This window comes from Streptomyces sp. NPDC048297 (genome assembly GCF_043201585.1).
Taxonomy (GTDB): domain Bacteria; phylum Actinomycetota; class Actinomycetes; order Streptomycetales; family Streptomycetaceae; genus Streptomyces.
Map to the genome: position 1 here is coordinate 1 of NZ_JBICZA010000002.1, position 57,091 is coordinate 57,091.

Consider the following 57,091-nt stretch of genomic DNA (forward strand, 5'->3'; position numbering starts at 1 on the left):
GGGTCGACGTGCTCTGGGCAATGCTGCGTGACAAGAGGCTGTTCACCTCCGCCCCGCCGGTCACGCAGACGGCTTGACACAGTCATTGAGATTCCTTCGGCGAGATACGCGCAATGCGCGGTGCGGGACGGGGAACCCCGTACCGGCGGCTCCGTGACTGACGCTACTGACCCCGGGAACAGCCGCTTGTCCATTGACGCACACGGCCTCGACTCGTAGCGCACGACCGGTTCTTGCGCCGTGTCAACGCCCGGACGGCCCGCTCCCGGTGAGGGGGCGGGCCGTCCGGCTCGTGTCATATGTGGTCCGGGCGCGCTGTGCGGCCGGGCGCGTCGGCTACTTCGAGTCGATGCCGAGATCCGTGTCGACGTCGTACCCGGATTCCCCGGGGTCGGCCGTGGGGTGCGCGATGTCGGTCGCGAGGTCGAAGGTTGCCCCTTCTATGGCCTGGTCCAGGGCCGACTCCTCACGCTCGGCCTGGGCGCGGCGGTGATGCTCTGCCATCCGTTCCACGAGATGCCGGATGTGCGGATGCTTGTTGTCGTCCCCATCCGGTTCAACGGTGCTCACTCGGTGATCCTCCCTGTCGGGCAGCGGGTGCGGGCGAAGCGGTGCTCGTCCAGGACGTCAGCGGCGCTCGTCCAGGACGTCAGAAGGTGTCGGAATCGGGGATCACGTGCATCGCGGCCTCCTCCGCCGACGCTCCGGCGCCGTCGAGCCCCCTGTCGAAGGCGAAGAGGTCGGACTCGGTGTTCTCGTGGGCGCCCTCGTCCGGCGCGAGAAGTCGTCCGGCGCGCTCGCTTCCGACCTCTTCGTCGATGAGTTCGCCGTCGGTGTCCCAGGCGTCGCCGATACCGTCGCCCTCCGGGACGCCGATGTCCGGCAGTTCCTCGGCGAGCCGCTCGTCCAGGCTCTCCCCCCGCTGCCGTTCCGCCGCTGTGACTCCGGCGTGCTCCACGGCCCAGGGCCGCTCCGGGGGTGAGTACCCCTCGTCCAGGGCCTCGTCGCCGCCCCGGTAGTCCAGCGTGTCCGACGCGTCCAGCAGGCCGGCGTCGTCCTGCACCTCCGATCCGTCCGGCTGGTAGACGTCGTCACCCATCGTCTCGTCGGTCAACTGCGCTCCCTCGTCGTCCGGGCCCGGAAGGACCGGCCCGGCACCCTCTCACCTGTTCCGCACACCACACGCCCTGCCGTCTCAGGCACCCGGTGGTACCTCACCAGTATCCGCGCAGGCGCCTTCGGCAACCACCTCCCCGGGCAGAGCCGTGCGCTCGTGGACAAGAAGCGGAGCGTGGAGGGGCATCCCGCCGGGTGGCGGCTGCGGCTGCTCGGGCTCAGCCGTCGCCGTCCTGGTGCAGTTCGGCCACGTATCCGCCCGGGAACGACACCATGGCCTGGGAGCGGCCGTGGGAGGTGTACGGCCCCCACAGCACCTTCGCCCCCGCCGCCTTGGCCTTGTGCAGCGTCGCCGTGAGGTCCTTGACCGCGTAGCCGGTGGTCTCCCGGCCGAACGGGTAGGGAAGGTGACCGTCGGTGACGGTGACGACCGTGTTGCCGTACGGGGAGCCGATGGCGATGCGGCGGTAGGTATTGCCGGGCAGTGCGATGGCACCGCCGTCCGCCGCCCGCTGGTCGGAGGTGATCCGGCCGGCGGTGAACCGCAGGTAGGAGCGGAGGAATCCGTCGACCGCGTCGGGCGTCAGATAGACGCGGTTGTCCGGCACGGATCGCAGGGGCGCGTACGAGGGGGCTGTGGTGTGCCAGTACAGCTGGGTGTTGACGCCACCGGGGAACTGGAGGACCGCGTCCCGCCCGAGGGGGTCGTCGAAGGGCGCGACGACGACGTGTGCCCCGCTCGCGCGGGCCAGCCGGACGCCCTTGTCGAAGTCGCTCACGAGCCAGCCCGTGCGCTCGGCGCCGAACGGATAGGGGATCGGCGTGCGGAAGCCGAAGACGGACAGGGTGCCGACGGGCGAGAAGACCAGCTCCGAGTCGGTCCTGCTGGGGGTCGGGGTGACGGTCGTGACGACCTTCGCGGTGCGGGTGCCGCCGAAGGTCGCCTGCCAGCTGGCGGCGAACTTGTCGACCTCGCCGGGAGTGACGTAGACGTGCGTGGTGTCGTACTGGGGTCCGACCGCGGTGGCGGCGGTGGCCGGGGCCGTGAGGGTGTCCTGGCCGATGCGGGCCGCGGACGGTGCCCCGCAGCCCACGGCACTGACGACCACCATCAACGCGGGCAGGAGCCATGCCGGCACTTTGTGCCTCATCGTGGTCCCTTCTGTCGGATTCATCCGCCCCGAAGCGTAGGAACTCGGAGCGAGGGCGATCGTGCCGACAGCGCGGTGAGTGTTGACCGTCGGGGAACAGTTCCCTCTCCTGGGGCACAGGGCTCGGCGGGCCGGGGCGCCGGCTCCCCGCTCGCGGCCGGCGCCGCGTCCGCCGCCGAGGCGGAACCGCGCCACTGCACCGGCGACATGCCGTACGTCTCGCGGAAGGTCCGGCTGAAGTGGGAGGGGCTGGTGAATCCCCAGTGGGCGCCCACCGCGGCGACCGACCGGTGGGCCGCGCCGGGGCGGGCGAGTTCCCGCCGTGCCGCTTCGAGGCGCCGGGCACGCACCCAGGCGTTGACGGTGGTGCCGTGCAGCTGGAAGAGGCGGTGCAGGTAGCGCAGGGAGATGCCGTGCTGGTCGGCGATGTCCTGCGGGGCGAGTCCGGGTTCGGTCAGCCGGCTCTGGACGGATGCCGTGATGCGCTCCCAGAGTGCCGGCGCGGGCCGCCTGCCGATCTGTTCCAGGGCGACGGTGGCCAGGATGTCCACGGCGGCGCGGGCGAGCTGGTCGCGGCGGGCGGTGGTGGAGCCGGCGACCTCGTCGACGATCCCGTGGAGCAGGGGCAGCAGCAGGGCCGCCGCTCCCCCGTCGGCCTCGTCCACCACCGTGGCCGTGAGGGCGGACAGCTGCCCCTCCGCCAGGCGCATCCGCGCCCGGGGCACCATGAGGATCCGCGCCCGCTGCCGCTGTGGCAGCACGATCCTGAACGGCCGCCGTGCGTCGTGGAAGGCGAGGCGACCGGGCGTGAGGTCGGCCGTGCGGCCGTCCTGCAACAGCAGTGCGGAGCCGTCCAGTTGCTGCCGCACGAGGATGTGGGTGCGGGGGTCCGCCGCCACCGAGCGGGCGCTGCGCAGGACCGTTCCCGGGCCGGACTCCTCGGTGGCGATCTGCAGGACACCGAGGCGCTCCGCCCTGAACTCGCCCAGCCACGGGCGGTCCTGCTCCGCGGTGGCCTCGACGTCCACGAAGACCTGTGAGAGAGCGCGCTGCCAGGCGGCGACGCGCTCGCCGGGGACGACGTTCCTGGTGGTGAAGCAGACGCCCTGGCCGGGCGTGGTCAGCGTCCCCGTGATCACGGCGCCTCTCCCTCCGCGCGGCGCGCGCGCTCCGCCTGGAGCCAGTCCGTGGGCGACAGGCCGAAGGAGCCGCGGAAGGCCTTGCTGAACTGGGACGGGGTGGTGAAACCCCAGCGTCGCGCGATCTGGCCGAGGCTGACGGATCCCGGTGCCCGCGCGGTGAGTTCCCGGCGGCATTCATGCAGGCGCAGCTCGCGGATCCACTTGCACAGGGTCGTGCCCTCCGTCTCGAACAGCCGGTGCAGATAGCGGACGGAGATGCCGTGCTCATCGGCGATGAGCCGGGGGGTGAGGCCGGGGTCCGGCAGGTTCCAGCGGACGAAGGTCCTGATCCGCTGCAGCAGAACGCGGTCGGCGCTGGGCAGTTCGGCGGGATCCGCGCTCAGCCGGTCCGCCGCGGCGGCGGCCATCAGGTCGATGACGCCCTCGGCCAGGCGCTCGGCCACCGGTGTCGCGTACGCCTCGGAGGTGTCCGCGAGCCGTTCCATCATCGGCCCGAGCAGGGTGGAGAGACCGTCCCCGTCGACCGGGCGCAGTGCGCGTGCGGTGAGTTGCTCCAGGTCGGACTCCGGCCGGTGGAGCAGGTGCCGTGGGACCGCGAAGATCCGCAGCCGGAAGCGCTCCGGGAAGGTGGTGTGAAAGGGCCGTATCGTCTCGAAGAACGCGATGTCCCCGGCGCGCAACTCGGTGGTACGGCCGTCCTGTTCGACCTGGGCCCGGCCGGTGCTCTGCAGGGCCACGAAGACATGCCGGCCGTCGCCGCGGGCGATGAACCGCGGCGCGCGGTGGACGTGGCCCGGGTCGCATTCCACCGTGGTGATCTGGAGGTCACCGAGGTGGTCGGTGCGCATGGTCGCGTCGTAGGTGCTGCTCTCGGTCGCGATGTCCATTCCCACGAGGTTCGCGAGAACGGCGTCGTGCCAGAAGTCCAGGCTCTCGCGGGCGGGAACCGAGCGGGTGGTCAGCACCGTGGTTCGCGGACCCGTGGAGTCGGTCGGACTCCGGCGTCGCTGTACAGGGGATCCGATGACGGGCGGCATGGTACGAGCATCCGGTGAAGGTGCCCGTCCGCGCATCAGTAGGTCGACTGGTCCACGAACTGGTTCACGTCGCTCCCGTCAAACGGGCACGCAGGAAGACGCATCCGGTCATGACCGCTGCCCGCGTGGGCGCGCTGTCGCGCAGGGCGTGCAGTGCCGCGAAGTCGTGGACCGTGCCGAGGAACCGCGCCGCGCAGGCCTCGACACCGGCCGCCCTCAGCTTGCGCGCGTACTGCTCGCCCTCGTCGCGGGCCACGTCCGCCTCGGCGGTCACGATCAGCGCCGCGGGTAGCCCCACCAGGTCCTCCGTCCGCGCGCGCAGCGGTGACACGGTGGGCTCGGCGCGCAGGGCCCGGTCGGGAGCGTACCGCGCCCAGTAGGCGCGCAGGGCCCGCCGGGTGAGCAGGTACCCGGTGGCGAACTGCCGTTGCGAGGGGCTGTCGCAGCGGGCGTCGGTGAGCGGGTAGTAGAGGAGCTGTGCGCTGATCCGGGGCCCGCCTCGGGACTTCGCGAGCATGGTGACGGCGGCGGCCAGCGTCGCCCCGGCGCAGTCGCCCGCCACGGCCAGGCGGTCCGTGTCCAGGCCGAGTTCGCCGCCTCGCGGGACCAGCCAGGTCAGCAGGGCGTAGCACTCCTCCAGCGCCACCGGGTAGCGGGCCTCGGGGGTGCGGCTGTACTCGGGGACGACGGCGCACACGCCCGCGCCGGTGACGAGTTCGCTGATGAGGCCGGCGTGGGTCTGCGCGTCTCCGAGCATCCACCGGCCGCCGTGGAGGTACAGCAGGACGGGCAGCGGTCCCGTGGCGCCGGCGGGGCGGACGGTCCAGAAGCCGAGCAGTCCCGACGGGCCGACGGATGCCACGCGGTAGTCCGCGTCGACGTCGAAGTCCTCGAACCGGTCCACCTGGGTCTCCCGCAACGCCTGCCGCCCCGTTTCGGGGGCGAGGTCGTCGAGAGACGGTGGCGTGGCGGAGGCGGTGACCAGTCGCCGCACCAGAGGGTCGAGGACGACCGGCGCATGGGCGTCTCCGCCCGGACGGTCCCCGAAGGCTCCCGGCATCACGCATTCTCCTCTGGCTGGACCGCGCCGCTCGACGGCAGGTCCGGACGGAGCCCGCCCTCCCGTGCCTCACACGTCCTGAAGCAGGTCCCGCAGTTGCTGGCGGCGACTGATGCCGAGCTTCGGGTAGACGTTGTACAGGTGTGAGCCCACGGTACGCGGCGAGAGGAAGAGTTGCTCACCGATCTCACGATTCGACAGGCCTCGCGCGGCCATCCGGACGATCAGCCGCTGCTGTGCCGTGAGTTGGTCCAGCGGGCCGGGGGTGTCGGGGGTGGGCGCCGCCCCGCTGGCGCGCAGTTCGCGTGCGGCGGCCGCCGCGAGGGCGCCCGCGCCGAGGCGCTCGGCGGTTTCCAGCACTGCGGTCAGCTGCTGACGCGCCTCGCGTGTCCGGCGGCAGCGGCGCAGCCAGGCACCGTAGTTGAGGCGGGCGTGGGCTCGTTCCCACGGCCATCGGTCCGCCTCGTGGTTGACCAGCGCGAGGTGGAAGTGTTCCTCGGCGTCGTCGTCCGGTCCGACGAGGGCGGCGGCGTGGTGCAGCAGCAGCGTCATCCTCGTGCTCGGGCGGTCCCCCTGCTCGGCCCGGACGCGCGCCACGATCGGCACGATCTCGTCGGACCGGCCCGTCCGCTGGGCCGCGACCGCGAGTTCGGCGATGCTCCGGGGCGACAGGAAGGGGTGCAGGGGCTCGCCGTCGGCGGCGAACAGTTCGCGCAGTTGCCTCCAGCCCTCGTCCAGGTCCCCCAGCGCCAGGGAGGCGAGGCCCTGGGCGCGCAGCAGGCGTGCGTGTGTGGCCCGGTTCTCGTCCAGGCGGACGGTGTTCCAGATCGAGGGGGTGAACCACGGCTTCGGCGGGACGGCTCCGCGCAGCGCCCGCGAGGTGAGGGCCTGCGCCTCCAGATCCGCCTGGAGGGCAGGCAGGCGCAGCACCGCGGCCTCGGCCGAGGCCTCCCGGATCAGCGGCTCGGCCTCGGTGAACCGGCCGGTGTTCACCAGTGTGTCCGCGAGGGCGAGAACCGACCACGCGCGGGCGCCGAAGGCACGAGCCGCGCGCAGGTGCGTGTCGGCCTTGCGGAACTGGCTCAGGCACAGGTCCGCCTCGTCGGCGTGGTAGGCCACGGCGGCGACCGACATCCGGCGGGCCAGGACGTCCGGGGCGTCCCGCAGCGCACTGTGCGGGCGGGCGAGGTCCGGCAGCAGGTGGCCGGCGGACCGCGGGCTGGCCACCGCGGTGACGTACGACTGCAGGGCGTGCTGGACGTCGGGCGTGTCCAGACGGCCGAGGGGCCCGCTCATCCCGTCCGCCACCTCACTCCCGTTCACTCCTTCACCTTCATTCGCTTCGGGCCCGCTCGCCCGTTCAGGCCCACTGGCCCCTTCAGGCCCGCTTGCCCCTTCAGGCCCGCTTGCCCCTTCAGGCCCGCTTGCCCCTTCAGACGCATTCGCCCCCTCACCCCCGTCCGCCTCCCGCGCCCGGTCGAGCAGGGTCGACAAGGCCGCCCGGTGCTGCGGCAGGCCGGACTGGAAGGCGATGCTCGCGGCCAGGGCGACCAGTGCGAACGCGGCGGACCGGCCGGTCGCGGGAAACCGCTCCGAGACGTCCGTGACGATGTCGAACGCCTCCTGCTGGGCGGATTCCTGGGACAGTGCGGATGCCAGGGCGCCGGCCGCGACACAGCCGAGTCCCGGCGCCGTGGAGTCCTGGACGAACCGGCCGTACAGGTCCCGCACCCAGTCCGGCTCGCCCACCGCCTGCGCCGCCACCAGGGCCTCGGTCAGGCGGCGGGCGCGCTCCTGGCGCCGGGGACTCAGCCGGGCCGCCCGGTCCAGTGCGCGCGCCGCCTCCACCGCGTCCCCGCGCCGCCAGGCGGACTCCGCGAGGGCGGCGGCCACGGACTCGCTGGTCCCCAGGGTGGCGGCGGCCAGGTGCCGGGCCGTGGCCTCCGGCCGCGAGGCCGCCGCGGCGAGGTCCCGATGCGCTCGGTGCCGCTCGCCGGCCGGGTGCCGCAGGAACGCGGCCGACCGCGCCAGGGGGTGCGGGAAGACGACGCGGTCCTCGACCAGCGTGACCAGGCCGGCCGCCTCTGCCGGGGCCCACACCGCCAGGTCGCCGGTGCCCAGGGCGGCCATCAGCACGGCGACGCTCTCGCCGGTCCCCGCCGCCGCGTACAACAAGGCACGGCGTGTCTCGGCGGGCAGGGCGCCGAGCCGTCCGTCGACACCGTGCCGCACGGGGGCGAAGCCGTGATCCATGGACGCGAAGCCATGATCCGTGGACGCGAAGCCGTGCTCCACGGGCGAGCGCCACACCGGTTCGGCGCCGAGGAGCCTCGTTCCCTCGGCCAGGGGGGCGCGGTGGCTCAGTTCCACCAGTGCCTGGGGATTGCCCTCGGCTTCGTCCAGGATCTCCAGCCTGTGCCTGCCGGTGGGCACGATCGGCTGCCGGTCGAGCAGCTCCGCGGCCGACGGGGCGTTCAGCGGCCCCAGTCGCAGCCTCTGTGTGCCGTGGGGCAGGCTGGGCAGGGACGTGTCGCGGCGTACGGCGAGCAGGACCGTCACCGCACGGCCGGCCAGGAGCCGGGTCGCCGCGCAGAGCGTCTCCAGAAAGGTGTGGTCGCACAGGTCGGCGTCGTCCACGCACACCAGCACCGGACGGGACTCGGCCAGCCGGTCCAGCAAGGCCGTCAGGGCCGTCCGCACCTGTGCCTCGTCCGGTCCGGCCTGCGCCGGGGCCGCGTCCCGGGCCGCGATCAGCACCTGGCTGTGTTCGGCGGGCAGCGCGGGCAGCTCGTCCAGTGCGGGCGAGGACAGCAGCTGCCGCAGACATGCGCGGGCGTTCCCCCTGTCCGCGGCCCAGCCCTGGGCCGACAGCACCAGGACGCCGTCGCCGGTGGCCAGTTCACGGACGTGGCGGAGCACCGTGGTGCGCCCGCTCCCCTCCTCGCCGAGGAGCACCAGCATCTGCTGGTCACGGGGCTCGCCCGTCACGCACAGCCTGATCCGTTCGATCTCGCCGTCCCGGCCCACAGGACGCGGCTCGGCCGGGTGACCAGGCCGGAAGGAGGCTTCTCCCCCGACCGCCGGTTGGTGTGGGTGACCCCTCATGCACAGACTCCGGACCTGCTCGGTCGCCCATGACGGTGGGCGTTCTTCCTGACCACGGTCATGATCGGGGAGTTGGCGCCGGGACGCTTCTGTCAGATGACCAGTCGCCCGCCCCCTTTCGCGAACCCCTCCGCGTACATCTCCCTCCCCTCACACACCCTCTTTCACGCAGCCCCTCCCCGCGCACCCCCTCCCCGAGCACCTCCCCGCACACGCCCCCCTTGCACGCACCCCCTCCCCGCGCACCGCTTCCTCGCCCACCCCCTTCTCACGCACCTCTTTTAGGCTGGCAGGATTCCCCCGTTCCCGTAGACGACTCGACACGAAGGACAGTTCATGCACGTGGGTGCCGAGTACCCCTCCGATCCGGGCATCCTGGGCAGGGCCGTCGAGCTGTCCCGGCTCGAGCGCCTGCTCGGGGCGGTGGACGGCACCGGTTCGCCCGTGCTGGTGCTGGCCGGGGAGCCGGGGGCGGGCAAGAGCACCCTGGTCGAGTGGGCGGCCGAGCAGGGCCGGGCCCGCGGGCTGCGGACGCTGCGGGTGCGCGGCAGCGAGGGCGAGGCCGGCCTTGGGCTCTCGGGCATCCATCAGCTCCTGCATCCGCTGCTTCCCGGAGAAGGGCTGCCGGCCCCGCAACGGGAGGCCCTCGACCGGGCGTTCGGTCCGGCGGCGACGCCGCAGGACCTGCGGCTCGACCAGCTGTCCCTGTGCGTCAGCGTGCTCGCGCTCCTCGACGTGGCCGCCGCGCACGGGCCGCTGCTCCTGCTGGTGGACGACGCCCAGTGGCTCGACGTCGGCTCGGTGGACGTCCTCGCCTTCCTCGCCCGGCGCCTGGAGGGAAAACCGGTGGTGCTGCTGCTCGCGGCCCGCGAGGACTCGGTGCCGGCCCGCTTCGACCGGGACTTCCCGCAGGTGACCATCGGCCCGCTGAGCCGGACGGCGGCGGGGCTGCTCCTGGACGCCCAGCCGGACCCGCCCCGAGGCCGGGCCCGCGCCGAGATCCTCCAGCAGGCGGCCGGCAACCCGCTGGCGCTGATCGAGCTGCCCCGAGCCCTCGCCCGGGACCTGACCGGCGCGGGTCACAGCGGCGGCGCGAGGCACGGTGGCGGCGCGGGCCATGGCAGCGGCACGGGTCAGGGCGGCGGTACGGCGCTGCCGCTCACCGCGCGCCTGGAGAACCTGTTCGCCGCCGACCTGCCCGGCCTGCCCGCGCCCACGCGTGAGGCCCTGCTCCTGGTCGCCGCCGCGGGCACGGCACAGCTGGCCGACCTCCTGCGCGCCGCCCCGTCGTCGGACATCGTCCAGGCGCTGGAACCGGCGGAGCGCGCCGACCTGGTCCGGGTCGAGAACGGCCACGTGCTGTTCCGTCACCCCCTGGTCAGCTCGGCCGTCTACCACGCGGCTTCCTTCCAGGAACGCCGGCAGGCCCACCTCGCCCTGGCCTCCGCCCTCGCCGGGGAACCGGACCGCCGCGCCTGGCACCTGGCCGCCGCGGCGACCGGTCAGGACGCGGAGGTCGCCGACGCCCTGGCGGAGAGCGCGGAGCGCGCCCGCGGCCGGGGCGGTTACTCGGCGACCGCCGCGGCGCTGGAACGGGCCGCGGAACTGACCCCGGCCCCGGAGCTGCGCGCCCGGCGTCTGCTGACGGCCGCGCAGGCGGCCATGTTCGCCGGCCATCCGCAGTGGGTCGGTGAGATGAGCGGCCGCGTCGGCGACCTCACCGAGGATCCCCGGCTGCGTGCCCAGGCCTCGCTCCTGGGCGGCTGGGCCCTCGGGGTCACGCTGCGCCATGAGGAGGCGCTGGCCCTGTTGCTGGGCGTCGCCAGGACGACGGCCGTCTCGGCCCCGGGCCTGGCCATCGACGCCCTGAGTACGGCCGCGACGTCCGTCTACAGCTCCGGGGCGCCCTACTACCGCGCCGAACTGCACCGCATCAGCGCTCTGATACGCACGGACGACAACCCCGCGGCCCGTGTCTGGGCCGAGTCCGTCATCGATCCCCATCGCCGACGGGCGCGGCTCATGGCGCCGTTGAAGGACGCTCTGGCCGCCATGTCCGAGGAGTCGCTCGGGGATCTCTCGGCGCTCGGCGCCGCGGCCTGGATCCTGGACGAGTCCGAGCAGGCCGTGCGCGTCCTCGGGCGGACCATGGACGTCCTGCGGCGCGCGGGCAGCGCGGGTACGAACGCGACCGTGGCGCAGTCGCTCGCCCTCGCGCAGTTCGAGACCGGCTCGTGGGCGGCGGCCCAGGACTCGGCGGACGAGGCGTTCTGGATGGCCACGGAGGCAGGGGCCGACAACGTGACCGTGGGGGCCTGCATCCTTAGGGCCACGCTGCGCGCGCTCCAGGGCGACCACGCCGCCGCGCGGACCCAGGCGCTGGACGCCGTACGAGGCGTGTATCTGCGCGCTTCCCTGAGTCTTCAGGTCCGCCACCGGTACGCCCTGGGGATGGCCGCGTTCGTCGCCGGGGACCACAGCGACGCGTACGAGCATGTGCGCGCGACCTTCACCAGGGACTTTCACCCCGCTCCGGTCCACTACCACGCGTCCCCCTACTACCTGGGCGACCTGGCCGCGGCCGCGGTCCGTGCCGGGCGGGTCGACGACGCGCGCACGGTGGTGGACGCCGTCGAGAACAGCCTGGAGCACGACACGTCCCCCCGGCTGGCCGCCGTACTCCACCGGGCCGCCGCCCTGCTGACCGACACCGACGAGGCCGAGGACCGCTTCCGCGCCGCCCTCGCCGACTCCGTCACGGACTGCTGGCCCTTCGAACGCGCGCTCACGCAGCTCGACTTCGGCGAATGGCTGCGTCGACGGCGCCGCAGCGCCGAGGCACGCCCGCACCTCAGCGCGGCACTTGAGTGCTTCGAGCGGCTCGACGCCCACCCCTGGGCCGACCGCACCGCGGCGGAACTCCGGGCGGCGGGATCCCCGGCGGTGCCGACGGCCGCGAGCCCGGCGAGCGAACTCACCCCGCAGGAACGGCAGATCGCCGAGCTGGCCGCACAGGGCCTGACCAACCGCGACATCGCGGCCCGCCTCTACCTCTCGCCCCGGACCGTCGGCTACCACCTACACAAGGTCTTCCCGAAGCTCGGCATCCGCGCCAGGGCCCAGCTCCGCGACGCCCTCTCACAGGGTCCGGAGCAGTGACCCTGGCGCGGTGCCCTGGCGCAGCCACCTGGAGCGGCTACCCGATGCCGGGCCCCGGCGGCCGGTCAGCCCAGTTCGCCTCGCAGCCACTGCAGGACGTCGGGGGTCGCCGCGTCGGTGATGTCGGCGAACTCGTCGTGCTTCTTCAGGAACTTGGCCACGTACGGGCAGACGGGCACGATCCGCTTACCGGCGGCGCGTACGTCGGTGAGCGCCTCCTGGACCAGGACAGAGGCGAGGCCCTGTCCGGCGAAGGCGTCGTCGACCTCGGTGTGGTAGAAGACGCGCTGGTCGCCGCGGTCGCGATAGGCGGTCAGTCCGGCGCGCTCGCCGTCGACCAGGATCGCGTAGTGGTTCTCGGCTTCGACGTGCTCGACCGTGGGAGCGACGGAGGGCTGGCTCATGGAATGCCTTTCGAAAGAGGTCAGTTGAGTGTCGTAGAGAGGTGGGTGGGGTGTCGGAGGGGTCAGGAGCGCGGGGGATTCCTGCGCGGGGTGATGACGGCGTTGGGCAGGGCGGGGGCGGGAAGCCGGTCGCCCGGATATCCCTCGACGGCGCCGAAGCGGTCGGAGGCGTTCTGCCACTCCTCCCGGGCCTTGGCGATGTCCTCGTGACTGCGCCCGATGAAGTTCCACCACATGACGATCTCCTCCTCGAACGGGGTTCCGCCGAGCAGGACCGTGCGGGCGACGTCGTCGGACTCGTTCGTCAGGGTCAGCGTGTCGACGCCCGGGTGGGCGTAGCCCAGCTCCGCGCGGCCCAACAGGGTGTCCGCCAGGCGCACTTCCCCCTGGTCGACCAGGAGGCCGTGCTCGAAGGCGGGGTCCACGGCGAGGGTGAGGATCGCGCGCGGCGGGAGGACGATCTCGGCGCCGAGCAGCGGGGTGAAGGTCGGCACCGGGGAGGTCCGGCCGGCGAGGGTGCCGAGGAAGACCCTGATCTCGGCGCCGTCGATCCGCGCGGCCTCGGGTGCGTGGTGCTGGAAGTCCCGCTCGGTGTCACGGTGTTCCTGCGGCAGCGCGACCCACAGCTGGACGCCGTGCAGAACGGTGGTCCGCGGGGTGGAGACCTCCGAGTGGCAGATGCCGTGGCCGCCCGTCATGAGGTTCAGTTCGCCGGGGCGTACGTAGGCGTGACTGCCCAGGCTGTCCCGGTGCTCGATCTCCCCGCTGAACAGCCAGCTCACCGTCTGCAGCCCGGTGTGCGGGTGCGGGGCGACGTCCATGCCTCCGGAGACCGAGACGTCGTCGGGGCCGTAGTGGTCGGCGAAGCACCAGGCGCCGATCAGGGTCCGGGCGCGCTGCGGCAGCGTGCGCCGCACGGTCATGGCGCGGGGGCCGCCGAGGGGCACGTCACGCGCGGTCAGTACGTCGACCCGCGCCTCCCCGGCCGGACGCTCACCGTCCGCCGGTGTGCCGCAGCGCATCTGCGCGGGTTCCGTCTCGACGTTGCTCATCGTGGACCACCTCCGAAAGACATTGTTTCATATTCAACCATCGAGTCGCGATAATGGATACGCGACACCCTCAGGCATACACAGCACCCCGTACACAGATGCACAGCACCCAGACGTACAGCGCACAGGTACACGCAACACGACAGGGGAGCCGTACCGGCCCCCGGAGGAGTCCCAGGTTGAGCACCCACACGACCGGGTCCGCGGCGCAGCGGATCTTCATCGACAAGCAGAGCCCCGCCGCCTACCAGGCACTCGTGGCGACCTCGGAGGCGGTCCGCACGGTCGCCGCCGAGGCGGGACTCGACCGGCTGCTCGTGGAACTGGTCAACCTGCGCGTGTCGCAGATCAACGGCTGCGCCTTCTGCCTCCACGTCCACACCCGGGCCGCCCTGCGCGCGGGCGAGACCACGCAGCGGCTCGGCGTGCTGGCGGCCTGGCGGGACACCGAGGTGTTCACCCCCGACGAACGCGCCGCCCTCGCGCTCGCCGAGGCGGCCACGGACCCCGCCGACGCGGCGCTGCAGGAGGCCGCCTACGACACGGCCCGCGAGGTGCTCACCGACGACCAGGTCTCCGCCGTGATCTGGGTGGCGATCACCATCAACGCGTTCAACCGGGTCTCGATCATGAGCAAGCATCCGGTACGGCCGCAGTAGGCGGAGCGGCAGGCAAAGCGGGCGGAGCGGGCGGATCAGCAGACGGGGTGGGCGGCGTTCACGATCATCTCGCACAGAGATGACTGACATCCGCAGCCATCGCGGCGAACAGGGAAGCGGAGCGCGGTGGCGAGTGCTGTTCACGGGTGAGAGCGGCGAGGAAGCCGCTCGATCAACGCCAGGCACTCCACCGAGCCGGTCCGACCGGCTCCCGCTCCGAAGAAGGTCCCCGTGTCCCGGACATCCGTATTCCGGACCTCGCCCCAGCGCACGACCGGCACTCCAGGCACGACCGGCACCGAACGCACGACCGGCACTCCAGGCACGACCGGCACCGAACGCACGACCGGCACTCGACGCACGACCGGCACCCAGCCCGCACCCGGCGTGCCGGGCAGGCTGATCGCGCTGCTGGCCGTGGCCTCCGGCATGACGGTCGCCAACCTGTACTACGCACAGCCGCTGCTGTCCTCGCTGCGCGAGGTCTTCCACACCAGCACGGCGGCCGCGGGCTGGCTGATCACGCTCACCCAGGTCGGCTATGTGATCGGCATGCTCTTCCTGGTCCCGCTCGGCGACCGGCTGGAGAAGCGCGGCCTGATCACCGCCCTGCTCACGGTCACCACGATCGCCCTGCTGGCGGCCGGGCTGGCCACGACCTTCCCCATGCTGCTGATCGCGTCCCTGATCAGCGGCGCCACGTCGGTCGTCGCCCAGATCCTGGTCCCGTTCGCCGCGGGCCTCGCGCCCGACCACGCGCGGGGCCGGATCGTGGGCCGGGTGATGAGCGGACTGCTCGCCGGGATCCTGCTCTCCCGCACCGTCAGCAGCCTGGTCTCCGACGTCGCCGGCTGGCGCGTGGTCTACCTCGGCTCCGCCGTCCTGATGGCCGTGCTCGCCGTCGCCCTGCGCGCGGCCCTCCCCCAGCACGCGCCGACCACGACGATCCCGTACGCACGCGTCCTGCACTCCACCCTCCGACTGGTCCGCACCCACCCCGCGCTGCGGCGCCGCGGCCTCTACCAGGCGGCGATGTTCGGCGCCTTCAGTGCCTTCTGGACCACGATCTCCTACGTTCTCACCGGCCCCGGCTACCACTACTCCCCCATCGGTGTCGGCGTCTTCGCCCTCGTCGGAGCCGCCGGTGCGGCCGTGGCCCCGCTGGCCGGGCGCTGGGCCGACCGCGGGCTGACCCGGTCCATGACCGGCGCCGCGTTCGCCCTCGCCGTCCTGGCCTTCGCGCTCGCCGGTCTCGGCCGCCACCACATCGTCCTGATCGCCCTCGCCGCCATCCTGATCGACGTGGCCGTCCAGGCCACCCTCATCCTCGGCCAGCACACCATCTACCAGCTCGATCCCCACGCCCGCGCCCGCCTCAACAGCGCCTTCATCGCCACCTTCTTCCTCGGCGGCGCCCTCGGCTCCCAACTCGGCTCACTCACCTACCACTCCGGCGGCTGGGCCGCCCTGACGACCCTGGGCGCGGCGCTGCCCCTGCTCGCGCTCCTGTACTGGCTCACCGAGTACAGGAAGGCGAAAGGAAGCACGGCCCGTGACGCCGCGTAGGAACACGCCCGTCCCGGTCACTGTCGCACGTCACAGGGCGCGACGGTGGCCGGGTTCCCTCGCCGACAACACGTCCTGCGCTCGTCGGCAATCCGGCGCCCCGGGACCGCCGTACGGTCGTCGGCGACGCAGGGCCGGGCCGTCAGAGCCCGGACAGACGAACGAAACCTCAGGCGACAGTCGCAGACAGGAGGCAGCAGCATGCGACATTCTCTTCCTCCGTCCGATGCCGCACATCGAGGCTCGATCGTCTTCCGGACGCGGATGCGGGTGACCGTGGACGAGGAACTGCCGGTACCGCTCCCCGCCGAACTCCGCTACGCGACGACCGATCCCTACGCCGTGTGCCTGTCCCTGGGCGCACCCTCGGCTCCCCCCGTCGACTGGTTCTTCGCCCGCTCGCTCCTCTCCGAGGGGCGCCGCCGGCCCGCGGGAGAGGGGAACGTGGTGGTGTTCCCACGGCACGGGTGCCATCCGGACTCGCTCCGCATCCTTTTGAGGACGCGTCACGGGGCGGCCCTCCTGGAGGTCAAGGCCGCCGCCGTCACCTCCTTCCTCGCCCGCACCGACGCGCTGGTGCCGCCGGGCACGGAACACCGGCACATCGATCTGGACGGCATCGTGGAACGGCTGACGGCCGACAGCGAGTGAGTCACCGGACGCGCCGGAGTGCGGGCCGGGGCATACGGCGCCCGGCCACCGGTGCGCTCACGGGCAGCACTGTATGCACTCCCGGACAACGCGCCCCGAGCCCGCCCGCCTAGCGTCACCGGCGTACGCAACGCACGGCATCCCAGGAGGCCCGTCATGACCACCAGCTCCAAGCCCTTGAGCCACAGCCAGCCGTGGCTGCACCAGAAGGGCGAGGTCATCCAGGAGTTCGGGACCGTCAAGCAGTTCCCCCTCGGCCTGTCCTACGAGGCGCGCATGTACTCCTGCCAGCGCCTGAACAAGGTCCTGGCGGACACCCAGATCCTCTACGGCCTCTACAAGAAGCACCACTGGCTCCTGCGCGGCGCCACCTTCTACCAGTTGCACCTGCTGCTGGACAAGCACGCCGGCGAACAGCTGGAGCTGGTCGACACGCTCGCCGAGCGCGTGCAGACCCTGGGCGGCGTCGCGGTCGGCGACCCCCGCCACGTCGCCGAGATCACCTCGATCCCGCGTCCGCCGGACGGCGTCGAGGAGGTCCCGGCCATGCTCTCGCGGCTACTCGAAGCCCACGAGACCATCCTGATCGACGCCCACGACGCGGCCACCCGCACCGCCGAACTGGGCGACGACGGCACCAACGACCTGATGGTCTCCCAGATCATCCGCACCGGCGAACTCCAGGCCTGGTTCCTGGCGGAGCACCTCGTCGACACCCCCCTCGTGCGTTCCTGACGCGAGGCGGGGCCGCCTCGGCGCCCGGGTGTCCCCGCCCGTACCCGCCCCTCCGCATACCATGCAGCGAAGATCGTTGCCCTGCGGAGGGGCGCCGCGTCACCGGGAGCGACTGATGGATCTGCGGCAGATGGAAGTCGTCGTCGCGGTGGCGGACGCGGGTGGGTTCACGGCGGCGGCGAGGCGGCTGCACGTGGTGCAGTCCGCCGTCTCCGGCACGGTCCGCGCCCTGGAGCGCGAGCTGGGCACCGCGCTGTTCACGCGGACCACGCACCGGGTGGCGCTCACCCCGGCCGGTGAAGCGTTCGTCCCCGCGGCGCGAGCGGCCCTGCGCGCCGCCGAACTGGCGCGCGAGGCGGTCGACGCGGCCAAGGGGGAACTGCGCGGACAGGTCACCGTCGGCATCATGCAGGGAGTCTGGGCAGGCCTGCACCGCGCACTGGCCGCACTGCGGTCGGAGCACCCGGGCGTGGTGGTCAAGCTGCGGCAGGCGGCGGTGACCGACATCCGGCAGGCCCTGCGCGAGGGCACGGTGGACCTGGCGGTGGTGGCGCTCGACCGCCAGCAGCAGCGGGGGCTCGTGAGCCGGCTGCTCGCCCGCGAGGAGATGCTCCTCGTCGCCTCCCCGGAGCGGGACCTGTCCGCCGTGACCGGCGCCGAGGGCGCCGTCGAACCGGAGGCGCTCGCGCGTCTCCCCCTCGTGGACTTCGCCCCCGGCTGGGCGATCCGTCACGCCGTCGACCGGGCCTTCCGCGCCGCCGGCGTCGACCGCGGCACCACCTTCGAGGTGAACGACGTCATGGCCGCGTCCGAACTGGTCCGAGGCGACCTGGGCGTCTGCGTGATGCCCCCGTCCATCGCCGACCGCTTCCCCGACCTGACGACGCATCGGTTCGCCCGGCACGCGCCGAACTGGAAGGTGATGGTGGTCCATCCTCCGGGCCAACTGTCCCCGGCGGCCACGGCGTTGCTGCGACACATCACCTGACGGCCGAGTCGGTTCCGGCCTATTGCTTGCGAGCCCCGAACCTGCGGAGCACGACGACAGCGAGTCCGGCGAGAGCGGCGATCGTGATCACCGCGGCGGTCCTGGCACCCAAGTCCATTGCCCCGAGCATGCGTTTCCCCCTCGGCTCGTGTTCTCACGTGGGACAACCATGACAGGTTTTCCCGGGCTCGCCCCCCGGGGCCGCTGTTCTTGAGGATCTTCTGAGGCTGCCGCTCCAACTCGTCTGCCGGGCAATGGAGGCCCTGCCGCGCAGACATGCCGGGGGCGGATGGGCGGTGTACGGTCGCATCACGGCGTAGGTGCGTGGACGAGATGCGCCCGAGGAGTCTCATGTCTCAGCAAACGAACATCGCCGCACAGACCGCGTTCGGAGAGGCCGTCGTCACCGACGATCTCAAGGCACTCGACGAGATCGTCGCGCCCGGCTCGATCGATCACGATCCCGCCCCGCGACAGGCACCGGGCCCCGAGGGATACAAGGCCATGTTCGGCGAGTTGCGGACCGCCTTCCCCGACTTGCACCTCGAGGTGGAGCATCTGATGGCGACCGACGACGAGTTGGCCTTCGCCTACACCATCACGGGGACGCACATGGGACCACTCATGGGGCACCCGCCGACCGGCCGGACGGTGAGCTACCGAGGCATGCAGATCAGCCGCTTCGACAGCGACGGCAAGCTCGTCGAACGCTGGGGCAGCAGCGACGAACTCGGCATGCTGCGCCAACTCGGCCTCACTGACGTGTGACCCCGCGAGCGGTGGATACCGGTACGTCCACCCCGCCGGAGGCGGGCGAGGCTGCCCCCACGCATCGGGCCGCGCCCTGCGTCGTCTACGATATTCCATGGATTCATGGAGGATGTCGTGGCGGGAAACACCAGGGCCGGCGCGAAGGCGCGGCTGTACGACGCGTTCGCGGCCAGCGGTAAGGCGCTGGCCGGCGGAAAGCGTCTGGAGCTGCTCGATCTGCTCGCGCAGGGCGAGCGCACCGTCGACGCCCTGGCCAAGACCGCGGGACTGAACCTGACGACGGCCTCCGCACATCTGCAGACCCTCAAACAGGCCGGATTCGTCGCCACCCGCCGCGAGGGCGTACGCATCCACTACCGGCTCGCCGGCGACGACGTGGCCCAGTTGTTCGCCCTGCTGCGCAAGGTCGCCGAGGCCCACCAGGCCGCCGTACCCGCGGCACGGGACGCCTACCTCGGCCCGGACGACGCGACAGAGGTCACACAGGAGGAACTGCGCGCCCGCGCGGCGGCGGGAGACGTCGTCGTCCTGGACGTACGGCCGGTGGAGGAGTACCGCTCCGGGCACATCCCGGGAGCGGTGTCCATCCCGGTAGGCGAACTGGCCCACCGGATCGACGAGTTGCCCGAGGAGACCGAGATCGTCGTCTACTGCCGGGGCGAGTACTGCGTGCTCGCCCACGACGCGGTACGACTGCTCACCGGCCGCGGGCGACGGGCCATCCGCCTCAACGACGGCATGCTCGAATGGCGCCTGGCCGAACTGCCCGTCGACGTCGGGGACATGGAGTGAGCCGCGACGGCGCGACCGCGCGTCCGAAGAGGTCCGGGCATCCGGACGGGCAGCGGCCCGGCTCCCGACACCGCCAGGCATCCCGCGTCGCCGCGCCGGCACGCCACCACGCCCCCGGCTTACCGCATCCCGACTCTGCCTGACGCCCCCCGCCTCTACGCCCCCGACAGCCCACTTCGTTCCGCCCTCACCCGCGCCGCGCCCCTCGTGCCCGTGGACACCTCCCCCATGCCCGGGACCGGTGGGAGGGCGGCTCCACCCGGAGGATTCATGACCAGCACCGCACCAGTCGGTACGACGGGCTCGATACCCGGCGTACCCGACGCCGTCCACGCACAGCGCCGTGTTCTGCGCGTCCTGGTCGCCTCCCAGATCCTCAGCGGGGCCGGACTGGCCGCGGGCGTCACCGTGGGTGCCCTGCTCGCGCAGGACATGCTCGGCACCACCAGCCTCGCCGGGCTGCCCAGCGCCCTGCTCACCGGAGGATCGGCACTCGCCGCCGTCCTCGTCGGCCGGGTCTCCCAGGCCCGCGGGCGCCGGCCCGGTCTGGCGGGCGGCTATCTCGGCGGAGCCGTCGGCAGCGCCGGTGTCATCACCGCCGCGGTACTGGACAGCCCCGTGCTGCTGTTCCTCTCGTTGTTCGTCTACGGCGCCGGTACCGCCACGAACCTCCAGGCCCGTTACGCCGGAGCCGATCTCGCACAACCCGCGCACCGTGCCCGCGCGGTGTCCACCGTGCTGGTCGCCACCACCCTCGGCGGGGTCGCCGGACCCAACCTGGCCGCACCCACCGGCGACTTCGCGAAAACCCTCGGCATGCCCGAACTGGCCGGGCCCTTCCTGCTGTCCGGCGCCGCCTACGCGCTGGCCGCCCTCGTCCTCGCCGTCTGGCTGCGGCCCGACCCGCTGCCCCTCGCCCGCACCCTTGCCGCCGCCGAGCAGGACGCCACCGTCACCGCCACAGCCACCACCGCCACCACCACCGCCCGCGCCGACGCGACGTCGGGAAGCAGCCCCGTTCGGGGCCTCCGGGGCGGCGTGGTCCTCGGCGCGCTCGTCATGATCCTCACCCAGCTCGTCATGGTCGCGATCATGACGATGACCCCGGTCCACATGCACGACCACGGTCACGGCACCGCCGCCTCGGGCCTCGTCATCGCCATCCACATCGGCGCGATGTACCTGCCCTCGCCGGTGACGGGCTGGCTCGTCGACCGGTACGGCCGTATCAAGATCGCCGCCGCGTCCGGGCTCACCCTGCTGGTGGCCGGCGTCGTCGCGGCCACCGCGCCCGGCGACTCCGTCGCGCTGCTCGCGCTCGCCCTGGCGCTGCTGGGACTCGGCTGGAACCTGGGGCTCGTCTCCGGTACGGCGATCATCACCGACACCGTGCCGCTCGCGACCCGGGCCAGGACCCAGGGCATGGTCGATGTGTCCATCGCGATCGCCGGCGCCACCGGCGGTCTGTCCTCGGGCCTCGTCGTCGCCGCCGCGAGTTACCCCGTCCTCGCCCTGTCCGGCGGCATCGTCGCCCTCGCGATCCTCCCCGCCATCGCCGCGACCGCGAGCAACCGCTGAAGCACCCCCCACCCCAGAGACACTGCCCCAAAGCCCTCCGAAGCCATCTGAACCCGTCCGAAGTCGTCCGAAGTCGTCCGACAGGTGACGCGAACTGGATGCGGGACGACTCCGGACGTTCGAGGATGGGAGTGTGACGCCCGCCGGACGCACGCTCTGCCGCTCCTTCCGCGGCCCGCGTCACCTCCTGGTGGACGTCGGCGGCGTCCGCGACCGACCCGGCTCACATCGAGGAGTGCCATGCGGGCTTTCCAACTCGTCCGAGCGCAGGAACCGCCCGAGTTGCGCGAGGTGCCGGTGCCCGAGCCCGGCCCGGGGCAGGTTCTGGTCAAAATCGGGGGTGCGGGTGCCTGCCACTCCGATCTGCACATCATGGAGAACCCCTCACCCGGCGGCGGCACGCGGCTGCCTTTCTCGCTCGGCCACGAGAACGCGGGCTGGGTGGAGACACCCGGGCCGGGGGTGAGCGGGTTCGCGCCCGGAGATCCCGTGATGGTCTACGGCGCCTGGGGCTGCGGGGTGTGCGTCAACTGCCGTGAGGGCCGGGAGAACTACTGCCAGGAGGGCATGCACCAAGGCGGTGGCCTGTCCGGCTACGACGGCGGGATGGCCGAGTACCTGCTCGTCCCCGCGGCACGGTTCCTGGTCCCGCTGGGCGACCTCGATCCCCGGGAGGCCGCACCGCTCAGCGACGCGGGGCTGACCAGCTACCACGCCGTCAAGCGCTCGCTGCATCTGCTGGGTCCCGGCTCGACCGCGGTGGTGATCGGGGCGGGCGGTCTGGGCCAGATGGCGATCCAGTTCCTGCGGGCGCTCAGCGCGGCGACCACCGTCGTCGCCGTGGACAGCGCCGCCGGCAAACTGGAGACCGCCAGGCGCATGGGCGCGGACGAGGTACTGCTCGCGGGCGACCAGGCGGTCACCCGCATCAAGGACATGACGCGGCAGCAGGGCGCGGAGCTGGTGCTGGACATGGTCGGCGTGGACGCGACGCTGCGGACGGCCGCCCAGGTGGCCCGGACCCTCGGCCATGTGACCATCGTCGGTATCGGCGGCGGCGCCCTGCCCGTCAATTTCCTGAGCCCGCCGCACGAGTGCTCGGTCGCCTCACCGTACTGGGGCTACATCCCCGAACTGATGGAGGTGATCACCCTGGCCCGGCAGGGGAAGGTCACGATGCTGGTCGAGCACTTCCCGCTGGACCGCGCCGCCGAGGCCTACAGGCTGCTGCACGAAGGAAAGATCAAGGGACGGGCGGTCATCACCCCGCACGGGTGAGCGCACGTCCGTCGGGCCCGGACCCCGCGACACGGCGGCAGCTCAGTCGAGCCGCAGCCGCATGAGCGTGAGGTCGAGCCAGCGGCCGAACTTGGTGCCGACCTCGGGGACCGTGCCGACGACGTCGAACCCGAAGCGCTCGTGCAGCCGGATCGACGCGGCGTTCCCGGCTTCGATGCCCGCGATCATGACGTGGTGGCCGGCTTCGCGCGCCGAGGCGATGAGGGCCTCCAGAAGGACGGAGCCGATGCCGAGGCCGTGCCGGTCGGTGCGGACGTAGACCGAGTTCTCCACCGTGTGACGGTAGCCGTCCAGTTGCCGCCATGGTCCGTAGACCGCGAACCCGGCCACCTCGCCCTCCACCTCGGCGACGAACGCCGAGCCGCGCTCCAGGTGGGCCGCCAGCCACGCGGCGCCTTCGACGGCGGACTGCGGGGTCTGCGTCCACAGGGCCGTCGAGTGCTCGACGGCGTGGTTACGGATCGCGCGGACCGCCTCCACGTCGTCCGGCCGCGCGGGGCGCACGGTGACGATCACAGAGTTTCTCTCGTATATTGGAGTCATGTCCAACATAGTAGATCCTCTGGTGGGGCAGATCGCCGCGCGCGTCCGCACCGAGCGGGAACGCCGTCGGTGGACCCTGGCCCAGCTCGCGGACGCCTCCGGCGTGTCGCAGGCCATGATCAGCAGGATCGAGCGCGGTGAGAGCAGTCCGACGGCCGTCGTCCTCGGCAAGCTGTCCGCCGCGTTCCAGCTCAGCGTCGCCTCCTTGCTGGCCCTGGCCGAAGGCACGCGGGACGAGCCGGAGGCAGGGGCGGGCGTACGCCGCCGGGACGGCACGGACGAATGGCAGGATCCCGGCACCGGCTACCGGCGCCGCCAGATCTCCGGCCCGCGCTTCCCCGCGGAGGTCGCCGAGATCCACCTGCCTCCGGGCGCCCGCGTGCCGTATCCGGCCGCCGCGTTCGCCTTCGTACGACAGATCGTCTGGGTCCTCGACGGCCGGCTGACCTTCCACGACGGGGACACGGTCCACGAACTCGGCGCGGGCGACACCATCGAACTCGGCGAACCGACCGAGCGCGTCTTCGCCAACACCACGGACAGCGAATGCCGTTACGCCGTCGTCCTCACCCGTGGCACACGGCCATGAACCCCGCCCTCCCCCGAGGCGGCACGTTCCTCCTCGCCTGCACGGCCGGAACGGCGATCGCGAACAACTACGCCATCCAGCCCGCGCTCACCGCGGTCGCCGCCGAACTGGGCGTCCCCCTCTCCGTGATCGGTCTCGTGCCGAGCGCCGCGCTCACCGGCTGCATGACCGGCTTCGCCCTGCTGCTCCCCCTCGCCGACCGTGTCGCCCCCAACCGGCTGGTGGCCGCACAGCTCGCGGCCCTGGCCGCCGCCCTCACCCTCGCCGCCCTCGCACCCGGCGCGGGCACACTCCTGGCCGCCTACCTGTGCATCGGCGCGTCCGCCAGTGTCGCGGCCCAGGCGAGCAGCATCGCGGGCCGATACGCCGCGCCCGGCCGGCGGGGCACCGGCGTCGCCGCCGTGGCCGCCGGGATGTCGGCGGGCATCCTGCTCAGCCGCCTTGCGGGCGGAGCCCTCGCCGACCTCCTCGGCTGGCGGCGGATGCTCCTCGTCTTCGCCGCCCTCGCCCTGCTCGGCGCGCTCGCCGCGGCCACGCTCCTGCCCCGGCAGCGCCCGCACTCCGACCGCGGCTACCGCGCCGCGCTCACCGAACTTCCCCCGCTGCTGCGCGAGTTCCCGCAACTGCGACGCGCCCTGGCCGCCGGCGGGCTGTGGTACTTCGCGTTCAACATCACCTGGGTCGCCCTCGCACTCGCCCTGGCCGAACCGCCCTTCTCCCTCGGCCCGACCGCCATCGGCCTGTACAGCCTGGCCGGGCTCCTCGGCATGGGCGTCCTCCCGCTCACCGGGCGCCTCGCCGACCGGCACTCCCCGTCGACCGTGATCACCATCAGCGTGCTGACCGCCGCGGCGGGTACCGCGCTGCTGGCCACCGGCCTGCACTCCCAGCCGGTGACCGTCCTCGGCCTCGCCCTCTTCGACGCCGGCTGCTTCGCCGCCCAGGCCGCCAACATGAGCCGGGTCATCGCCCTCGCCCCACTGCGCTCCGGCAGCCTGTCCAGCGTCTACCTGGTGCTCTACTTCACGGTCGGCGCCGTCGGGACCGCCCTGGCCCCGCCGTTGTCGATCGCCCTCGGCTGGCCGGGCACCGCCCTCACCGCCACCGCCGCACTCCTCCTCGCCGCCGCCCTCGGGCGCACCGGCGACCGGCAGCCGCGCGGCGAACGGGCCCACGGGACCGACCACGAGTCCGTCGCGGGCACGCGGAGGTGAGAGGCACGCCCGGAGGCGAACGGCGCGCCCGGAGGCGAGCGACGCGTCCGGCCAGCAGTGCCTCAGGGAAGCATGCCGAGCTGCCGCATCTGCGAGAGGACGTCCACGACCCCCCAGATCTCGGCGACCCGGCCGTCCGCGAAACGGAAGACGAACATCTCGCTGTAGGTGACCGACCTGCCGGTGGGCGCCATGCCCCGGTACTCGCCCAGATGAGTACCGGTGACCGTGTTCCTGGAAGCGACCTTGTCCCCCTCGGCGATCGCGTCCTCAAGAGCCACGTGCACGTCGGGGAACGCGCGCAGGAGCACCTCCCACACCTGCTTGAGCGCCTGTGCGCCCGTCGCCTCCATCGGTACCGGCGCGTGGAAGAGCACGTCGGGTTCCATCACCTCGTCGACGGTCCTGGCGATGATCTCCGCGTCGCCGGTGTTCACGGCGTCGTGGAAGCGGCGCAGCGGCGCCAGGTTGTCCGCTTCCCGCACTGTCGACATATGGTCAACCCCTCTGCCCTCGCCCGTGATTGCACACCGATGACGAGACGGCGCACCGCACTGTGACATCGCCGAACGCCATGTGCCCGAATCCGGCCCGAATCCGGCCCGAATCCGGGGAGCCTCACGGGCGATCGGGTCGGGCCGGAACTGTCCGAAGGACTCGCACGCCGTCCGGGACCAGGGCTCTCCGCCCGTCCTCCAGCGGCAGTTCAGCGTATGGTTGGCGGCGGGCGTGCCCCGGGCGCATGAGACTCCGGGTCCGGCCGCGGCGGAGCCATCAGGGTGGCCCCGGATCGTGTCGGGCAGCCGGGACGAAACGGGTTGACCGTTCTGGGGCACCGCGATCCCCTCCCCGGCGACAAGGAGCATTGCATGGCCACCGACCCGGTCACACGATTCCTGGCGGCCCTGGACCCGGAGCACCGGGAAACCATCGGTGCCAGGCCGCGTGAGGAGCAGGTACTGCTCGCGGCGGCGTGGGAACGCGAACTGGAATCGGACGACCAGCTCGACACCCTCGACGAGCTGTCCCCGCCGGCAGCGGAGGCGGAAGCGGCCCGCCGCGTCCTCGAACGCGAAATCGGCGCCTGACCGCTCCACCGGAAAACCGGTACATCGTCACCGGAAAGCCGGTACGTCATCTGCGAGTCCGTCGCGGCTGGTCGCTCCCCCCTCTCGACTTCGTTCCAGCGGGGGACGCCCATCGCGGCGGACCCGCACATCGATCCAGTCCCGTGCCGCTCCGGGGGCCCGCCGCTCCGGCGGCCGGAGTGGCACCGGCGCGGCGACGCCGTATCGTGGAGTGGTCCGACCGGCGCGCCGTCTCCGCCGACCCGGTGCGAGAGCCGCCTGAGACGTGGTCGAACATGCGCGGTCTTGTGTCCACCCCATCTGACGGGGTTTGCGCGACAACGCCGCTGCGGTACGCCAACACCCCCTTCACCAGGAGGGCTCCATGGTGGACATGCAACTCGAAGTCGTCGTGATCCCGGTCGCCGACGTGGATCGGTCGAAGGACTTCTACAAAGGGCTGGGATGGCGGCTCGACGCCGACTTCAGCGGCACCGACGGCCTGCGTGTGGTGCAACTGACGCCTCCGGGTTCCGAATGCTCGGTCATCTTCGGCGACCGTGTCTCCGCGTCCGCGCCGGGCTCCGCCGAGGGCCTGCACCTCGTGGTGACGGACATCGAGGCGGCGCGGGAGGAACTGGTCCGCAACGGCGCCGAGGTGAACGAGGTCTTCCACGACGCGGGCGGAGTGTTCCACCACGCGGGCACCGACGCCCGTGTGGCCGGTCCGCATCCCGAACGAGGCAGTTACGGGTCGTACGTCTCGTTCAGCGATCCGGACGGAAACGGCTGGGTGGTCCAGGAGGTCACCGAGCGGCTTCCCGGTCGGTGACCTCCTGCGGCTGACGGGACGGTCCGCCGCCGCTCAGTCGCGCGGGCCGTCCGCCTCCGGCGGCTCGGGCCAGCCCAGCGGCTTGAGCACGGCCCGGGTCCGCTCGTCACGGAGGCCGGCCAGGCGTTCGTAGGCGGCCTCGCCGGTGCCGTAGGTCTGCTCGACCTTGTCGAGGACGTCGTTCATCCCGGCCGCGTCCGGCTCGCCGATCTCGAAGGTCATCTGCGAGGCGACATGCTCGACGAGGTGCCGCATGCCCTCGGGGCCGCCGCCGAGGACGCCGCTCTCGAAGGGGCCGATCGTGGCCCACCGCAGGCCGAGCGAGGCCCGGACCAGGTCGTCGAGGTCCTTCACGTCGATGACGCCCTGCTGCACGAGGTAGGTGGCCTGGTCGTCGACAACCTTCTGGAGCCGGTTGCCGACGAAACCGGGGATCTCCTTCTTGAGCCGGATCGGCGTCTTGCCCAGCGCACGGTAGACCTCGGTCGCCCTGTCGACCGTCCGCGCCGACGTCTGCGGCCCGGGGACCACCTCCACCAACGGCATCAACTCCGGCGGGTTGAACGGGTGGCCGATGACGATCCGGTCGGCCGCCGGATTGCCCTGGGCGATGACGGACGGCAGCAGCGAGGACGAGGAGGACGCGAGCACCACGTCGTCGCGCGTGTTCGCGGCGAGCGTGGCGAACATCTTCTCCTTGACGGACACGCGTTCCGGCCCGGCCTCCTGTACGAAGTCCGCGCCGGAGGCGGCAGCGGCCAGGTCACTCGTCGAGGTCACGGAGAGGCCGGCGAGCTGCCGGTCCACGATGTCCCTCAGGTCAGGGCGAGGATCGCTCACGCGCACCTCCCAGCCGGCCGCGCCGAAGAGGCGCGCCCAGGACACTCCGATCACTCCGGCACCGACGATGGTCACAACGGCCACGAGGAGCCCCTCCAAGGGAACGCGAGCACCGATACGCCCCTTATACCCCTGATGTCACTGCTTCCGTGGGGCGGCGTGGCCGGTCCCTCGACCGGCGTAACGACTGGCCGGGCGCGATCCCGGGCCGACCGGTCGGGCGTACCCCCGGGCCGACCGATCGGAACGACGCCGCGCCGGAACGGCACCTCCTTCACGATTACTCCGGCAACTTTCGCGAGCGCTCCGGCGACCTTCGTGACTGCTCCGGCGACCTTCACGAGCGCTCTGGCGACCGCGTCACCGGAACGCCGGCAGGTTGCGCGCGACCCACGCACCGAAGGGCACGGCCGGGCGGTGCAGGACGGCCTCCACGTCGGGGCTGATTCCCTGCTCGGCGGGCAGCGGGAGGCCGAGCACGTCCAGGGTTCCGTCGATGACCTCCTTCGGCATGAACCGGGCCATGTGGGCATGCGCGTCCTCGCGCGACAGCTCCACGAAGGTCACCTCCTCACCCAGAGCCTCGGATATGACCTCGGCCTGCCGGCGCGGACTGATCGCTTCGGGGCCGGTCAGCTCGTACACGCGGCCCGCGTGTCCGTCCTCGCGCAGCACGGCCGCGGCGACCGCGGCGATGTCCGCCGGGTCGACGACGGGCAGCGCCACATCACCGAACGGGGCGACGACCGCGCGCTCGGTGCGGACCGTCTCGGCCCAGGCGAAAGCGTTGGAGGCGAAGCCGCCGGGCCTCAGGATGGTGACGTTCCGCCCGGACGCGCGCACTGCCGCCTCGAACTCCCGCAGCCGGGCGTGCGAGGGCGACTCCGGGCGGGTGGCACTGGCTTGCGAGGAGAGCAGGACGATCCGCTCGATCCCAGCCCTCGCCGCCTCGGCCAGCAGGGCGTCCGGGCTCTCTCCCCGACTGTCGAGTTCACCGCCCAGCAGCAGGAACAGGGCACGGGCGCCTTCGAGAGCCGGTCGCAGGCTCTTGGCGTCGCCGACATCGGCCTGGACCCACCGAACACCGGCCGCGGATTGTGCGGGCCGAGGCCGCCGCGACACGGCCACGACCTCCTCCCCCGCCTCGGCAAGCAGTTCCACCAACGTCCGCCCGATGTCGCCGGTCGCACCCGTCACTGTGATCACGATGATCCCCCCGAAGTGAGTTAGTTGCCTGACTTAGAATGTACAGGGAGTCACCGCGAGTTGTCTATAGTGAGTTGGGTGACCAACTCAGTGAATCGTCAGGCGCGGGCATCGCTGAAGCGCCGGAAGCTCACCGCGGCGGCGGCGCGGGTCCTGCACGAGCAGGGGGTCGAGCGCACCACCCTCGCCGACATCGCACGCGAGGCCGATGTCCCGGTCGGGAACGTCTACTACTACTTCAAGACCAAGGACGAACTGGTCCGGGCCGCACTGTCCGAGCACAGCGCGCACCTGGACGAACTCACCGACCGGCTGGACGAGTTGGCCGACCCGCGCGACCGTCTCAGAGCGCTGATCGAGGGGTGGGTCGGCCTGCGCGACGTCACCGCCCGGCACGGCTGCCCCACCGGCACCCTCGCCGTCGAACTCGACAAGCGCGCCGACGGAACCCTCGACGCGGAGGCCGGCGCGGTGATACGGCGGCTGCTCGACTGGGCCGGGAGCCAGTTCCGCGAGCTGGGCCTGTCCGACCCGGACGATCTGGCCCTCACCCTGGTCTCCGCCTACCAGGGCATGTCGCTCATGGCCAACGCCCTGCGCGACCCGGACATCATGAGCCGGGAAGGGGCCCGCCTGCTGCGCTGGCTCGACTCCCTCCCCGTTCCCGACAGGCGCGGTTGACCGCGGCGGCCACCGGCCACGAGCCGGCCGGGCCGCCCGCTCCCCCGGTCAGGCCCCCGCGCATTCGGTCAGCCCCAGCGCACTCCATCAGGCCCCGCGCACTCCATCAGACTCCGCGCACTCGCACAGGCCCCCGCGCGCTCAATCAGACTCCGCGCACTCGCACAGGCCCCCGCGCGCTCACACGGCGGAAGCGCCGAACCACTGCGGCAGTCGGCTCAGCAACTCCCGCTGATCCTCGCCGACCCACACCACATGGCCGTCCGGCCGCAGCAGCACCGCGGGCACGTCCAGTTCCTCGCTGACGTCGACGACGTGGTCGACCCGGTCCGCCCAGCCCTCCACCGAGAGCCGGCCGGTCTGGTCGAGGAGCAGGCCGCGTCCGCCGTGCATCAGGTCGTACAGGCGCCCGCGCTTCAGCTGCACGTCCCGCAGCCGTCGGCCGAGAAGTTCGTGGCCCTCGCCGACGTCGTACCGGACCCCGACCGCCGTGATCATCCCGGTGACGTACCGGTTCACCTCCTCGAAGTCCATCAGCTTCGTGAACAGCTCCCGCAGCGCGACCGCGCCCCGATCGGTGCCCAGCAGCGTGATCTGCGCGCGGGTGTTGTCGATCACGGCGGCGCCGACCGGGTGGCGTTCGGTGTGGTAGCTGTCCAACAACCCCTCGGGCGCCCAGCCGTCGACCGCCGCGGCCAGCTTCCAGCCGAGGTTGAACGCGTCCTGGATGCCGAGGTTGAGCCCCTGCCCGCCGGTCGGCGGGTGGATGTGCGCCGCGTCGCCGGCCAGCAGCACCCGGCCGACCCGGTAGTGCTCGGCCTGCCGGGTGGCGTCTCCGAACCGGGACAGCCAGCGCGGTGAGTGCACCCCGAAGTCGGTGCCCGCGACGGCCCGAAGCCGCTGCTTGAACTCTTCGAGGGTCGGTGCGACCGCCCGGTCGTCGGACACGCCGTCCGCGGGTACGACGAGGCGGAACACCCCGCCTCCGTTGGGGATGACACCGAACCGCAGCTGGGTCTTGCGCACTTCCGCGACGACGGCGTCGATCGTCGCCCGGTCCTCGGTCACCTCCATGTCGCCCAGCAGTGTCTCGACCGTGGCGGGCTCGCCGAGGAACTGGACGCCGAGCGCCTTGCGCACGGTGCTGCGGCCTCCGTCGCAGCCGACGAGGTAGCGCGAGCGCAGCTGTGTGCCGTCCGCGAGTTCGACGCTCACGCCGTCCTCGTCCTGACTCAGCCCGACCACTTCGCAGCCGCGCCGGATCTCGGTGCCGAGTTCGACGGCACGCTCGTTCAGCAGCCGCTCGGTCTGCGGCTGCAGGGTGCTGAGGCCGAAGGGGTGCGCCGTGTCCAGCCGCTCCGGCCAGGGCTTGACGATGCCGCCGAAGAGGCCACCGGCCTGGAACTTCTCACTGACCGCGAGGAACCTGTCCAGCAGGCCCCGCTGATCCATCATCTCGACGCTGCGCGCGTGCAGGCCGCGTCCGCGGGACTCCTGGGTCGGTCCGGTCAGCTTCTCCAGCACGACCACGTGCACGTCGTGCAGCCGCAGCTCGGCGGCCAGCATCAGGCCCGTCGGTCCGCCACCGGCAACGATCACGTCGATCATCAAACATCCCACTTCCGCAGTTCGGGCTTCGGCGGGCGATTCTGCGGCATCGACGGGGCCTTGTGGCAAGGCCCCCTGTGCGCTATAAGTTGAGAGTGGCAAGGAGTGGGTTCCCTCCTTGCCTTTGTCATGTGCGACGCCTTTGTTCTGTGGCGACGCCTCTCTCATGCGGCGACGCCTCTGCCGTGCGGTGCCCCTGCCGGTGTCATGCACCGCCCCCGTGACAGGTCCGCCTGACGACATCGCGGCTCGCGCGTACTAGATTGTCGCCGCCCACCGGCCTGGATTCACACAAGGGAACCCTCCATGAAGCGACCCGTCCTGTCCGTCATAGCCGTGGCCGCGCTGCTGGCCCTCGCCGGCTGCCGGTCCGGGACGGCGACCGGGCGTTCTGCCGGTCCCGTGGAGGTGGCCTCGCCCTGCGCCGGCCACAGCGCGAGCACCGGCGCCGGCGCCGGTCCGAGCAGCCCCTCCGCCAGTCCGAGCCCCTCCGTCGAGCCAAGCCCCTCCGTCGAGCCGATCCAGACGAAGATCGCATGGCGGGCGGAGGAACTGCCCGGGGGGGGGGTCGCTGCGCATGACGATCGGCGACGTCGACGCGGCACCCAAGGACTCCCGTGCCGTACGGCGCACCGACTACCGCGCTCCGGGCAGCCAGACCGAGTGCGACAACACCAGGATCGTCAAGGTGCGCGGCTGGTGGTGCGCCACCACGGTCTCGTCCATCGCCCAGGACGGTGAGATCGTGCTCGGCGGTGCGAAGCCACGCGCGAGGATCCACTCCGCCGGCTTCCGCACACGCTGCTCGGGCCACCCGCCGCGGATTCGCCAGCACTACGGGATCGAGCGGGACAGCTGGTCGGGCTGGCGGCCGTACAGCGAGCGCCGCCTCACCACCTGGACGTCCGGGCGGCGCCAGTCCCACGGGAAGGTGTCGGTGCCCTGCCCGGCCGGGCGGGTCGGCACGTACAACTACCGGCTCGCGGTCGCGGTGGAGGCCGAGGGTATCGCGGCCGATGACTCCCCGGCCGCGAGCGCCCCGATCCGCACGGACTGCGGCACAGGCGTCAGCTGAGGCCGAGGGGGCGGCGTCGGGCCCCTACCTGGGGGTTCTGTCGGCGCGCGGCTTTACCTGCGGCTTCGATTCGGGGTATTCATGGCGCATGCTGTTGCGTCAATTGGAGTACCTGAGTGCCTTGTCGCGCGAGGGCCACTTCGGTCGCGCAGCCGAGGCGTGCCATGTGTCCCAGCCCGCGCTGTCGGCGGGCATCCGCAAGCTCGAGACGGAACTCGGGGTGCGGATCGTGCTGCGCGGGCAGCGGTTCGAGGGGTTCACGCCGGAGGGCAAGCAGGTGCTGCACTGGGCCCACCGGATGCTCGCCGAGCAGGACGCGCTGCGTCACTCGCTGTCGAGCATGCGGGGCGGGCTGTCCGGGGTGCTGCGCATCGGCGCGGTGCCCACGGCGCTGCCGGTCGCGTCCCTGCTGACCACCCCGCTGCACGGCCGCCAGCCGGAGATGCGGTTCTCGCTGGAGTCGATGTCGTCGCGGGAGATCGTGTCCCGGCTGAACGAGTTCGACATCGACGTCGGCCTGACCTACGTGGACGGCGAGCCCCTGGGCAAGGTACGGACGGTGCCCCTCTACCGCGAGCGGTACCTGTTCCTGACCCCGCTGGACGGGGAGTTCTCCGGCCATGACTCGGTCAGCTGGTCCGAGGCCGCGTCGGCGCCGTTGTGCCTGCTGACGCCGGTGATGCAGAACCGCCGGATCCTCGACGGGCACTTCGCCGAGGCCGGCGCGGCGGCGAGTCCCGTGGTCGAGACCGACACCGTCTCGGCGATCTACGCGCACATCACCTCCATGGGGTTGTCCAGCGTCATCCCGCACGCCTGGCTGCACAGCTACGGCGTCCCCGAGGGCACCCGGCTGCTGACGCTGCCCCGGCCGGAGCGGTCCGTCCACGTCGGGCTGGTGCTGGCCGACCGCACCCCGGAGTCGATCCTGGCCGGAGCCCTGGTCGACGTGGCCCGCGAGATCGACATGGGGGGCGAGCTGGACGAGGTGATGCGGCGCCACGTGGGTGGTTCGCAGGTCCGCAAATGAAGAATTTGCGATGGCGATGTGGAGTAGGCGAACGATGACCTCCACACGGGTGTCGACCTCGTGAGCATCCCCCGACACCCGTGACACCGCGATCACGGTCGGCGCTGTAGGAAGTGACCCCGGTCGGGGTCAGGGCGCCTGCACTCCGGGGGGAGTCGAGCGGGCGCCGTCGTGCAGGGCCGGCTCGCACGTCCACGTGACGGGCTCCCTGTTCGCGAGGTCGGCCTGGGCGCCCACACGTGGCAGGGCGCCCAGGCCGCGCTTCCTCCCCACTCGCCCCTCCGCCCCACTCACCCCTCCGCCGGCCGCACGACCGCGCCCTGCTGGGACTCCTGGCGCCGACATCCCGAGTGCATTCAGGGACATATGACGATCCGCCACAGCGCACACAGGGGCAATCGAAACAATCACCTCACCAATGTGACCTAGGTCACACAAGCTAAGTGATCTTTCCGGACAACCCTTTTCTCATATGGCTGGTCGAATCTACGTAAAGATTTCGCCCACTCCTGTTGACGAGGTTCGCATGAAGCTTCGCCGTTCCCTGGCAGTCGCCGCCGCGACGGCCGCCATCACCCCGGCCGTCCTGCTGGCCGCGCCGACCGCCTTCGCGGACGACGACCCCAGCGCCTCGCCCTCTGCCAGCGTGTCTGCTCCCGCCGAGAGCGAGTCCGCGCCCTCCGGCCAGGAGTCCAGCCCGGCCGCCGGCGAGTCGTCCCCCGCGGCCGGCGAGTCCTCCCCGGCCGCGGGCGAGAGCTCCCCTGCCGCTTCCGAGTCCGCCCCCTCGAACCCGTCGACGCCGCCGTCGGCTTCGGCTTCGGCTTCGGAGTCCACCACCCCCTCGGCGTCTCCCTCCGAGTCGACGCCCCCGCTCGAATGCGACTCCGATGAGCCCTCTGTCGACGAGGACCTGACCACCGACCTGTCCGGGCTGCCCTCGAAGATCGTGGCGGGCAGCGGATTCCACAACTTCAAGCTGAACGTGGACAACTCCGGCGACCGTGCGTACCAGCGTGTCGACTTCGGTGTGTTCGCCGCTCAGGTGGACGAGAGCGACTACTTCATCGACACCAGCCACCTCACCCTGCAGTACCAGGACCCCGCCTCCGGCAAGTGGGTCGACATCTCCCTCGACGAGAACGACGAGGGCGCCGGCTACCTCGGCTACACCGACCTCCGGGCCCACGAGTCCCTCACCATCGGCCTGCGCCTGTCCGTGGACAAGACCGCGCCGGCCGGCCTCGGTTACGCCATCAGCATCGGCATGTACACCGACGACCAGGGCCAGTGCGTCTACTCCGGCGGCGACAGCTACTACGAGTTCGACATCCTGAAGGCGGGCTCCGCCCCCGGCGACCCCGGTGACGCCAAGCCGCAGGGCGGCAAGAAGCCGCTGCCGAGGCAGCCTTCCGGCAACACCGAGATCGACCCGCAGGGCCACCTCGCCCAGACCGGTTCCAGCTCGGCGCTCCCCCTCATCGCCCTGACCGGCGGTGTCGCGGTGGCCGCGGGCGCCGGTGCGGTCTTCGTGGTGCGCCGCCGCAAGGCCGCGGGTAACGGCGGCGCCACCGCCTGACCCCGGGCTCGCCCGCCGAGGCAGAGGTCCGCGCGACGCCGTCGGCGCTCGCGCGGACCCGCACGAAGCGGCGCCCGCCCTGCTCCTGGCCCGGCCGGGCCCGCCTCGGCCAGGCCGTACCTCCTGCCCGGCCGAGGCGGGCCAGAAGCGGGGCGATGTCGTCCCCTGAGGAGCAGTAGAGCTTGTCGAGAACCATGTCACAGGTCTCCTCGGGGGCCCGGGCAGCCCTTCCAGGGCCAGGCACAGGGCGTGGATTCCGACGTCGATGGAATCCTTGCGCGTCGCGACCAGCCCGTCGGCGTAGCGGGCCAGCAAGGCGCCCTCGGGCAGCTGCATCTCCAGTTCCTCGAACGGGACTCCTCCCACACCAACCGGCGCCGCGGTCGGCACGCCGATGAGCGTCGCCAGGCAGTCTGCCTGTACCAGCACGGGAGGCAGATGCCCGGCGCTGGAGAAGGCGCATGTGCCGCACCGGGGATCACACACGGCGTACACGCGGGTGGCGAAGGACTCGCTGAGTGTGGACGTGATCTCGGACTCCGACCAGACGTGGTCGTGCTCGGGGTCGACGGGGGTACGGCCGACGGTGCGCTGGTCCAGCGCGGGTCGGTGTCGAACACGGCGAGGCCGACCGGTGACCGGTCGATCGGCAGGTCGGACAGGGCCAAGTCGCCCTCGGCCCTGCCGACGTCGTCCGCGTCAGCGGCGAGGGTCAGGCCGAGCACCTCGCCCTCGGTGTCGTTCAGGCAGCGGGTGCGGAACTCCACCGCCCGCGTCGTGCCGTTCTTGCACCGTGCCCGGAGGACATCGGCGCGGGCCCGGCCGGCCCTGCCTACCTGTGCGGTTCCGAACGGCCCGGCAGTGTCCGCCCCGTCCTCGGCCGCGACAAGGAGCCAGGCAGCCGACTCCCCCAGGGCTGCGGAGGCGTCGTAACCGAACAGCCGTTTCGCGTCGGGCTCCACAGGACGATCCGGCCCTCACCGTCCACGCCCCGGCCGACACGTGCAAGTCGTCCGGCAGCCATCCGGGCTCCTTCGCGGCCCGCTCGCCGTCCGGACCGGGGCCCGTGGCTGCACAGGCGTCGGCACCCATCACCCGGCCGCCTTACTGTCGACCGACACCCGTGGACACCACACAGGTCCGCCCCTTCTGTGTGACAGCCGGGCTCCTACGGTGCGTCGTCGGCCCTGTCCGCCCCGTCGGCCCGCGGGGCGCCGTACCAGCGCCAGGTGTTGAGGCGGGGCCGGCCGGGCAGGTCGGTGCGGCCGGTGGCCCACAGGAGGGTCGGCCAGCGCTCGGTGTCGGTCGGGGCGTGGGGGAAGAGGCGGGTCAGCACGCGGTCGCACAGGTCGGCGGGCGGCGACCAGTCGATGCCCAGCCCCTCGGCGACGTCATGGGTGTGCACCAGGGTCTCGACGACGCCCATCGCGGCGAAGCCTTCGGGATCGGAGGCACCGAAGATGTGGTGTGCCCTGAGCGTGGGCGCCGCGGTGCGGACGATGGCGGTCAGGAGGGCGCCGCTGGCGTCCAGGACCTGGAGCAGCCCCGCGGGGCCGGCCTCGCGGTCCGCGAAGACCGCGTTCGCCGGGCCGCCCGGCCGCTTGCGGCTCCAGGCGAACGGGACATGGGTGCTCGTGGGCGGGTTCGCCGGGCCGAGTTGGACGGCGTAGGAGAACAGGTCGTCGGCAAGGTGCTCGACCGTCTCCCAGCAGTCCCATTCCAGGGAGCCGGCCCTGACGCTCCAGTCCGCCCCCTCCGCCCGGCGCAGCGCCGACACGGCAAGCCGGACGGCACGTTCCACATCGGCGCCGGTGACCGCCCTCGCGGATGTTCCCCGTGCTTCATGCATGACCGGACCGTATCAACATCAACATCAACATCAGTATCAACATCAACGATCGCCGATCCCGAGGCGGCCTCAAGTGCGTTGCGGACAGGCGCGCTTCGGGCAGGCGCGCTCCGGGCAGTGCCCGTTCAGTCCTCGTCCTCGCTCAGGGGCCAGGTGTCCCAGACCAGGTCGAGGCGCCGGTACGCGTCGTCGAACCAGGCGTCGGCCAGGGAGACGGTGACCGTCACGGTCGTGAGGGACATGGAGTGGTCCTCGATCGTGACCTGGCACCGGTCGTCGTCCTCGTCGAGTTCGATGAACAGCCATGGGGCGCGTCCTCCCTCGCGCCAGGTGATGTCCTGTCCCGCGTCGAGCGAGTCCAGGGCCTGCTGCCACCGCCGCAGGTCCTCGGGGACGAGCCAGGTCGCGAGGGTGCCACGGACGAAGGGCGTATCGACCACGAACTCCCCGGCCAGGGCATAGGCCCCGGCCCTCATCTGCTGCTCCTTGCCCGTGATCCTGAGGACGACGCTGTTGCCATCCCCCTCCAGACGGATCAGGTCGACCGAATCCCCCGCCATGCCCACCCCTCCTGGCTTCTCCATGATCGAGAAGCCTAGCGGGGCGCGGGGATCCCGGCCTACGAGGTGGTGCGCAGTTCCTTCAGGCTGTCCGCCGTCAGGTGCCGGGGGGCGTCGTCCGGGTCGACGAGTACGACGCTGCAGCCGGCGGTGTGGGTGAGGGCGGAGGTGAAGCTGCCGTCGGCGAACTGGGCGAGGGGGCCGCGCGGGGAGCGGCCCACGGCGACGACACGCGCGCGGACGTCGGCGGCGTGCCGGGCGACCGCGCGGCCGGCGGCGGCGTGGTCGCCGACGCTGGTGAGGATCTGGCCGGTGGCGGCGATGCCGTGGGCGGCGAGCCGGTCGAGATGCGCGGTGACGGCGGCCCGGGCGGCGTCGAAGTCCTCGGTGTCGACGGCCTGTTCCTCGACGACGGCCGTCTGCTGGACGTGCACCACCTCCAGCGGGCTGCCGGTCTCCCGGGCGAGCCGTGCCGCCGCGTCGACGATGGCACCGGCGCGCTCGTGCGCGCCCACGGCGACGACCACCGCGGGCGTGCCGCCCTTCGCGGCGTTGCCCACGGGGATGAGGGCCGGCGCCACCGGCTCGCCCTCGCCGGTGTGCTGTTCGGCCTGGCGAAGCAGGCTGTGGCCGCTGGCGAGCACGGGGACGGCGAGGAGGAAGGTGGCGGCGCCGAGGTAGAAGGGGACGCTGAGGTCGGTGGCGTCGGCGAGCTTGCCGACGACGTAGGGGGCCAGGCCACCGCCGATGAAGCGCAGGAAGCCGTACGCGGAGGAGGCCACCGGGCGCTCGACCGGGGAGACGAGCATGACGGCCTGGGTGGTGAGCGTGTTGTTGATGCCGATGAAGGCGCCGCTGACGATGACCGCGACGATCACGACCGTGGGATCCGCGACATTGGCGGCGATGACGGCCATCACGACGCCCAGGCCCACGAGGTTGGCGTACAGGACGGGGGCGGTGCCGTAGCGGGCCTGAAGGCGCGGGGCGAAGAAGACGCTGAAGGCGGCCACGAGCAGGCCCCATCCGGTGAAGACCAGGCCGAGTTGGTGGGCGTCCAGTTCCATCGGGTACGGCGCGTAGCCGAGCATCGTGAAGAAGCCCCAGTTGTACAGCAGGGCCATGATGCCCATGGTCAGCAGGCCCCGGTGCCGAAGTGCCCTGAGCGGGGCGAGCGGTGACGTGGGGCGCGCGGGCTTCGGCAGGTTGGGCACGAAGGCGAGGGTGGCCACCAGGGCGACGGCCATGAGGACGGCGACGCCGAAGAACGGGCCGCGCCAGCTGATGGCACCCAACTCGCCGCCCAGCAGGGGTCCGACGGCTATGCCGAGGCCGAGCGCGGTCTCGTAGAGGATGATCGCGCCGCCGAAACCGCCGCTGGCGGAAGCGACGATGACGGCCAGGGAGGTGGCGATGAACAGGGCGTTGCCCAGACCCCAGCCGGCCCGGAAGCCGACGATGCCGTCGATGGAGCCGGAGGCACCGGCGAGTGCGGCGAAGACGACGATGACGGCCAGGCCGATGACGAGGGTGCGCTTGGCGCCGAAGCGGCTGGAGAACCAGCCGACGATCAGCATGGCCACCGCGGTCACGATCAGGTAGCTGCTGAACAGCAGGGAGACCTGGCTGGGTGTGGCGTGCAGGCTCTCGGCCAGGGCGGGCAGGATCGGGTCGACCAGACCGATGCCCATGAACGAGATCACACAGGCGAAGGCGACGGCCCAGACCGCCTTCGGTTGCCTGAACGGGCTGGCGGCCTTGCCATGCGATGCGCTCACGCGTACTTCCCTCCCGGAGGCCGAGACCTCCGCACCCAGGTCCATAACCCGCTTATGCATAAGGGGATTATAAACATAGGTGCAGCATGAAACGAACTGCCGGGCGGGCGCAATGGGCGGGGCACCGTCACATGTCAGGTTTCACCCACATGTCAGGTTTCACCTCGGTCGTCAGGCGGCCGACCGGACGCGGAAGGGCCCTCGGACGGCTCCCGCGCCGACTTCCGTGCCGGCTGCCTTCCCGGCTGCTGTGCCGACTCCCGCGCCTTTCGGTACGCGGTCGTGCGGTGACGGTACGCACCGCCGCGGCTCGCGACCTCGATCGCGATGACGGGGTGCCCGAAGATCAACCGGAGGCGGGGGTGGTCGAGGATCAGCAGTCGAAGAGACATCTCGGTGGTTCCAGGGTTCGGATTCCGGGGTTCGTCGCGGGGCTGTCAGTCGCAGGGCTGCCAGTCGCAGGGCTGCCAGGAGACGGCTTTGTCCGGGTACCCCCACCGGCGCCGTCGATGCCTGCGGGGTGTGCGGCTCGGGCGAACGGGCACACGGAGGGCATGGTCGGTGACACGGGCGACGAGAGGCTGGCGCGCCGGCAGGGCACCGGCGGGCACCGGGCGGTGCCGCACACGGCCGACATACGGATCGAGGCGTGGGGGCCCAGTCGCGAGCGGTGTCTCGCGGAGGCGGTGCTCGGCCTCGTGGAGTGCTTCGCGGACGTCTCCGGCGCCCATCCGACCTCCGTCGAGCGCATGGAACTGCGTGAGGGCAGCGACGCGGAGCTGCTGACAGCGCTGCTGGACGAGGTCGTCTACCGGCTGGAAGTACGCGGCCAGGTGCCGGTCGACGTCGAGGCGGAGGCCGTCGACGACAGGCTGGGCGTGCGGCTGGCGGTCACCGGCCTCGACGCCGTGGAGATCACCGGCGCCCCTCCCAAGGGCGTGTCATGGCACCGGTTGCGGGTGGGGCCCGATCCGTACGGCTGGTCCTGCGCGGTGACGGTCGACGTGTGACGCCGTCACCCTCCTGGCCACGCCGAAACCACCCCGGAGCCACGCTGGAACCACCCCGGAGCCACGCTGGAACCACGCCGGAACCACGCCGGAACCACGCCGAAGGGCGTCACCCCTTCACCACACCCAGCGGCACCAGGCGGGCCACCCTGCGGCACAGCCCCGCGCCCTCGCCGGCCACCACGACCGCGTCGACGTCCTTGTATGCCTCCGGCGCCTCCTCGGGCAGGCTCCGCCAGGACAGCGGGCGGGCCGCGATACCGGCGTGCTCCAGCCTGGCGCGCAGTTCCCGGTCGGTGAAGGTGCGCATGGCCTCGTGGCGGCTCATCGTGCGGCCGGCGCCGTGGCAGGCGGAGGCGAAGGCGTCGCCGCCGGGTACGCCTGCCAGGACGTAGGAGGCGGTGCCCATGGTGCCGGGGATCAGCACCGGCTGGCCCGCCTCGCTCAGGTCGTCGGGCAGGTCCGGGTGGCCGGGCGGGAAGGCACGGGTGGCGCCCTTGCGGTGCACGCACAGCAGACGGCGTGTCCCGTCCACGGTGTGCGTCTCGATCTTGGCGAGGTTGTGGGAGACGTCGTACACGAGGGTCAGCCGTACGCCCGCGGCCCGCTCGAAGACCCGGCGTGCCGCGTCGGTGAGGAGTTGCCGGTTGGCGCGCCCGTAGTTGGCGGCTGCGGCCATGGCCCCGAGGTAGGCGCGTCCTTCGGGTGACTCCACCGGGGCGCAGGCAAGCTGCCGGTCCGGCACACGGATGCGGTGGCGGGCCATCGCGCGGCCCATCTCCCGCACGTGATCGGTGCAGATCTGGTGTCCGAGGCCCCGGGAGCCGCAGTGGATCATCACGCAGACCTGGCCGCCGGACAGCCCGAACGCCGCAGCGGCCCGCTCGTCGTACACCTCTGCGACCTGCTGGATCTCCAGGAAGTGGTTGGCGGAGCCGAGGCTGCCGACCTGTCCGAGTCCGCGCTCGCGTGCGCGCGGGCCGACCCGGGTCACGTCCGCGTCGGCGACCGCCCCGCCGTCCTCGCAGCGGGCCAGGTCGCGGTCCTCGCCGTGCCCCTGCTCCACCGCGTAGCGGGAGCCGCCCTCCAGGATCCGCTCCAGTTGTCCGGGGCCCGTCAGCCGCCAGACTCCGCCGGGGCCGGCTCCGCGCGGGATCGCCCGGTCCAGCCCGTCCATGACCGCGTGCAGGGCGGGCCGCAGTTCCGTACGGTCGCAGTCGGCGGCCAGCAGTCGTACGCCGCACGAGATGTCGAAGCCGACCCCGCCCGGCGAGACCACGCCGCCCGCGTGCACGTCGGTCGCCGCGACGCCGCCGATGGGGAAGCCGTAGCCCCAGTGGATGTCGGGCATCGCGTACGAGGCCCCGACGATGCCGGGCAGGGTGGCCACGTCGACCACCTGGTCGAGCGCCTGCTCGGCGCCCTTCAGCAGGTCCCGGGAGGCGAAGACGATGCCCGGGACCCTCATGTCCGCGTGCCGTTCGATACGGAAGCGGTAGGGGCGCTCCTCCACGAGTTCCATCGCAACCTCCCGCGATGTCTCCGAATCCTCCCGCGAGGTCTCCGGCTCGGTCGGGTGCTGTCGCCCTGGTGCGGGTGCCGATGCTGTCGCCCGGTGTTGTCGGTGCCGTCGCCCCGGCCGTGAGCAGGTGCTTTCCCGGTACCCGGTGCGGCGTCACACACACGCCCGGCAACCGCCCGCCGCGCTTCGGGGGGGCACTCATCGGCCGGTGACCTTTGCCATACCTCCAGGGGGTATCAAGCGGCAGATTCCGCCTATACCCCCCTCCCGTATCTATCGCAAGAAGATCCCCGCTTGAGCTTGGTACCCCCCAGGGGTATGTTGTGGAACAACGAGCCGCCCTCGGACGGCCCTTGAGACGAGGAGTGACCATGAACACCGGACTGCGGATCACCGTCTTCGCCGCCGCGCTCGCCGCCACCTTCGGCACCGCCTACGGCGTCGGCAGCGGTATAGGCCGGGTCTCCCCCACGACGGAGAGCGCCGCGCACGGGGCCCACGGAGCGCAGGAGGCCCACGGGGCACATGAAGGCACGGGCCATGCGTCAGCCGCTCCTCCCGGAGGCCTCCAGATCTCCGAGGGCGGCTACACCCTCGATCTGAAGACGCCCGCCGTCGAGCCCGGAAAGACCACCGATCTGCGGTTCAGGGTCGTGCGGGACTCGACCGGGCGCGCCCTCACCGACTACCAGCAGGAGCACACCAAGGAACTGCATCTGATCATCGCCTCACGCGACTTGACGCTCTTCCGCCACCTGCACCCGACCCGCGCCGCCGACGGCACCTGGTCCACCCCCGTGAACCTTCCGAAGGCCGGCACCTACCGGGTCTTCGCCGACTTCACACCTCGCGGCGGCGAAGGCCTCACCCTCGGCGCGGACCTCACCGCGTCCGGTATGTACGAGCCCGCCCGGCTCCCCGTCCCCGCGGCGACGACCGAGGTCGACGGATACGAGGTCGGCCTCCGCGGCAGCCTGGCTCCCGACCGGGCCGGCGAGTTGACGCTGAGCGTGACCCGGAACGGCAGGCCGGTCCGCGACCTCCAGCCCTACCTCGGCGCCTACGGCCACCTCGTCGCGCTGCGCTCCGGCGACCTGGCCTACCTCCACGTCCACCCGGCCGGCGCACCCGGCGACGGCAGGACCGAGGCGGGTCCGGACATCACGTTCACCGCGACGGCACCCAGCGCCGGCACCTACCGCCTCTTCCTGGACTTCAAGCACGAAGGCGCCGTCCACACCGCGGCGTTCACCGTCCGGGCGGGCCGGACGGGCACGCACCAGCAGGCGTCCGGTGCCGCCTCCGCGCCGGCCCCGGAGGAGCACTCCGGGCACGCGCACTGAACCAGGGCCCGCGCGAAGGCAGTTCAGTACCGCAGCACGGCGGCGACCCGTCCGGCGTCGGCGAGGGCGCCGTCGGGTACGAAGCTGACCTGGGCGCCGGTGTCGAGGCTGCGTTCGATCACCTCGTCGACGATGTCCTCGCGCGCCCCGGGCTCGTCGGCGCCGGCGGGAACGAGGTGGTCGCCGTCGTCGCGGACGGTGGTGCGGAAGTGCTCCTCGACCACCAGCCGGGAGATCCGGCCGTCCCCGGCGGCCTGCCAGACCTCGTCCAGGCCGGCGGCGAACTCCTGGCGCCCGCGGGCCTGGTCGAGGAGGGCGAGGGCCGCGTCGATCTCACGGTCGGCCTGGGCGCGGACGGCGGGCTGGACCACCCGGCGGACGGTCTCGGCATCGGCCTGGACGAGGCCGCCGTGCGGGATCTGCGCGGCGGCCTCCCTGGCGATGGTGCCGATGGCGTCCAGCAGTGAGAGCGCGGCGGCCTCGCCGGCCACGTACAGCGGGCGGGGGTCGGCGGCGAGGACCTTGCCGATCTCGATGTCGGCCTGCCGCAGGAAGGTCTTGGTCTCCTCGTCGCGGAAGGTGCTGGGCACGTCGCCGATCTGCTCCAGCCGTTCGGGGTCGGGCTTGTCGTAGACGCGTACCAGCGGGAAGCCGTGCGCGGTCTCCTCGGTCAGCCGCTCCTCGTTGCCGCCCCACAGCACCACCCGGTCGGCGGCGACCGCGAGCACCCAGCAGGGACGCTCGGCGGCCTGGGCGGCGACCAGGTTGCGGGTGAGGAAGGTGTCGGACAGGACGACCCGGGCGGGGGCGGTGCGTCCGAACGACCAGACCTGGTGCTCGCCGGGCGCGGCGAGGATCGCCAGGCCGTCCTCGGCGTGCACCAGGTCGACCTCCGCGAGGGCCCGGTCGAGCTGTTCCATCAGGTCCATCCGGTCGGCGCGGGACACCGCCGGATCGGACTGGACCCTCTCCTTCGCCTCAGCCAGCAGATTGCGCAGCCGGACCGGGTCCTGCGCGTTGTCCGGCTCCCGGCGGTGCGTGGGCATCAGGATGGAGACCGCCGGATGGGGCCGGGACCGGCGCAGCTCGGCGAGGACGGCGGGGCTGAGGTCGAGGTGCATGGTGACCCTTTCCGAAGGCGCTTCGGCCCTCTTCGCGTGGTCGCGTGAGGCTCGGAACTGCTCCCCGAAGTCCCAATGTACCCATTTGCCACATTTGCCGCCGCACCGCGCGGGGCCCCTTGCCGCACCGCGCGGAGCCCCCGGCCACACCGCGCGGAGCCCCCTGCCGCACCGGGCGGGACCCACGTGCCGCACCGCGCAGGACCCGCCTGTCGCGCCGGGAGTGCGCATCTTCATGGTGACGCGGCTGGTCACCGCGGCCACGCCGGGCAGGCCGACCGGAGGCCGTACGCCTGCCCGAGCGGGCGGGCAGATCTGCGGGATCAGTGGGCCGGGGTGCTCCCGGCAGTCGCTCGGGCCGTCGCGGCCTCGCCGCCTTCGCCGGGCTCGGCCGGGGCGACGCGCTGCGCGGGCTCGGCGATGGCCGCCCCCTCCGCCGCGCCGGCGCCCGTGGTGGAGGGCCCCTCGGCGCCGTCCTCCTTCATGGCCTTGGCCTCGCTCTTGAGGATGCGCATCGACTTGCCGAGCCCGCGTGCGGCATCGGGCAGCTTCTTCGAGCCGAACAGCAGGAGGAACACGATCGCCACGACCAGCAGGTGCCAGGGTTCCAGTCCATTGCGGAGCATCCCGCCCACCTCTTTCTATGCCGGACGGCGGTGCGCGCCGGACGCGCGACACCTGCCGCCCTCACCGCTTTTCATTGCTTCCTTGCGCAACTGTACAAGCCGGGATCTGCCCGCTCACCGTCAGGCGTCCGAGTCCGGCCTGCTCCGCGCCGCCGCGTACGCCTGGGCCGGTGTCATGGGCACACCCCCCACCTCGACCGTCTTGTACGGGCTGACCTTGGCGCACGTCTTGGCCTGGTCGGCGGTCTGCGCGTGGGCGTTGGAGACCGCGGCCTGGGTGTCGGCCGGAGCCGACGAGGCCGAGTCACCGCCCTGGAACGTGGTACCGGCCGGCCAGTCGCCGCCGATCACCAGCGTCAGGCCCGTGCCGGTGCCCTGCTTCAGATGCGAGGCGGACAGGGCCAGGGCCTTGGCCGCCGTCTGGGCCGCGCCCTTGTCGCCCGTGCCGTAGGTCAGGGTGGTCGTGGTGGCGGGCTCGGGCGCGTTGGCCGTGGTCGTGGCGGGGCTGAACCCCTTGTCCGTGAGCGCGGTCGCCACGGCGGAGGCGCGTCCGGTGATGGCGGTGCCGTTCTCGACGGTCACGGCGATCTCGGCGGCGGGCACGGCCGGGGCGGCGGGCTTCGCCGTCGCCGAGGCCGCCGCGGACTTCTTGCCGGACCCGGTGGTCAGCGACTTGTCGTCGGCGATGGTGGCGAACAGGCTCCTCGCGCCGGGGCCCACCACCACCCGGTCCTTGTTGCCCGGGTCGGGGGCCGTCTGCATCGTCGTGAAGGTCATCCGCTTCGCGGGCACCTTGTTCACGTCGTCGGCGAGTCCGATCAGCTTCTTCACCGTGCCGAGGCCGTCGTCCACGGTCAGTGCCTTGGTGGAGGCGTCGGCGAGGTCGTAGACCGCCGTGGGGTCGGTGAGGGTGCCCGCGCTCTTGAACTTGCGGATCATCGCGCTGAGGAAGATGTGCTGGGAGACGGTGCGGCCCAGGTCGCTGCCGTCGCCGAAGCCGTGCCGGGAGCGCACGAACTCCAGGGCCGCGACGCCCTTGAGGGTGTGCGTGCCCTTGGACAGCTTGAGATGCGAGTAGGTGTCGTAGACGTCGTCGCTGACACACACCGGGACACCGCCGACGGCGTCGGACATCTTGACCACGCCGGAGAAGTCGAGCTTCACGAAGTGGTCGATGGGGATTCCGGTGAGCTGGTGGACGGTGGCGACCTGGCAGGCCGGACCGTACTGCAGCGCGCTGTTGATCTGGCCGTAGTAGCCGGCCGTGGACTGGCCGGACGCGCTGTCCTTGCAGGCCGGGACGCGGGTCATGGTGTCGCGCGGGATGCTCATCACGGTGGCGTTCGAGCGGTCGGCGGATATGTGCACGACCATCTCCACGTCCGCGTTGCTGCCGGTCTGCACCCCGGTCTTCGAACAGCCGCCGCCGAGCTTGCAGTCCGTCTTGCTGGTCCGGCCGTCGGAACCCATCACCAGGATGTTGATCGGGGTGCGGCCGAACGCGTCGGCCTTCTCCTGGCCGCCCTTGCCGTCGAGCGCGACGCTGTTGATGTTGCCGTTCAGGTGCTCGTAGAACCACCAGCCGACGCCGGCCGTGCCGAGCACCAGGACCGCCAGGCACAGGCCGATGATCCGCAGCGCACGGCCGCCGGTCCTGCCGCGGCCAGGGCGGGCCCGGCGGCCGGACCGCGAGCCGCGCGCACGGGAGGCCGCTCGGGCCGCGGCACGTCCGCCCGGCGGGCGTCCGCCGGGCTCGGCCGTACGCTGTCCGGGCACCTGGGCGGTGCGGCTGCGCGTGGCCTGGCCGCTCGGGCCGTCCCACGGGTCGCTCATGTCCCACTCCCATGACGCTCGAGCGCGGCATGCGGGGCCGACGGAGGAGCGACCGGGCGTGCGCGACGATGTGCCGACGGGCGGAGCCGGAACCCCACCTCGATTGCGTAGTTGCGCAATCTAACAAACTCGTCACCCGAACAGCGCAGGCCCTGGCCCTGTTCACAGGTGAGGCATGTCATGAAAACGGCGTGACGATGGTGAGGACGCGGTCAGAGGGGTCCGTCCACGCCGACCGCCTTGCCTGCCTTGGCCCAGTTCGTACGCAGTCTGTCGAGATAGGACCGGGCCCGGCTGTCGGGTCGCGCACCGCGGGCGAAGGCCAGCATGTCGTCCGGTCCGGCGTTGTAGCCGAGGGCGAGCAGCGCGCTGCGGCTGTAGGCGGCGGGCCACCGCGCGGGCAGCCGGCCGGCGAGGTCGTGCAGGTACCAGGCGGCGGACTCGATGGCGAGGTCACGGTCGTCCGGCAGCTCGTCCCAGCGGCGGCCGGCGAAGTCCCGGCCCCTGCGGACCTCGTCGAAGGCGGCCCGGCGCATGTTCGCGATGCCGATGGCCGCGTCCGGCCCGGACTTCTGCCAGGCGCGCTCCAGGGCCGGGTCGTGCGGCGTGTACGCCTCGTTGTAGAGGATCGCCATGAGCAGCTGCGCGCTGACGCCGGCCTCGCCGGCCCGGGTGCGGACCTGTCGGGCGTAGTCGGCGGGGTCGTACGACGTGGCGACTCCCGCGGCCGTCGTCGCCGCCGTAGCCGTCGCCGTCGCCGTGGCGGAGGGCGGCGCGGCGGGCGCGGGCGTGGTGGCCGGGGCGGCCGACGGGGTGGGCGCCGACGCGGACGCGCGCGCGGGAGGCGGTGTGTCGCTCTGCGGCGTGTTGGCGGCGCGGACGATGACGTACCCGCCCAGGGCGAAGACGATCACGGCCACCGACCGTCGGCGCCAGGGCGCCCGGGACTCGGACATGTCGTGCCCTCCCTCGTCGTGCCCTCTCTCGCTTTCCGCTCTCGGCCAGCACCCTTGTACAGCAGGCCGGCCGGAACGGGCGTGAGGCAGCGCCGGGGCGCCCGACCAAAGGGAACATATAGCCCCTATCGGCTAAAGGGGCCTTTCGCCCGCGCCTGTCCTCCGCCGCGCCGCTCGTACCGGGTCCTGGCCGCGACAAGGCCCACGGCGTACAGGGCGAGGACGGCGGCGAGCAGCGGGTAGGAGCGGCCGGGCAGGGCGGTCAGGCCGAGCATCGGTCCGAGCGGTGACGGGGGCAGTGCCAGGCCGACGGCGGCCAGCACGAGCGCGGCGCGGGCGACCGGGTCCCGCCGGCGCCGTTCGGCGGTGCGCCGTTCGGCGGTGCGCCGTTCAGCGGTACGGCGGCCGGCGCGGAGCAGGACCATCACCAGCGCCTGGGTGACCAGGTTCTCGGTGAACCAGCCGGAGTGGAACACCGCCTGGTCGTCGCCCGGTCCGGGTCCGTCGAGGGTGAGCGCGAGGACGGCGAAGGTGGCCAGGTCGGCGATCGCGTTGAGCACGCCGAACCCGGTGATGAAGCGCAGCAGGCGCCGCGGGTCCAGCTCGGTGGGCCGGCGCAGGACGCGGGGGTGGGGGCGGTCGTGGGCGAAGGTGAGCTGGGCGACGTCGAAGCACAGGTTCTGCAGGAGGACCTGCGCGGGGAGCATCGGCAGGAACGGCAGCAGCAGACCGGCGCAGAGCATCGCCAGGACGTTGCCGAGGTTGGACGACAGCGTGATGCGCAGGTACGTGGCGATGTTGCCGCCGGCGTGCCGGCCCGCCGTGACGGCGTGCGCGATCGCGGTGAGATCCTTCTCGGCGAGCACCACGTCGGCGCCCTCGCGGGCCACGTCTGCGGCGTCGCGCGGGGCGATGCCGACGTCGGCGGCGCGCAGGGCGGGCAGGTCGTTGACCCCGTCACCGAGGAAGCCCACGGTGTGCCCGGCGGCGCGCAGCGCCCGGGTGATCCGGGCCTTGTGGTCCGGGGTGCAGCGCGCGAAGACGGTCGCACGGCCGACGGCGTCGGCGAGTTCGGTGTCGCCGAGCGCGTCGACGCGGTCGGCGGTGAGGACGCCGTTCCCGGCGACGGGGATGCCGAGGTCGTGGCAGGCGCGGACGGCGGTTCCGGGGTGGTCGCCGGTGAGGATCCTGACGGTGACGCCCCGTTCGGTGAGTACCTGGAGCGCCTCGGTGGCGGTGGGCGCGAGCGCGTCGCGCAGGGTCGCCAGGCCGCGGAAGGTGAGGCCCCGCTCGTCGGCCGGGGTGTAGTCGCGCGGGCGGGCGGGGCGTTCCGCGGTGGCCACGGCCAGGACGCGCAGTCCGCTGTCGGCCTGCCGGGCGGCGAGGTCGCGCAGGTCCGCGCGTTCGGCGTCGGTCAGGGCGCAGCGTTCCAGGACCGCCTCGACGTCTCCCTTGACGACCAGGGTGTGGGCGCCGAGGCGTCCGGGTGTGCGGACGACGGCGGTGGAGAGCCGGCGGTCCGGGTCGAAGGGGATGGCCGCGACACCGTCGTAGGCCTGGAGCGCGTCCTCGTCGGCCGCGTCCAGGATCGCCTCGTCGAGGGCGTCGGGCTCGGGCAGGTCGGCGAGTTGCAGGGTCCACCACGCGTTGACGGCGGCCCAGCGCAGGACCGCCGGGTCGTCCCGGCCGTCGGGGCCGAGGGCGCGCTCGACCTCCGGGCGGTCCTGGGTGAGTGTGCCGGTCTTGTCCAGGCACAGCACGTCGACGGCGCCCATGTCGTGCAGGGCGGGCAGTCGTTTGACGATCACGCCGTGGGTGCGGGCCAGCAGCGAGGCGCCGCGCGCCAGGCACAGGGTGACGAGGACCGGCAGCATCTCGGGGGTCAGCCCGACCGCCACGGCGACGGCGAACGGCAGTGTCTGCAGGCCGCGCCCCCGCAGGGCCGCGTTGGCCATCAGCACCAGGGGTGGGGTCAGCAGCATGAACCGGATCAGGATCCATGAGATGCCGTGGACGGAACGGTCGAAGGCGCTGGTCCGGGGCGGCTCACCGGCCGTGCGACCGCGCAAGGTGGCGAACCCGGTGCGCGCGGCGGCGAACCCGGTGCCTGCGGCGGCGGACCCGGCGTGCGCGGCGGCGGATCCGGCATGCGCACCGGCGAACCCGGCGCCGGCGGCGGACCCGGCGTGCGCGGTGGCGAACACGGTGTGCGCGCCGGTCGCGGTGACGACCGCGGTGGCGCTGCCGGAAGCGACGCTGCTGCCCTGGAAGCAGAGCCGCGGCTGTGCGAGGACCCCGCCGCTCTCGGCGCCGCTCGCGCGGGTCAGGTCGTCGGCGGACTTGGCGACGGGGGCGGACTCGCCGGTCAGCGCGGCCTGGCGCACGGTCAGGCCGCGGGCCCGCAGCAGTCGTACGTCCGCCGGTACGAGGTCGCCGGGGCCGAGCCGGATCACGTCGCCGGGCACCAGGTCGTCGACGGGTACCTCGCGGGCGACGGGGCCGGCCGCCTCGTCGGGCCGCCGGAGCACGGTCGCGGTGGTGGCGACCAGCTCGCGCAGCGCGGCCGTCGACCGGTCGGCGCGGCGCTCGCCGCAGGCGCGCAGGACGCAGCTGACGACGACGAGCAGGAGGATCACCGAGGCGGTTCCCCAGGCGAAGAGGGCCGCGGAGACGAGCCCGAGGCAGCCCAGCATCGCGGTGAAGGGATCGCGCGCGCTGCGCACGACCAGTCGGGGCCAGGACGCGTCCCGCCGGGCCGGCATGGTGTTCGCGCCGAGCCGGGCCAGACGCTCCTCGGCCTGTTCCTCCGTCAGGCCCCGCGGGCCGCTGCCGAGCCGGCGCAACACTTCGAGCACGGTGGGTCCGGGCAGGCCCGGTCGCGGCCCGTGCGGATCAGGCCGCGCGTGCCCGGACTCCGGGGGGTTCCGCGGATCCGGTGACGGTGCGTCCTGCCCGGGGGCAGCGGTGGTGTCAGCCACCGGCTCCGCGCAGTGCGCGCACGGGGGCGAGGGAGTCCTGGGAACGCGCGGTCAGCTGGCCGACCATCACGCGTACGACGGTGACCACGTCGGGGTCATCGACGTAGTAGACCTGCCGCCGGCCCTCGCGGCGGGAGGAGACGAGCCCGGCGAGCTTCAGCTTGGCCAGGTGCTGGCTGACCGCGGGCAGGGCACCGCCCACCCGGTCGGCGAGATGCGTGACGTCGCTCTCCCCCTGGGACAACGCCCACATCAGGTGCAGCCGGGCCGACGAGGCGAGCAGTCCGAACGCGCCGGCCGCCTGGGCCAGAACCTCGGCGGAAGGATCCTCGAAACCACCGACGCTCCCCGACACAGCCCTCTCCCGTCCCGCCCGCTCTTCACAGCCGACACACATGCGGCCCGCTCAGTCTAGGGGGTGTCGTTTGGATCATCCCGGCGTCGCGGGCCCTGGCACGCACATCTGCGGCGTTGTCGTCACTCGCCGACTCCCCCACGCTCGGCTCCGCTCGCGCGGGGGACCCCCGTCGCGTCGACTCACTCCTCCGCCTTGCATCCGCACGCACCAGACCCTGCTCGGGTCAGCCGGTCCGCACTGTCGGTCCCGGCCGGCCTGATCCAAACGACACCCCCTAGTACTGCAATCACAGTTGCTGGTGGGCCAGTTGTGGGTCGTGTGAGTGGTTGTGGTTGGGTTCTGCTGTGTCTGTGGATCTTGGAATGGAGCAGGTCGCGGCATGGCAGGACGTGCTGGCCGGGCTGCATGCGCGCTTCGCATCACGTTTCGCCAGGGCGGAGCCGCGTGGGCGGGCGTTGACCTATATGGCAGGGTTGATCTCGCCGCTGGAACGGAAGAACGGGTGGTCGCTGGCGGAGCGCGCTGGGGAGGCACATCCGATCGGGATGCAGCGCCTGCTGGGTGAGGCGGACTGGGACGCGGACAGGGTCCGTGACGATGTGCGGGACTTCGTCGTGGAGAGCATCGGCGACAAGAACGCCGTGCTGATCGGCGACGACACCGGCTTCCTCAAGAAGGGGACGCGGTCGGCCGGTGTCCAGCGGCAGTACACGGGTACCGCCGGCCGCACGGAGAACTCCCAGGTCGGCACGTTTCTGGCCTACGCATCTGCCAGGGGGCGTGCCCTGATCGACCGCGAGCTGTATCTGCCCGCCTCCTGGACCGACGACCGCGCGCGGTGCAGGGCAGCGGGCATCGACGACATGGTGCCGTTCGCGACCAAGGTCGAGCACTTCCAGGCCATGCTCCAGCGCGCCCTGGACGCGGAAGTGCCCTTCGCGTGGGTGACTGCGGACGAGGCGTACGGGCAGGTCAAGCGCCTGCGGCGCTGGCTGGAGGAGCAGGGTGCGGCCCATGTGCTGGCGACCAAGGTCAACGACACCGTCATCACCACCCGCGGCGGCGACGCCCGAGTCGACCAGTTGGTCGCCGCTCTGCCTCGGCAGGCGTGGAAGCGTCTGTCCGCCGGTGCGGGTGCCCACGGGCAGAGGCTGTACGACTGGGCCCGGGTACCGATCCGTATCTGGTGGGAGAACGGCTTCGGGCACTGGGTCCTGGCCCGGCGATCCGTCAGCGACCCCACCGACATCGCCTATTACGTGTGCTACGGCCCCGTCGCGACCCGCCTCAAGGACCTGGCCAGGGTCGCCGGGGCCAGGTGGGCGGTGGAGGAGTGTTTCCAGACCGCGAAGAACGAGTGCGGCCTGGACCACTACCAGGTCCGCCGCTACGACGCCTGGTACCGGCACATCACCCTGTCCATGGCCGCCCTTGCCGCCCTCACGGCCGTCCGCGCGGACGAGATGTCAAAAGGGGCTCCGGGGATGGCTTGATACCACTGTCCGTGGCAGAGATACGGCGTCTCATCGGCTTCCTCCTCCACCCGTTTCACCTCACCACCAGCCATCATCTGCACTGGTCGCACTGGCGAAGAGTCAGCCAGACACGCGCTCGCGACAGTCACTACAAAAGACGGGGCCACATCCTGTAACTGTGATTGCAGTACTAGGTGCCCGGACACGCGCTGTTCGCCCGCCCCGACAACTCCCGTCCGCCCCCGGAACGCGCGGGCGCCGCCGGCCCTCCGAGCCGCCGGTCCGCACGGGCGGCACAGGCCGCACGGGCGGCACGGGCGGCACGGGCGGCACGGGCGGCACAGGTCACACGGACCGCACAGACCCCTCGGACCGCCATTCGAGTGATCCGAATCGCGCCCGAATTCGGGGCGGGACCAGGGAAAACGCGCCCGGCGGACGCTCTCGCCACGCGCCGTGATCGATCAGGAGTGGCAGCCTGACGGTGGCGGACCGAGACTAGATTGCGACGGATCGTGATCAACAAAGAGCACGTCCTCCAGGAGTTCCAATGGTGGAGCAGTCCCCCGAGGTCCATATATCCGGGCCGGACGACACAGCTGTCATTCGGCAGAGCTACTCGGTCAGTGAATCCGGCCCTACGCGGACGGAATTCGAGGCGAAATTCGCAGAGGCCCTGGCGGACGTCATGTCCGCCGAGAGCGTTCCGGTCGAAAGTCACTTCTTCGACGACCTCGGGGCCAACTCCCTCGTGATGGCCCAGTTCTGCGCGCGGGTCAGGAAGCGTGCCGATCTGCCGTCCCCGTCCATGCGGGACATCTACCGGCACCCCACGATCCGGAGCCTGGCCGCGGCCCTCGCGGCGGCGGAGCCCGATCCCCTCGACGCAGCCGTCTCCTCGTCGCCGCCGGTCCCGGCACAGCCGCCGGCCCCGCCGACGCGGGCGAGCAGCCTGACGCATTTCCTGTGCGGAACATTCCAGTTGCTGGCATTCCTGGGATATTCAGTCGTCGCAGGATTCGTCACCGCGCAGGGTTATGAATGGGTGGCCGCCGGTTCCGGTCCGGGTGACGTCTATCTTCGGTCGCTGCTTTTCGGTGGGATCGGATTCATCGCGCTGTGCGCGTTCCCGGTCATCGCGAAATGGCTGCTCGTCGGACGCTGGAAAGAGGGCGAATTCCAGATCTGGGGCCTGGCCTATGTGCGGTTCTGGATCGTGAAGGTACTTCTGCACGCGAATCCGATGATCCTCTTCATCGGAAATCCCCTGTACGTGCTCTACCTTCGCGCGCTCGGCGCGCGGATCGGCAAGGGCGTCACGATCCTGACCCACGCCGTCCCGGTCTGCACCGACCTGCTGACGGTAGGCTCCGGGACGCTGATCCGGAAGGACTCCTTCTTCCTCTGCTACCGGGCACACGCCGGACGGATCGAGACCGGCCGGGTCACGCTCGGCCGGGACGTGTACATCGGTGAGAAGACCGTCCTCGACATCGGCACCTCGATGGGCGACGGCGCACAGCTCGGTCACACCTCCACCCTCTACCGCGGTCAGGCGGTCCCGGACGGGGAGCACTGGCACGGCACACCGGGCCGGCCCACGCAGGTCGACTACGTGCGGGTCGCACCGGCCGGCTGCGGCGGCGGGCGGCGCGCCTGGTTCGCCCTCATGACGCTGGTCCAGCTGTTCTTCCTGTACATCCCGCTGGCCGTCGGCGGAATGTACCTGCTGTTCAGCGCGGTCCCGGCGATCGGCGACCGGCTGGACCCGCAGACCGCCGTGGTCAAGCGGTCGGAGCTGATCCCCGACGCACTCCTCGTCTCCTTCGTGCTGTTCTTCGGCTTCGTCGTCCTGGGCCTCGCCGCGTTGTGCGTCGTTCCCCGGCTGCTGGGCCTGGCCGTGAAGCCGGACCGGGTGTACCCGCTCTACGGGTTCCCGTACGCGGTGCACCGGGCGACGGCCCGCATGACGAACATCAAGTTCTTCGCCTGGCTCTTCGGCGACAGCTCGTACATCGTGCACTACCTGCGGGGCATCGGCTACGACCTGTCCCAGGTCGAGCAGACCGGTTCGAACTTCGGCACCGAGGTGCAGCACGAGAGTCCGCTGCAGGTGACCGTCGGCAGGGGCACGATGGTGGCCGACGGGCTCTCGATCGTCAACGCGGACTACTCCAGCACATCCTTCCGGGTGTCCCGGGCGACGATCGGCGCGCACAACTTCCTGGGCAACAACATCGCTTTTCCCGCGGGCGGCAGGACGGGCGAGAACTGCCTGCTCGCCACGAAGGTGATGGTGCCCCTCGACGGGGAGATCCGCGAGGGCGTGGGCCTGCTGGGCTCGCCGTGCTTCGAGATTCCCCGGTCGGTGGAGCGCGACACCCGGTTCGACGACCTGCGCAGCGGCGACACCCTGCACAGCCGGCTCGCGGCGAAGAACCGCTACAACCTGCGCTCGATGGCGTTGATGCTCGGCGTGCGCTGGTTCCAGACCTTCCTGCTGACGCTGTTCGGCCTCGCCTCCGTGGACCTGTACGGCGTCCTCGGGCACATCGTGATCGCCGGCTACCTGGCCATCACCCTGGTGTTCTCCACGCTGTACTACGTCCTGGTGGAGCGCTGCATCCTGTGGTTCCGCCGGCAGCGCCCCCAGCTGTCCTCCATCTACGACCCGTCGTTCTGGCTGATCGAGCGTCTGTGGAAGGTGCCGGACCACTACCTCAACATCTTCAACGGCACGCCCTTCAAGTCCTTCGTCTGGCGGATGCTGGGCGTGCGCATCGGCCGCAGGGTGTTCGACGACGGCTGCTACCTGACGGACCGGACGCTCGCCGCCATCGGCGACGACTGCACGCTCAACGCCGGCAGCAAGATCCAGTGCCACTCGCAGGAGGACGGCACCTACAAGTCGGACCACTCCAGCCTCGGCATCGCCGTCACGCTGGGCGTCGCCGCGCACGTGCACTACGGCGTGACGATGGAGGACGGCTCGGTCCTGGCGGCCGACTCGTTCCTGATGAAGGGCGAGGAAGTGCCCTCGTGCGCGCGGTGGGGCGGCAACCCTGCCGTGGACATGCCCGACACCGCAGGCCGGCCGTCCGGCTTCGGCAGCGAATCGTCACCGTCTTCGGTCGACGCCTCCGCGGCGACCGTGAGTTGAGGGAAGGCCATTCGATGGGAACGCAACGGGAAGCGGACCGGGAGTTCTGGAGCCGTGTGCTGACCTGCGGCGGCATCAGCACGGTGCCACGGTGGGTGCGGCAACGGGACGCGGGAGTGGCCGAGCATCAGGTGGCGGTGCCGGACGACGTGGCGGACGCGGCCCGCGAGCTGGTGCACCGGTTGGACGTGCCGGTCAGCGCGCTGCTCCTGGCCGCGCACACCAAGGTGCTGGCCGCGCTCTCGGGCGAGCCGGACGTGGTGACGGGCTACGCGGCCGGGGTGCGCGGCGAGCCGCTGCCCTGCCGTGTGACCGTCCCTCCGGGATCCTGGCGCGAACTGCTGGAGGCCGCCCGGCACGCCGAGGCGGAGGTGCTGGCGCACCGGGAGTTCCCGGTGGGTGAGCTGCGCCGTGAGCTGGGCGTGACCGAGCCGTCGTACGAGGTCGTGTTCGGTCCCCGGGAGGGCGAGGACGCCCGGATCGCCGACGGTGTCCTGCGGGTGCGCTGGTGCGACCGGGACGGCCGGCTGAGGCTGCGGCTGCGGTACCGCACGGACGCGCTGGACGCCGCCGCCGCGGGCCGTATCGGCGAGTACCACCTCGCGGCGCTCCGGTCGATGACCGCCGACGTGGACGCCGACCACACGCGCCAGAGCCTGCTGTCGCAGGACGAGGTGCGCGAGCAGCTGGAAGGCCTCGCCGGGCCCGACCGGGCGCTGCCCGACGCGCGGGCGCACGAGCTGTTCGAGCAGCGGGTACGGGAGCACCCGGACGCGGTCGCGGCCGTACAGGGCGAGCGGGAGTGGACGTACCGGGAGCTGAACGGGCACGCGAACCGGCTGGCGCGGGCACTGCTGGCGCGCGGGCTGGGCCGCGAGGACGTCGTCGCCGTGGTCACCGAGCGGAATCTCGACTGGCTGGCCGCGACACTGGCCGTGTTCAAGGCGGGCGGGGTCTACCTGCCGATCGAGCCGCACTTCCCCGCCGCACGTGTCCTGGCAACGTTGTCGCGCGCCGGATGCCGGCTGGTGCTGGCCGAGTCCGGCAGCACGGCCGCGCTCGACGAGGCGCTGGCGTCCCTGCCCAAGACCGAGAAGGTCCCGCTCGAGACGGCGTACGCGGAACCGCACCCCGAGGACGACCTCGGCATCGAGGTCGACGCCGGTCAGCTCGCCTACATCTACTTCACCTCCGGTTCCACCGGTGAGCCGAAGGGCGCGATGTGCGAGCACGCCGGCATGCTCAACCACCTCTTCGCCAAGATCGACGACCTGGGGATCGGCGAGGGCGGCGTGGTGGCGCAGACCGCCCCGCAGTGCTTCGACATCTCCTTGTGGCAGCTGGTGTCCTCGCTGCTGGTCGGCGGCCGGACGCTGCTGGTCGGGCAGGACGTGATCGTGGACGTCGAGCGGTTCGTCGACACGCTGGTCAGCGGCCGGGTCCAGGTGGCGCAGCTGGTGCCTTCCTATCTGGAGGTCGTGGTCACGTACCTGGAGCAGCACCCTCGTGACCTGCCGGACCTGCGGTACGTGTCGGTGACCGGGGAGGCGCTCAAGTGGGAGCTGGCGCAGCGCTGGTTCGCGCTCCAGCCGGGTATCAGGCTGGTCAACGCCTACGGCCTGACCGAGACGTCCGACGACACCAACCACGAGGTCATGGACGCGGTTCCGGAGCGCGTGCTGCTGGGCCGCGCGGTCAACAACGTGCGCGTGTACGTCGTCGACGAGCGGCTGTCCCTGGTACCGCTGGGTTCCCCCGGGCTGATCGCGTTCTCCGGTGTCTGTGTGGGCCGGGGGTACGTCAACGATCCCGAGCGGACCCGGGAGGCCTACCGGGAGGACCCGTACCGTCCCGGTGAGCGGCTCTACCTCGGCGGTGACTGGGGGCGCTGGCACCCCGGCGGCAAGCTGGAGTTCCTCGGGCGCCGGGACAACCAGGTCAAGATCCGCGGCTTCCGCATCGAGATCGGCGAGATCGAGAACACCCTGCTGCGGAT

General features: G+C 72.0%; 47 protein-coding genes and 1 pseudogene (1 of these 48 cut by a window edge). 23 read left to right on the forward strand and 25 right to left on the reverse strand.

The genetic code is table 11. The annotated features are described in order from the left end of the window. Window positions 1-336 precede the first annotated feature (336 nt). From ACGFYV_RS02065 to ACGFYV_RS02095, 7 genes are all read right to left on the reverse strand, one after another. The gene (locus ACGFYV_RS02065) at window positions 337-504 is read right to left on the reverse strand and encodes a hypothetical protein (protein WP_393876395.1); all 168 of its coding nucleotides are present in this window, start codon (window positions 502-504) and stop codon (window positions 337-339) included. 145 nt (window positions 505-649) lie between these two features. Next, window positions 650-1,099, reverse strand: a complete 450-nt coding sequence (locus ACGFYV_RS02070; protein WP_393876726.1) for a DUF5709 domain-containing protein — start codon at window positions 1,097-1,099, stop codon at window positions 650-652. Between the two features lie 235 nt (window positions 1,100-1,334). Beyond that, the gene (locus ACGFYV_RS02075; protein ID WP_393876396.1) at window positions 1,335-2,267 is read right to left on the reverse strand and encodes a glyoxalase; all 933 of its coding nucleotides are present in this window, start codon (window positions 2,265-2,267) and stop codon (window positions 1,335-1,337) included. Window positions 2,268-2,287: 20 nt separating this feature from the next. Then, window positions 2,288-3,406, reverse strand: a complete 1,119-nt coding sequence (locus tag ACGFYV_RS02080; protein ID WP_393876397.1) for a helix-turn-helix domain-containing protein — start codon at window positions 3,404-3,406, stop codon at window positions 2,288-2,290. Further along, window positions 3,403-4,374, reverse strand: a complete 972-nt coding sequence (locus tag ACGFYV_RS02085; protein WP_393876398.1) for a helix-turn-helix domain-containing protein — start codon at window positions 4,372-4,374, stop codon at window positions 3,403-3,405. The genes ACGFYV_RS02080 and ACGFYV_RS02085 overlap by 4 nt, the downstream gene beginning before the upstream one ends. 136 nt (window positions 4,375-4,510) lie before the next feature. Next, window positions 4,511-5,506: an alpha/beta hydrolase gene (locus ACGFYV_RS02090; protein ID WP_393876399.1), complete on the reverse strand. Its 996-nt coding sequence runs from the start codon at window positions 5,504-5,506 to the stop codon at window positions 4,511-4,513. Between the two features lie 69 nt (window positions 5,507-5,575). Next, a complete protein-coding gene (locus tag ACGFYV_RS02095; RefSeq protein WP_393876400.1) occupies window positions 5,576-8,611 on the reverse strand; it encodes an AAA family ATPase in 3,036 nt (1,011 codons plus the stop codon). A 336-nt stretch (window positions 8,612-8,947) separates the two neighbouring features. On the opposite strand from ACGFYV_RS02095, the gene ACGFYV_RS02100 reads away from it, so the two are divergent. Further along, entirely contained in the window at window positions 8,948-11,770 is a 2,823-nt protein-coding gene (locus ACGFYV_RS02100) for an ATP-binding protein (RefSeq protein WP_393876401.1), read from the forward strand. A 65-nt stretch (window positions 11,771-11,835) separates the two neighbouring features. Here ACGFYV_RS02100 and ACGFYV_RS02105 read toward each other — a convergent pair whose 3' ends face one another. Then, the gene (locus tag ACGFYV_RS02105; protein ID WP_393876402.1) at window positions 11,836-12,174 is read right to left on the reverse strand and encodes a GNAT family N-acetyltransferase; all 339 of its coding nucleotides are present in this window, start codon (window positions 12,172-12,174) and stop codon (window positions 11,836-11,838) included. Window positions 12,175-12,236: 62 nt separating this feature from the next. Continuing rightward, window positions 12,237-13,226, reverse strand: a complete 990-nt coding sequence (locus tag ACGFYV_RS02110; protein WP_393876403.1) for a pirin family protein — start codon at window positions 13,224-13,226, stop codon at window positions 12,237-12,239. A 179-nt stretch (window positions 13,227-13,405) separates the two neighbouring features. Here ACGFYV_RS02110 and ACGFYV_RS02115 point away from each other — a divergent pair, with 179 nt between their 5' ends. From ACGFYV_RS02115 to ACGFYV_RS02155, 9 genes are all read left to right on the forward strand, one after another. Next, window positions 13,406-13,885, forward strand: a complete 480-nt coding sequence (locus tag ACGFYV_RS02115; RefSeq protein WP_393876404.1) for a carboxymuconolactone decarboxylase family protein — start codon at window positions 13,406-13,408, stop codon at window positions 13,883-13,885. A 231-nt stretch (window positions 13,886-14,116) separates the two neighbouring features. Then, complete coding sequence (locus ACGFYV_RS02120) at window positions 14,117-15,451, forward strand: MFS transporter (protein ID WP_393876405.1); 1,335 nt, start codon at window positions 14,117-14,119, stop codon at window positions 15,449-15,451. Window positions 15,452-15,652: 201 nt separating this feature from the next. Continuing rightward, complete coding sequence (locus ACGFYV_RS02125; RefSeq protein WP_393876406.1) at window positions 15,653-16,102, forward strand: SsgA family sporulation/cell division regulator; 450 nt, start codon at window positions 15,653-15,655, stop codon at window positions 16,100-16,102. A 156-nt stretch (window positions 16,103-16,258) separates the two neighbouring features. Continuing rightward, window positions 16,259-16,837 carry a Dps family protein gene (locus ACGFYV_RS02130; protein ID WP_393876407.1) on the forward strand — a complete coding sequence of 193 codons (579 nt, stop codon included), beginning with the start codon at window positions 16,259-16,261 and terminating at the stop codon, window positions 16,835-16,837. Between the two features lie 115 nt (window positions 16,838-16,952). After that, window positions 16,953-17,825, forward strand: a complete 873-nt coding sequence (locus ACGFYV_RS02135) for a LysR family transcriptional regulator (RefSeq protein WP_393876408.1) — start codon at window positions 16,953-16,955, stop codon at window positions 17,823-17,825. Window positions 17,826-18,176: 351 nt separating this feature from the next. Beyond that, a complete protein-coding gene (locus tag ACGFYV_RS02140; RefSeq protein WP_393876409.1) occupies window positions 18,177-18,593 on the forward strand; it encodes an ester cyclase in 417 nt (138 codons plus the stop codon). A 105-nt stretch (window positions 18,594-18,698) separates the two neighbouring features. Beyond that, window positions 18,699-19,388 carry an ArsR/SmtB family transcription factor gene (locus ACGFYV_RS02145; protein ID WP_393876410.1) on the forward strand — a complete coding sequence of 230 codons (690 nt, stop codon included), beginning with the start codon at window positions 18,699-18,701 and terminating at the stop codon, window positions 19,386-19,388. 270 nt (window positions 19,389-19,658) lie between these two features. Next, the gene (locus ACGFYV_RS02150) at window positions 19,659-20,966 is read left to right on the forward strand and encodes an MFS transporter (RefSeq protein ID WP_393876411.1); all 1,308 of its coding nucleotides are present in this window, start codon (window positions 19,659-19,661) and stop codon (window positions 20,964-20,966) included. Window positions 20,967-21,206: 240 nt separating this feature from the next. Then, window positions 21,207-22,244: an NAD(P)-dependent alcohol dehydrogenase gene (locus tag ACGFYV_RS02155; protein ID WP_393876412.1), complete on the forward strand. Its 1,038-nt coding sequence runs from the start codon at window positions 21,207-21,209 to the stop codon at window positions 22,242-22,244. Window positions 22,245-22,286: 42 nt separating this feature from the next. On the opposite strand, the gene ACGFYV_RS02160 is transcribed toward ACGFYV_RS02155, so the two are convergent. Then, a complete protein-coding gene (locus ACGFYV_RS02160; protein ID WP_393876413.1) occupies window positions 22,287-22,808 on the reverse strand; it encodes a GNAT family N-acetyltransferase in 522 nt (173 codons plus the stop codon). On the opposite strand from ACGFYV_RS02160, the gene ACGFYV_RS02165 reads away from it, so the two are divergent. Continuing rightward, the gene (locus ACGFYV_RS02165) at window positions 22,807-23,397 is read left to right on the forward strand and encodes a helix-turn-helix domain-containing protein (RefSeq protein WP_393876414.1); all 591 of its coding nucleotides are present in this window, start codon (window positions 22,807-22,809) and stop codon (window positions 23,395-23,397) included. The two genes, ACGFYV_RS02160 and ACGFYV_RS02165, sit on opposite strands and share 2 nt — an antisense overlap. After that, window positions 23,394-24,611 (forward strand): MFS transporter, encoded by a 1,218-nt coding sequence (locus ACGFYV_RS02170; protein WP_393876415.1) that lies wholly within the window; start codon window positions 23,394-23,396, stop codon window positions 24,609-24,611. The genes ACGFYV_RS02165 and ACGFYV_RS02170 overlap by 4 nt, the downstream gene beginning before the upstream one ends. Before the next feature lie 62 nt (window positions 24,612-24,673). Here ACGFYV_RS02170 and ACGFYV_RS02175 read toward each other — a convergent pair whose 3' ends face one another. Beyond that, window positions 24,674-25,105, reverse strand: coding sequence for an ester cyclase (locus ACGFYV_RS02175; protein WP_393876416.1), 432 nt, complete (start codon window positions 25,103-25,105; stop codon window positions 24,674-24,676). A gap of 375 nt (window positions 25,106-25,480) precedes the next feature. Between ACGFYV_RS02175 and ACGFYV_RS02180 the strand changes: the two genes are divergently transcribed. After that, on the forward strand, window positions 25,481-25,699 hold the full coding sequence (locus ACGFYV_RS02180; RefSeq protein WP_393876417.1) for a hypothetical protein: 219 nt from the start codon (window positions 25,481-25,483) through the stop codon (window positions 25,697-25,699). Window positions 25,700-26,066: 367 nt separating this feature from the next. Next, window positions 26,067-26,510 carry a VOC family protein gene (locus ACGFYV_RS02185; RefSeq protein ID WP_393876727.1) on the forward strand — a complete coding sequence of 148 codons (444 nt, stop codon included), beginning with the start codon at window positions 26,067-26,069 and terminating at the stop codon, window positions 26,508-26,510. 33 nt (window positions 26,511-26,543) lie between these two features. On the opposite strand, the gene ACGFYV_RS02190 is transcribed toward ACGFYV_RS02185, so the two are convergent. Both ACGFYV_RS02190 and ACGFYV_RS02195 read right to left on the reverse strand, forming a co-directional pair. Continuing rightward, window positions 26,544-27,434, reverse strand: coding sequence for a 3-hydroxyacyl-CoA dehydrogenase NAD-binding domain-containing protein (locus tag ACGFYV_RS02190; protein ID WP_393876418.1), 891 nt, complete (start codon window positions 27,432-27,434; stop codon window positions 26,544-26,546). Between the two features lie 276 nt (window positions 27,435-27,710). Next, window positions 27,711-28,556: an SDR family oxidoreductase gene (locus ACGFYV_RS02195; RefSeq protein ID WP_393876419.1), complete on the reverse strand. Its 846-nt coding sequence runs from the start codon at window positions 28,554-28,556 to the stop codon at window positions 27,711-27,713. Window positions 28,557-28,646: 90 nt separating this feature from the next. On the opposite strand from ACGFYV_RS02195, the gene ACGFYV_RS02200 reads away from it, so the two are divergent. Further along, window positions 28,647-29,237 (forward strand): TetR/AcrR family transcriptional regulator, encoded by a 591-nt coding sequence (locus ACGFYV_RS02200; protein ID WP_393876728.1) that lies wholly within the window; start codon window positions 28,647-28,649, stop codon window positions 29,235-29,237. A 180-nt stretch (window positions 29,238-29,417) separates the two neighbouring features. On the opposite strand, the gene rox is transcribed toward ACGFYV_RS02200, so the two are convergent. Beyond that, window positions 29,418-30,845: a rifampin monooxygenase gene (rox, locus tag ACGFYV_RS02205; RefSeq protein WP_393876420.1), complete on the reverse strand. Its 1,428-nt coding sequence runs from the start codon at window positions 30,843-30,845 to the stop codon at window positions 29,418-29,420. A 577-nt stretch (window positions 30,846-31,422) separates the two neighbouring features. On the opposite strand from rox, the gene ACGFYV_RS02210 reads away from it, so the two are divergent. From ACGFYV_RS02210 to ACGFYV_RS02220, 3 genes are all read left to right on the forward strand, one after another. Beyond that, window positions 31,423-31,920 carry a hypothetical protein gene (locus tag ACGFYV_RS02210; protein ID WP_393876421.1) on the forward strand — a complete coding sequence of 166 codons (498 nt, stop codon included), beginning with the start codon at window positions 31,423-31,425 and terminating at the stop codon, window positions 31,918-31,920. An 88-nt stretch (window positions 31,921-32,008) separates the two neighbouring features. Next, a complete protein-coding gene (locus tag ACGFYV_RS02215; protein ID WP_393876422.1) occupies window positions 32,009-32,950 on the forward strand; it encodes a LysR substrate-binding domain-containing protein in 942 nt (313 codons plus the stop codon). A 526-nt stretch (window positions 32,951-33,476) separates the two neighbouring features. Further along, window positions 33,477-34,526: an LAETG motif-containing sortase-dependent surface protein gene (locus ACGFYV_RS02220; RefSeq protein WP_393876423.1), complete on the forward strand. Its 1,050-nt coding sequence runs from the start codon at window positions 33,477-33,479 to the stop codon at window positions 34,524-34,526. 312 nt (window positions 34,527-34,838) lie between these two features. On the opposite strand, the pseudogene ACGFYV_RS02225 reads toward ACGFYV_RS02220, so the two are convergent. The 4 genes and pseudogenes from ACGFYV_RS02225 to ACGFYV_RS02240 all read right to left on the reverse strand — a co-directional run. Further along, a pseudogene (locus ACGFYV_RS02225) lies at window positions 34,839-35,021 on the reverse strand (SpoIIE family protein phosphatase); the annotation flags it as partial. A gap of 673 nt (window positions 35,022-35,694) precedes the next feature. Further along, entirely contained in the window at window positions 35,695-36,375 is a 681-nt protein-coding gene (locus ACGFYV_RS02230) for a hypothetical protein (RefSeq protein ID WP_393876424.1), read from the reverse strand. A 125-nt stretch (window positions 36,376-36,500) separates the two neighbouring features. Beyond that, complete coding sequence (locus ACGFYV_RS02235) at window positions 36,501-36,959, reverse strand: DUF5959 family protein (RefSeq protein ID WP_393876425.1); 459 nt, start codon at window positions 36,957-36,959, stop codon at window positions 36,501-36,503. 35 nt (window positions 36,960-36,994) lie between these two features. Next, window positions 36,995-38,713 (reverse strand): MFS transporter, encoded by a 1,719-nt coding sequence (locus ACGFYV_RS02240; RefSeq protein ID WP_393876426.1) that lies wholly within the window; start codon window positions 38,711-38,713, stop codon window positions 36,995-36,997. A 554-nt stretch (window positions 38,714-39,267) separates the two neighbouring features. Here ACGFYV_RS02240 and ACGFYV_RS02245 point away from each other — a divergent pair. Beyond that, window positions 39,268-39,723 carry an archease gene (locus ACGFYV_RS02245; RefSeq protein WP_393876427.1) on the forward strand — a complete coding sequence of 152 codons (456 nt, stop codon included), beginning with the start codon at window positions 39,268-39,270 and terminating at the stop codon, window positions 39,721-39,723. Between the two features lie 109 nt (window positions 39,724-39,832). Here ACGFYV_RS02245 and ACGFYV_RS02250 read toward each other — a convergent pair whose 3' ends face one another. Continuing rightward, on the reverse strand, window positions 39,833-41,245 hold the full coding sequence (locus ACGFYV_RS02250) for an RtcB family protein (protein ID WP_393876428.1): 1,413 nt from the start codon (window positions 41,243-41,245) through the stop codon (window positions 39,833-39,835). A 371-nt stretch (window positions 41,246-41,616) separates the two neighbouring features. Between ACGFYV_RS02250 and ACGFYV_RS02255 the strand changes: the two genes are divergently transcribed. Next, a complete protein-coding gene (locus tag ACGFYV_RS02255) occupies window positions 41,617-42,588 on the forward strand; it encodes a hypothetical protein (RefSeq protein ID WP_393876429.1) in 972 nt (323 codons plus the stop codon). A gap of 23 nt (window positions 42,589-42,611) precedes the next feature. Here the strand turns inward: ACGFYV_RS02255 and ACGFYV_RS02260 are convergent, their stop codons facing one another. From ACGFYV_RS02260 to ACGFYV_RS02285, 6 genes are all read right to left on the reverse strand, one after another. Then, the gene (locus ACGFYV_RS02260; RefSeq protein WP_393876430.1) at window positions 42,612-43,709 is read right to left on the reverse strand and encodes a chemotaxis protein; all 1,098 of its coding nucleotides are present in this window, start codon (window positions 43,707-43,709) and stop codon (window positions 42,612-42,614) included. 323 nt (window positions 43,710-44,032) lie between these two features. Next, on the reverse strand, window positions 44,033-44,335 hold the full coding sequence (gene tatA / locus ACGFYV_RS02265; protein WP_393876431.1) for a Sec-independent protein translocase subunit TatA: 303 nt from the start codon (window positions 44,333-44,335) through the stop codon (window positions 44,033-44,035). Window positions 44,336-44,455: 120 nt separating this feature from the next. Further along, on the reverse strand, window positions 44,456-46,168 hold the full coding sequence (locus ACGFYV_RS02270) for an LCP family protein (protein ID WP_393876432.1): 1,713 nt from the start codon (window positions 46,166-46,168) through the stop codon (window positions 44,456-44,458). Between the two features lie 212 nt (window positions 46,169-46,380). Next, complete coding sequence (locus tag ACGFYV_RS02275) at window positions 46,381-47,124, reverse strand: lytic transglycosylase domain-containing protein (RefSeq protein ID WP_393876433.1); 744 nt, start codon at window positions 47,122-47,124, stop codon at window positions 46,381-46,383. Between the two features lie 125 nt (window positions 47,125-47,249). Then, window positions 47,250-50,102, reverse strand: a complete 2,853-nt coding sequence (locus ACGFYV_RS02280) for an HAD-IC family P-type ATPase (protein WP_393876434.1) — start codon at window positions 50,100-50,102, stop codon at window positions 47,250-47,252. After that, complete coding sequence (locus tag ACGFYV_RS02285; RefSeq protein ID WP_393876435.1) at window positions 50,095-50,499, reverse strand: ArsR/SmtB family transcription factor; 405 nt, start codon at window positions 50,497-50,499, stop codon at window positions 50,095-50,097. The genes ACGFYV_RS02280 and ACGFYV_RS02285 overlap by 8 nt, the downstream gene beginning before the upstream one ends. Window positions 50,500-50,822: 323 nt before the next feature. Between ACGFYV_RS02285 and ACGFYV_RS02290 the strand changes: the two genes are divergently transcribed. The 3 genes from ACGFYV_RS02290 to ACGFYV_RS02300 form a co-directional block, all read left to right on the forward strand. After that, entirely contained in the window at window positions 50,823-51,953 is a 1,131-nt protein-coding gene (locus ACGFYV_RS02290; protein WP_393876729.1) for an IS701 family transposase, read from the forward strand. A 532-nt stretch (window positions 51,954-52,485) separates the two neighbouring features. Next, window positions 52,486-55,095, forward strand: a complete 2,610-nt coding sequence (locus tag ACGFYV_RS02295) for a Pls/PosA family non-ribosomal peptide synthetase (RefSeq protein ID WP_393876436.1) — start codon at window positions 52,486-52,488, stop codon at window positions 55,093-55,095. 14 nt (window positions 55,096-55,109) lie between these two features. Further along, window positions 55,110-57,091, forward strand: partial view of an amino acid adenylation domain-containing protein gene (locus ACGFYV_RS02300; RefSeq protein ID WP_393876437.1) — the 5' portion only. The gene runs 1,288 nt beyond the window's last position; the window shows 1,982 of its 3,270 coding nt (coding positions 1-1,982); its start codon is at window positions 55,110-55,112; the stop codon falls past the right edge of the window.

What these genes read in the sequence shown, in the direction of transcription:
- ACGFYV_RS02065 (WP_393876395.1), bottom strand. Translation starts at nt 504, where the DNA reads ATGGCAGAGCATCACCGCCGCGCCCAGGCCGAGCGTGAGGAGTCGGCC.
- ACGFYV_RS02070 (WP_393876726.1), bottom strand. Translation starts at nt 1,099, where the DNA reads ATGGGTGACGACGTCTACCAGCCGGACGGATCGGAGGTGCAGGACGAC.
- ACGFYV_RS02075 (WP_393876396.1), bottom strand. Translation starts at nt 2,267, where the DNA reads ATGAGGCACAAAGTGCCGGCATGGCTCCTGCCCGCGTTGATGGTGGTC.
- ACGFYV_RS02090 (WP_393876399.1), bottom strand. Translation starts at nt 5,506, where the DNA reads ATGCCGGGAGCCTTCGGGGACCGTCCGGGCGGAGACGCCCATGCGCCG.
- ACGFYV_RS02095 (WP_393876400.1), bottom strand. Translation starts at nt 8,611, where the DNA reads ATGAGGGGTCACCCACACCAACCGGCGGTCGGGGGAGAAGCCTCCTTC.
- ACGFYV_RS02100 (WP_393876401.1), top strand. Translation starts at nt 8,948, where the DNA reads ATGCACGTGGGTGCCGAGTACCCCTCCGATCCGGGCATCCTGGGCAGG.
- ACGFYV_RS02105 (WP_393876402.1), bottom strand. Translation starts at nt 12,174, where the DNA reads ATGAGCCAGCCCTCCGTCGCTCCCACGGTCGAGCACGTCGAAGCCGAG.
- ACGFYV_RS02110 (WP_393876403.1), bottom strand. Translation starts at nt 13,226, where the DNA reads ATGAGCAACGTCGAGACGGAACCCGCGCAGATGCGCTGCGGCACACCG.
- ACGFYV_RS02125 (WP_393876406.1), top strand. Translation starts at nt 15,653, where the DNA reads ATGCGACATTCTCTTCCTCCGTCCGATGCCGCACATCGAGGCTCGATC.
- ACGFYV_RS02130 (WP_393876407.1), top strand. Translation starts at nt 16,259, where the DNA reads ATGACCACCAGCTCCAAGCCCTTGAGCCACAGCCAGCCGTGGCTGCAC.
- ACGFYV_RS02135 (WP_393876408.1), top strand. Translation starts at nt 16,953, where the DNA reads ATGGATCTGCGGCAGATGGAAGTCGTCGTCGCGGTGGCGGACGCGGGT.
- ACGFYV_RS02140 (WP_393876409.1), top strand. Translation starts at nt 18,177, where the DNA reads ATGTCTCAGCAAACGAACATCGCCGCACAGACCGCGTTCGGAGAGGCC.
- ACGFYV_RS02145 (WP_393876410.1), top strand. Translation starts at nt 18,699, where the DNA reads ATGGAGGATGTCGTGGCGGGAAACACCAGGGCCGGCGCGAAGGCGCGG.
- ACGFYV_RS02150 (WP_393876411.1), top strand. Translation starts at nt 19,659, where the DNA reads ATGACCAGCACCGCACCAGTCGGTACGACGGGCTCGATACCCGGCGTA.
- ACGFYV_RS02155 (WP_393876412.1), top strand. Translation starts at nt 21,207, where the DNA reads ATGCGGGCTTTCCAACTCGTCCGAGCGCAGGAACCGCCCGAGTTGCGC.
- ACGFYV_RS02165 (WP_393876414.1), top strand. Translation starts at nt 22,807, where the DNA reads ATGTCCAACATAGTAGATCCTCTGGTGGGGCAGATCGCCGCGCGCGTC.
- ACGFYV_RS02160 (WP_393876413.1), bottom strand. Translation starts at nt 22,808, where the DNA reads ATGACTCCAATATACGAGAGAAACTCTGTGATCGTCACCGTGCGCCCC.
- ACGFYV_RS02170 (WP_393876415.1), top strand. Translation starts at nt 23,394, where the DNA reads ATGAACCCCGCCCTCCCCCGAGGCGGCACGTTCCTCCTCGCCTGCACG.
- ACGFYV_RS02175 (WP_393876416.1), bottom strand. Translation starts at nt 25,105, where the DNA reads ATGTCGACAGTGCGGGAAGCGGACAACCTGGCGCCGCTGCGCCGCTTC.
- ACGFYV_RS02180 (WP_393876417.1), top strand. Translation starts at nt 25,481, where the DNA reads ATGGCCACCGACCCGGTCACACGATTCCTGGCGGCCCTGGACCCGGAG.
- rox (WP_393876420.1), bottom strand. Translation starts at nt 30,845, where the DNA reads ATGATCGACGTGATCGTTGCCGGTGGCGGACCGACGGGCCTGATGCTG.
- ACGFYV_RS02210 (WP_393876421.1), top strand. Translation starts at nt 31,423, where the DNA reads ATGACGATCGGCGACGTCGACGCGGCACCCAAGGACTCCCGTGCCGTA.
- ACGFYV_RS02215 (WP_393876422.1), top strand. Translation starts at nt 32,009, where the DNA reads ATGCTGTTGCGTCAATTGGAGTACCTGAGTGCCTTGTCGCGCGAGGGC.
- ACGFYV_RS02220 (WP_393876423.1), top strand. Translation starts at nt 33,477, where the DNA reads ATGAAGCTTCGCCGTTCCCTGGCAGTCGCCGCCGCGACGGCCGCCATC.
- ACGFYV_RS02230 (WP_393876424.1), bottom strand. Translation starts at nt 36,375, where the DNA reads ATGCATGAAGCACGGGGAACATCCGCGAGGGCGGTCACCGGCGCCGAT.
- ACGFYV_RS02235 (WP_393876425.1), bottom strand. Translation starts at nt 36,959, where the DNA reads ATGGAGAAGCCAGGAGGGGTGGGCATGGCGGGGGATTCGGTCGACCTG.
- ACGFYV_RS02245 (WP_393876427.1), top strand. Translation starts at nt 39,268, where the DNA reads ATGGTCGGTGACACGGGCGACGAGAGGCTGGCGCGCCGGCAGGGCACC.
- ACGFYV_RS02250 (WP_393876428.1), bottom strand. Translation starts at nt 41,245, where the DNA reads ATGGAACTCGTGGAGGAGCGCCCCTACCGCTTCCGTATCGAACGGCAC.
- ACGFYV_RS02255 (WP_393876429.1), top strand. Translation starts at nt 41,617, where the DNA reads ATGAACACCGGACTGCGGATCACCGTCTTCGCCGCCGCGCTCGCCGCC.
- ACGFYV_RS02260 (WP_393876430.1), bottom strand. Translation starts at nt 43,709, where the DNA reads ATGCACCTCGACCTCAGCCCCGCCGTCCTCGCCGAGCTGCGCCGGTCC.
- tatA (WP_393876431.1), bottom strand. Translation starts at nt 44,335, where the DNA reads ATGCTCCGCAATGGACTGGAACCCTGGCACCTGCTGGTCGTGGCGATC.
- ACGFYV_RS02270 (WP_393876432.1), bottom strand. Translation starts at nt 46,168, where the DNA reads ATGAGCGACCCGTGGGACGGCCCGAGCGGCCAGGCCACGCGCAGCCGC.
- ACGFYV_RS02275 (WP_393876433.1), bottom strand. Translation starts at nt 47,124, where the DNA reads ATGTCCGAGTCCCGGGCGCCCTGGCGCCGACGGTCGGTGGCCGTGATC.
- ACGFYV_RS02285 (WP_393876435.1), bottom strand. Translation starts at nt 50,499, where the DNA reads ATGTGTGTCGGCTGTGAAGAGCGGGCGGGACGGGAGAGGGCTGTGTCG.
- ACGFYV_RS02290 (WP_393876729.1), top strand. Translation starts at nt 50,823, where the DNA reads ATGGAGCAGGTCGCGGCATGGCAGGACGTGCTGGCCGGGCTGCATGCG.
- ACGFYV_RS02295 (WP_393876436.1), top strand. Translation starts at nt 52,486, where the DNA reads ATGGTGGAGCAGTCCCCCGAGGTCCATATATCCGGGCCGGACGACACA.